Here is a 57,289-nt window from a genome sequence, read left to right on the forward strand (position 1 = left end):
GCCCCCCCGCGCCCCCCGCGCGGGGGGGGGGGGGGCGGCGGGGGGGGGGGGGGGGCCGGGGGGGGCGGCGGGGGGGGGGGGGGGGGGGGCGGCCGCCCCCCCCCCCCCCCCCCGCCCCGCGACCGGGTCCGGACCTCGGTCAGATCCGCGTGACGTCCAGCGTGCCCTCGGCGTACTGCCGGCGCAGCACCTTCTTGTCGAACTTGCCGACGCTGGTCTTCGGCACCGCCTCGATCACCGTCCAGCGCTCCGGCAGCTGCCACTTGGCGATCTTCCCCTCCTCCTGGAGGAAGGCGCGCAGGGTGGTGAAGTCGGCGGTGGCGCCCTCCTTGAGGACGACCGTGGCGAGCGGGCGCTCGCCCCACTTGTCGTCGGGGACGGCGACCACGGCGGCCTCGGCGACGTCCGGGTGCGCCATGAGCGCGTTCTCCAGCTCCACCGAGGAGATCCACTCGCCGCCCGACTTGATGACGTCCTTGGCGCGGTCGGTCAGGGTGAGGAAACCGTCCGGGCTGATGGTGCCGACGTCGCCGGTCTTGAGCCAGCCGTCCTCGCTGAACTTGTCGGCCGGGCGCAGCGGTTCGGCGTCGGGGCCGTTGTAGTAGGCGCCCGCGATCCACGGGCCGCGCACCTCCAGCTCGCCCGCGGACTCGCCGTCCCAGGGGAGGCGTTCGCCGCCGGGGCCGGTGAGGCGGGCCTCGACACCGGCCGGGAAGCGGCCCTGGGTCAGCCGGTAGGCGAACTCCTCGTCGGTGCCCACGGCGTGGGCCGGCGGACGGGCGATCGTGCCGAGCGGGGAGGTCTCCGTCATGCCCCAGGCGTGGCAGACCCGCATGCCCAGCTTGTCGAACGCCTCCATCAGCGAGGGCGGGCAGGCGGAACCGCCGATGGTGACCTGGGTGAGGGAGGAGACGTCCCGGGGGCGGGCGGTGAGCTCGGCGAGCAGCCCCTGCCAGATGGTGGGGACGGCGGCGGCGTGGGTCGGCTTCTCGCCCTCGATCATCTCGGCGAGCGGGACGGGCTGGAGGAAGCGGTCCGGCATCAGCATGTTGACGCCGCTCATGAACGTGGCGTGCGGCAGGCCCCAGGCGTTCACGTGGAACTGCGGGACGACGACCAGGGAGGTGTCCTGGTCGGTCAGGCCCATCGACTGGGTCATGTTCACCTGCATCGAGTGCAGGTAGATCGAACGGTGGCTGTAGACCACGCCCTTGGGGTCACCGGTGGTGCCGGAGGTGTAGCACATGGCGGCGGCGGCCCGCTCGTCCAGCTCCGGCCAGTCGTAGGCGACGGGCTGCCCGGCGAGCAGCTCCTCGTACTCGTGCACCTGGACGTGGGTGGCGGCCAGGGGGGTGCGGTCGCCGGGGCCGGAGACGACGACGTGCTCGACGGTCCTGAGGTGCGGCAGCAGCGGGGCGATCAGCGGGATCAGCGAGCCGTTGACGATGACGACGCGGTCGGCGGCGTGGTTGACGATCCACGCGAGCTGCTCGGCCGGCAGACGGAGGTTGAGGGTGTGGAGCACGGCGCCCATGGAGGGGATCGCGAAGTACGCCTCGACGTGCTCGGCGTTGTTCCACATCAGGGTGGCGACCCGCTCGTCGCCGGTGACCCCGAGGTCCTCGCGCAGGGCGTGCGCCAGCTGGGCGGCCCGGGCGCCGATCTCCGCGTAGGAACGGCGCTGTGCTCCCTCGCCGGTCCAGGTGATCACCTGCGAAGTGCCGTGGATCGTCGACCCGTGGGTCAGGATCCTCGAGATCAGCAGCGGTACGTCCTGCATGGTGCTCAGCACGGCGTCCTCCTGGGCGACATTGCCTGGCGTCGGTACGGGTTGCGCTGATTCTGCGCACATACCGCGCGGTATGTCACTAGGGGAGCGGATGATCGATCACGCTCCGGCGGACGGCGTCCCCCGTCAGGTTCCGCTCATTCCTCCTCAATTCCTCACAAGTCCCAGCTCGGCGTCCTCCCGGAGCTTGCCGAGCGCCCGTGACACGGCGGACTTCACCGTCCCGACCGAGACGCCGAGCACCTCCGCCGTCTGGGCCTCGCTGAGATCCTCGTAGTACCGCAGCACGACCATCGCCCGCTGGCGGGCCGGCAGCCGCATGACCGCCCGCCACATCGCGTCGCGCAGGGCCTGCTGCTCGGCGGGGTCGTCGCGGCCCGGCACCGGGTCCGGCTCGGGCAGCTCGTCGCAGGCGAACTCGTCGACCTTGCGCTTGCGCCACTGCGAGGTGCGCGTGTTCACCAGCGCCCGGCGGACGTAGCCGTCCAGCGCCCGGTGGTCCTCTATCCGCTCCCAGGCGACGTACGTCTTGGCGAGCGCGGTCTGCAGCAGGTCCTCCGCGTCGCTGGGGTTTCCGGTCAGCGACCGGGCGGTCCGCAGGAGCACCGGCTGGCGGGCCCTCATGTACGACGAGAACGACGCGTACGGGAGGGTCTGCCTCGCCGGGGCAGCGGCGTTCGAAGCGCTGGTGCAGACGGGTGTGGTCATGTCCCCCACGCTATGAGCGGGGCCGGTCCGGCGGATCGGCCGCAGGTCCCGAAGCCGGATCCCCCTCAGGTTGTAGGGGTGGGGCCCGCCGCACCTCCTGTAGGTGGACGAGCGGATGAGGGACCCTGCGGGTCGTCCCTGAGCGCCGGCGCCCGGCGCGGCGGCACCGTAGCGCCGCCGCACGGACGTCCTCCCCCCGCTCTCCGTCCCCCTTCTTCCCCCCTCTTTCCGCCCCCTGCTTCCCCTCTTCCCGCTCCCCTCCTGCTCCGTCAGAGCGCCGGCCACCAGAAGGGGGAGAAGCTGATGGCCACGTTGTCCTCGCCCTGGTTGACGCTCGTGAACGCGGAGCCGTTGACCTGGGCGGTATTGCTCTCGTTCTCGGCTCCGGATCCGGTGGCCTGCTGCTGTGTGGTGGCGGAGGTGCCGAAGTTGTCGCCGCCGACTCCGGTACCGAGGGCGCCGACGCCGTTGTCCGCCGTCGCGACTCCCGCGAAGAGCGCGGCCGCGAGCGGGAGCGCGGAGACGGCGGCGATGACGCGGGCGGTACGGATGCTTGCCATGTTGTGTTCCCTCCAGAACCAAGGACGCACCGGATCGAAGGCCGTCCATGCGTGAACTACGGCTTCCACCAGGGGAGTAGCCCCCCGCCCTGGTGCTGTGCGCGACGTCGCAAGATCAGGATTGCCCAGCGGATCCCGCTGAACCACCCCGGAAGCCATGATTCGCACGCAAGCGTGAGAACCCGCCGATAAACCCCGACTCGACCCTGATGCGCGGCCCGTTCACCACCGGGTGGCGCCGGCCTCGACGCTCCAAGGGAGGAAGCGTTTCAGCATCACGCCGATCCGTCCCCACGCCCCGGGCGCACCGCCCTTTACCCTCTTCCCTTCTTCGAACGTGTGTACGAACATAGGAGCATGGCCACCACCGACCGGCAGGCCACGACGCTGGCCCTCGCACACGCCCTGTCAGCCGCCGAACGCGGACTGGCCGTCATCCCGCTGTCCCGCACCAAGCTCCCGGCCCTGCGCTCCCCCCACCGCGACGACCCGGCCCACCCGCCCTGCCACGGCGAGTGCGGCCGCTTCGGCCACGGCGTGTACGACGCCACCACCGACCCGGCGCGGATCCGCGCCCTGTTCGCCGCCGCGCCCCGCGCGACCGGCTACGGCATCGCCTGCGGCCTGCCCCCGTACCACCTCATCGGTGTCGACCTGGACACCAAGAACGGCACCGACCCCGGCGCCGCCCTCCGAACCCTCGCCTCCCGGCACGGCTTCACCGTCCCGCCCACGGTGGTCGTCCTCACCCCGAGCGGCGGCCGCCACCTCTGGCTGAGCGGACCGCCCGACGTCGTCGTCCCCAACTCCGCCGGCCGTCTCGCCCCCGGCATCGACATCCGGGGCGCCGGCGGCTATCTCGTCGGCCCCGGCTCCCGTACGGAACGCGGCACGTACCGGGCCGCGCCCGGCACCGCGCACCTGGCGCCCGCGCCCTGCCCGCCGGCCCTGCTGCGCCTGCTCCTGCCGCCGCCCCGCGCGCACCACCCGGCACCGCCGTCCGCCGGCGGACACGGCCAGGGCCTGGTGCAGTTCGTGCTCGGGGCGCACGAGGGCCAGCGCAACACCCGCCTGTTCTGGGCGGCCTGCCGCGCCTACGAGGGCGGCCTCGCCCCCGAACTGGTGGAACCCCTCGTCGACGCGGCCCGCGCCACGGGCCTGTCCGAACGCGAGGCCCGCGCGACGGTCGCGTCGGCCGCCCGCATGACCGGCCACTGAGGCCGCAGCACTGTTCGCCCACACCCCGCTCACGCCCTCACCCGCGCACGCGCCCGAAAATCGAAAGACCCGCATGCACCAGCGCCTTAAAGTGCCGACCATGGCACTCTCCCGCGTCGTCCTCGCCTCGGGCCGCCCGGTCGACCTGGCCGAGCTGCGCCTGTCGGCGACGTACGGGAACGTGCTCGAGGGATACCCGTGCAAGCCGCTGAACGACCTCGTGATCGCCAGGCTGCTCCGGTCCGCCGAACGCGTGCACCCGGGCGCCCCGGTGCACCTGATCCCGCCGCCGCGCGAGTACCCCGACCAGTACGCGGGCGGCTTCGGCCCGGTGGAGGTGCTGCCCGCCGTGACCTGCGTCGGCAGCTTCCGCTCCGAGTCCCTCGCCCCCGGCCGTGACCGCGCCCTGTACCGCTCCCGCCTCACCGTGGTCTGGTTCCAGCCGACGTCGCGCGTCCCCTCGGGCTGCGACGCGGAGACGGCTCTGCTGGACATGGACTGGGAGCGACTCGCCACCGATGAGGAACTGTGACCGCAACCGCCCCCGGCGCCGCCGGCCGGGTCGAACTGATCCGCTGGCAGTTCGACCTGACCTGGTCCCTGTTCGAGTACCACCTGGAACGCCTGGAACCGGAGGACTTCCTCTGGGAGCCCGCCCCGCTCTGCTGGACGGTACGCCGGTCCCCCGAGGGCACCTGGGTCCCCGACTGGGCGGACACGGAACCGGACCCCGTTCCGGTGCCCACCGTCGCGTGGGTGAGCTGGCACATCGGCTGGTGGTGGAGCGTGACGCTGGACCACGCCCGCGAGGACCGCCCGCGCGAGCGGACCGACATCGTGTGGCCCGGCGAGGGCGAGCCCACGGTCGCCTGGCTCCGCTCCCTGCGCACGGAGTGGCTCGCCTGTCTCGACACCCTCACGGACACCGACCTAAACGCCACGGCCCCCTTCCCCTGGCCCGACGACCCGGCCCACACGAAGGCGCACATGCTCGCGTGGGTGAACGCGGAACTGATGAAGAACGCGACGGAGATCGGCCAGCTCCGCATGCTGCGGGCGGCGTCATGACCGACACCGACACCGACACCGACGCCGACGCCGCCCAGCCTGTGCCCTGGTCCCTGCCCGACCTGGACAGGGCGTCCAGGGTCTGCCGGGCTGCCGGCACCTGCGCGCCCGATCGGTTGGCGCACCCGTCGTCGCGGCCGACTGCCGTCGCGGCCGAGGCCGTGCCACAACCGTGCCAGACGCAGAGCTCAGTCACGGTCGACAGCCGTCGCCCGCCCAGCACGCCCACAGATCACGAGGCCGCTCCGCAGCAGGTCAGCAAGCCACCGACCCGTAGGACCCGAGCTTCCCAAGCTGAGGTTCCCGGTACCCCGGCGCATACGGAACCCGTAGGGTTCCCCGCATGGTGACTGCGACTGTCCGCGAGTGGCACGACGAGGAAGGGTGGGGCGTGCTCGACTGCCCGGAGACACCCGGCGGTTGTTGGGGCCACTTCTCCCATATCCAGATGAAGGGCTACCGATCGCTGTCGCCGGGACAGCAGGTAGACCTCCAGTGGGAAGCCCCCGGCTTCAAGCAAGACGGGTACGACTACCGGGCGGTGAACATCGTGCCTCGACCGGCCTGACATCCACACCTGACATCCACGGACCGAACGTCAGCCGCAGCCGGGACGAGCCCGCGGTCCGCCGGCTCCCTCCTTCGGGATCCACAGAAGTGGCTGACACCGCCGTGGACCTGTACAAGCGCGGCCTGGTCCCTCTGCTCGTGTTCACCGGAGCCACGAGCCCGACGACGCGGGAGCGCATGTCCCGCGGCGAAGCCGTCCACTATCGCGAGCGGGCATGGGAGCTGGGGGTTCCCAGCGAGGCCATCCTCGTGGAGCCGCACGCCCGGAACACCGGGGAGAACATCCGCTTCTCCCGGAAGGTGTTGGAGGAGAGCGGGGTAGAGGTTGCCTCCGTGCTGCTGATCAGCAAGCCGTACGAGGAGCGGCGCGCGTACGCCACGGCACGCAAGCTCTGGCCCGAGGTCGACGTCGTCAGCGCTTCCACGCCCATGACCTTCGCCGAGTACGTCGACTCCATCGGCGACGCCCGCTTGGTGATCGACATGCTGGTCGGCGCCCTGCAACGGCTGATGATCTACCCGGATCAGGGATTCATGATCCGCCAGCCAGTACCCGGCGACGTGGCCGAGGCGTACGAGCGCCTGTGCCAAGCCGGGTACATGAGCCGACTCACGACCGCCGCGACATCTTCGACCTGACCAGCGGAACGAGAGCTGTTACAGGTTTCTCTACCTCATCAAGACCCGGCTGCGCTCCGCTCCGCCGGGCGCGCTCCCGGCTCCGCTCCGAGCGCCGCTCCTGCCTTCGGCCCGCTCCGCCCACGCTGCGCCGACGCGCGCCCACGGAAGGAGCAGGGCCGGTGTGATGGGCGAGTGCCCCACAATCGGGGCCGCGGTGAAGGGCATGCCTCCGGCGAGGGCGCTCAGGCTCCAGGACGGCGAGGGCGCTCAGGCTCCAGGACGGCGGGGGCGTCGCGGGCGAGTGCCGGCCGAAGGTGGCGGGCGCGGGGAGCTCCCGTCCCGTCTGCCGTCGACCCAGGCAGAGCCGAGCAGACACGGCACCTGGCGTCCAGGTCGTTCGTACAGTGGCGCGCTCCACCTGGACGCCCTGAACCACGCCCGCTCCACGGTGTGTGGGTCGACGGCGGACGGAACGGGAGCTGGGGGTGAGTGGTGGGCGGGGACGTTCCACCCAGTCACCCATTCGGCCGAATGGCCCTACTTGGTCGCAGGGCCTGCGAAATGGGCTCCACCGCGCTTTGGAAGGAGCTGTGGTGGCTGTCGGAGTTGCACGTCTCTCCAGAATTACCCGATATAGGGGTAAGGCCCATTATATGGGTTATTCAAGGAGGAACTATGCGTCGCGCGACTATCGGTGCTCTCCTGACCGCCGCTCTCATCGCGGGACCCGCTGCGGTCACCGCAGAAGCGCAGACACCAGTGGTGGCCCAGGCAGCCACCGTGCAGACCACCCAGAGTCAAGCGCAGGATGATGACAACAAGGACGATGACGATGGAGGCTGGGGTCTTTGGGGTCTGGCCGGCCTTCTGGGGCTGCTCGGTCTCATCCCTCGTCGGCGTAAGACACACGACACGGGAACGCGTCGGGGTACAGGGACCGGTGGCGCGCACCCGAACGATCGTCTCTGAGTCAGAGCCTGTCAGGACTGTCCGCTTGGCTGACATCAGTCTCTGACACCAACAAGGGCGAACCGAGCCGGTTGACGACGTATCTCTGCGTATCGCCCGCACCAGCATCGCTCAGTTCGAGCGGCGGCGGCCCGCCCCCGTGATCGACCTGATAAAGATGAGGCCCGACCGTAAACGCTCTCGGTTGGGCCTCATCCCCGTTCCCCCGCACGACGGAAGACAGGTCTGGGCGTCGAACGCTGCGTCAGGCCGTAAGGTCGCCTGGAGCTGTGCTCAGCTCGGCACTGCCGAGTCTCGCACTGTCCCTCTCCGCGGCCGTCATCTGCAAGGTCCTGGCATCGAAGGTGAACAACGACGACCAGACCATGGAGACGAACGACGAGGAGAACCGTATGGCTGATGAACCTGAGTCGAGCAGGATGAAGCAGTGGGCGAGCGCCCTTTGTGACGTACTGGGAGACCTTGCAGTCGGCTTCGCGGGCGGGGCAGTGTCGAGCTGAGCGCAGCTCCTCTGCTGTACAGCAACCGCAGACCGACCTCACCCGATAACGTCCCTTCAGGGCCGTAGAGCGGCCGGTACGACCGTTCGCGACCGGCCCACATAGAGCTACGGATCAGAAGGTCCTCGTGCCCCAGTCGTGCCCGATCGAGCGGGGAACCACGGGGAACGATGGGGAGTCCCGGCGCCCAGGCAAGCGGACAGCCCCCGACCGGCTAGCCAGGTCAGGGGCCGTTCTCGCTGTTCTCAGCGCGGAGGCGGTGGGATTTGAACCCACGGTGACATCGCTGCCACGACGGTTTTCAAGACCGTTCCCTTCGGCCGCTCGGGCACGCCTCCCCGCGCCGGCCGGTGATCGGCGGCGCGGGGACAAGGGTAACGGGTTCGGGGGTGGCGGGTGGGGTCAGCTGTCGCCCACGCGGGAGCCCAGGGTGAGTTCCGTGGTGTACTCCTTGCCGCCGCGTTCGTAGGTGACCGTGACCTCGTCGCCGGGCTTGTGGGTCCAGATCTCGCCGATCAGGGTGGGGCCGGAGTCGATGACCCGGTCGTCGAGCTTGATGATGACGTCGCCGGGCTTCAGTCCTGCCTTGTCGGCGGGGCCGCCCGGGTCGACGGGCTCGGTGCCGCCCACGCCCTGCTCGGTGATCTTCGCGCCGTTGGTGGTGTCCTCCAGGGAGACCGACGCGCCGATCTTGGCGTACACCGGCTTGCCGGTCTCGATCAGCTCCTGGGCGACGTACTTGGCCTGGTTGATCGGAATGGCGAAGCCGAGGCCGATCGAGCCGGCCTGGCCCGTGCCGAAGCCGCCGTTGCTGGTCGACTGGATCGCGGAGTTGATGCCGATCACGTTGCCCTGCGCGTCCAGCAGCGGGCCGCCGGAGTTGCCCGGGTTGATGGACGCGTCGGTCTGCAGGGCGCTCATGTAGGAGGCCTTGCTGCCGCTGCCGTCGCTGGAGGCCACCGGGCGGTTCTTCGCGCTGATGATGCCCGTGGTCACCGTGTTGGACAGGCCGAACGGCGCGCCGATGGCGATGGTCGAGTCACCGACCGCCACGTCGTCGGAGTTGCCCAGGGTGAGCGGCTTGAGGTCCGACGGCGCCTTCTTCAGCTTGATGACGGCGACGTCGTACCCCTGCGCGTTGCCGACGACCTCGGCCTCGTACTTCTTGCCGTCGGGGAAGGTCGCCGAGAGGTTGCCGCCGTCGACGGCGTCCGCCACCACGTGGTTGTTGGTGACGATGTGGCCCTGCTTGTCGAAGACGAAGCCCGTGCCCGTGCCGCCCTCGCCGCTGCTGCTCGCGGCCTCGATCGTGACCGTGCTGGGCAGCGCCGCCGCCGCGACCGCGGCGACCGTGCCCGGGTCCCGCTTGACGTTGCCGCCGCTGGTGGTCGACGAGACGGTCGTCGAACCGCCGCTGTCGTTCTCCCGGGCCAGCGTGTAGCCGAGGCCGCCGCCCAGGCCGCCCGCGGCCAGCGCGGCCACCAGCACCGCGGCGACCAGGCCGCCGCGCCGGCGGCCGTTCTTCGGCGCGGGCTGCTGGTACGTGGAGCCCCAGCCGGCGCCCCAGCCGCCACCGCCCTGACCCACGGCGCCGTGTCCGACACCACCGTCGCCGCCGTACGCCGGGGTGGACGGCGGCGGGGGCGGCGGCCAGGAGGGGTCGGGGGCGGAGGACGACTCACCGGCCCCCGCGTCCTGGCGCGTCTGGGGGGCGGGGGGGCCGTAGGGATGGCCGCCCGCCGGAGCCGACCCCGGGTGTGCGCCCTGGGGTGCGGAAGCAGCGGGAGCATCCGCCGGGGGCGGCGGAGCCGACGGGGCCGGGGGTACCGCGGTGCCCTCGTTCTCGGTGCTCACAGCTTCTCTCCTCGATCCACGGCTTATCTGGTCTCGGTCGCACTCGGGCCCGCATGTCACGCGCGCCTGGCGTCCGGCGCGATGCAGATGGAGCTGTGCACGTCTCTTTGTATGACGTCAGCTTTTCCCACACGCCGTCAGGGCACCGTAAGCCGTTCCTGTGGGTCCGGGGCCATTCTTTATATAGGGCATTACTCACGTAAGGTGCGCCACTCGATGGCTCCGACCGGACAGCCGTGCCGATCACGCCACACCGCCCGCACATCCGCCGGCGAGCGGTGGCACCATGACGCGGTGACCCACGCACGACAGCACCTGACCCGAGTCGTCGCGCACCGCGGGGCCTCCGAGGACGCCCCTGAGCACACGCTGGCCGCGTACCGCAAGGCGATCGAGGACGGCGCGGACGCACTCGAATGCGACGTACGCCTCACCGCCGACGGACACCTGGTCTGCGTACACGACCGTCGCGTCAACCGTACGTCGAACGGGCGCGGTGCGGTCTCCGCGCTCGAGCTGTCCGACCTCGCCGCCCTCGACTTCGGCTCCTGGAAGACCCGGGACGCGGCCGGCGGGCCCCGCGTCGAGGAGCCCGACTGGGAGCACCGCCCGGAGGACCGCGAGGCCACCTCCGTGCTCACCCTGGAGCGGCTGCTGGAACTCGTCGCCGACGCCGGACGCCGGGTGGAACTGGCGATCGAGACCAAGCACCCCACACGCTGGGCGGGCCAGGTCGAGGAACGGCTGCTGCTCCTGCTCAAGCGGTTCGGGCTGGACGCGCCCGCCTCCCGCGAGGACTCACCGGTGCGCGTGATGAGTTTCTCCGCGCGCTCCCTGCACCGCGTGCGGGCCGCCGCCCCGACGCTGCCGACGGTCTACCTCATGCAGTTCGTCACACCGCGGCTGCGCGACGGCCGGCTGCCCGACGGCGTGGACATCGCGGGCCCGTCGATCCGCGTCCTGCGCAGCCACCCCACGTACATCGAGCGTCTGCGGCGGACCGGCCGCCAAGTACACGTCTGGACGGTCGACGAGCCGGAGGACGTCGACCTGTGCGTGAGCCTCGGCGTGGACGCCATCATCACCAACCGGCCCCGCGCGGTGCTGGACCGGCTCGGCCGCTGACCGGCACGGACCGGCCGAGGCAGACCTCGGGGACCACGTGGGGCCGCCCCTCCCGCCGCCGCATCCGCCCCGTGTGTCCCCGTGGATCCCTCCTGCCTCTTGACCAACGGGACCCGTCGCCCACATCCTCATATCTCGGCCACATCGACGAAATCCAGCCATGTGACTACGGGGAGTGCTCCGGCGCGTTCGGTGCGTACTCGACCGTTCCGAGTGCGTCACCGCGCACGGACCGGCCGGTTTCCGGCTCAGGCCGATGGGGCATCCACACCGTGGCGTGGGGCGAAGGAGGTCTCGGGGGTGGCGTTGGTGGTGGCACAGGAGGTGCCCACGTCGTCGTGCATGGCCGTGCCCCATGGCCCTGCGGGCGTGGGGAAGGCAAGGCGCCGGATGCGCGCGCAACTGCGCGACGGAGGCGTGCCGGAATCGGTCATCGACGATGCCGTACTGATCCTTTCCGAGCTGTTGAGCAACGCGTGCAAACACGGCCGGCCCTTGGGCGACAGCCTGGCCGGGGACGGCGACGTGCGCGCGGCCTGGCGGGTGGACCCGCGCGGCCGGCTCGTCGTCGAGGTCACCGACGGGGGCGGCCCGACCCGCCCGGCGCCTGCCACCCCGTCGGTCACCGCGCACGGCGGCCGCGGGCTGAACATCATCTCGGCGCTCTCCGACGACTGGGGCGTGCGCGACGAGGTGCCCGGTGAGGTCACGGTGTGGGTGGTCGTCCACGAGGACGTGCACGACCCCGATGCCGGGAGCTGTCACCGCCGTGAGGACTTCGCCGCGCGGGTCACCGCCCCGCCGGTCTCCCGCATCACGGGACTGGACTTCGCGGACGTCTTCGACGACTTGGGCTGAGGACAGGACCGAGGGCAGTCCGTACCGGCGCCGGCCTGGTCGAGGCCGGCGCCGCTCCCGGGGTGCGGGGAGGACCCGCTCCCCGGGCGGGCGTGCTCCCGAGCGGGTCACGCTGACGGGCGCCGGCTCCCGAGGCGGGCAGCGCCGGCACGCCCCGTCGCCCACAGTCCACCCCGTCGCCCACGGACCACCCTGTCCCCGGATCTCCCCGTCGTCCACAGAACGCCCCGTCGTCCACAGGTTCCCGTCAGCCGTGGCGCGAACGGCTAGGCTCGCGCCGTACGAGACGAGTCGTAACCGGGAGACACCCACGATGGCCAAGAAGCGACCCCAGACGAAGGCCAAGCGCCCGCAGCTCACGGACGGGCAGATCCCGGTCGTCGGCGCCCGCGAGCCCTGCCCCTGCGGCAGCGGCCGCCGCTACAAGGCGTGTCACGGCCGCGCCGCCGCGCAGGCGGTGACCGAGCTGGTGCACCGCCCGTTCGAGGGCCTTCCGGGCGAGTGCGACTGGGTGGCGCTGCGCGAGCTGGTGCCGGCCGCGACCGTCGAGCTGACCCTGAAGGACGGCCTGCCCGAGGGCGTCCCGTCCGTCACACTGGCCACGGTGCTCCCGATGGCCTGGCCGGCGCTGCGCCGCGACGACGGCTCGGTGCTGCTCGGCCTGCAGAACGACACCTCTTCCGGGGACATCAGCCGCGACCTCGCCGACACGCTGCGGCGCGCGCTGACCGCCGATCCCGGCACTCCGGTGCAGGCCCGTCGCGCGCCCGCCGACGGCCCCCGGCTGCAGGACCTGCTCGACCCGGAGGGTGCTTTCGAGCCGTTGGTGCACGACGGGTTCGAGTTCTGGGTCCCGGACCCGGAGAACGCCACCCCGGACGTCACCGCCTCCCTGGAGCGGGCCAACGCGGCGGCCATCCCGACCGTCAAGCTGTCGGGCGTGGACTCCGCGTACTGGTGCGAGACGCCCGAGAAGAACCATCTGCGGTGGGTCATGCCGCACCCGGAGGAGCAGCTTCTGGACGCTCTCGCGCGGCTGCACGCGGCGGGCCGTTCCTCCCTCGGTGAGGGCACCCGCCTGGTGGGCTCCTTCCGCGCTCACGGGCTCACGGTGCCGGTCTGGGACCTGCCGAGCGAGGTCCGCGCGGAGGACGTGGAGAAGCCGGCCGCCGAGTTCGCCGAGCGGCTCGCCGACGCGCTGGCGACCGACGCTCCGCTCACCGCGGACGAGCGACGGGCGCGCGGCGGCCTGACGAACCGCCAGGTCACGCTGAGCTGAGAGGCTCCGCGTCCGGCTCCTCAGCGGTGTCCCCGGGCGGCCGGACCGACCGGGGACGCACCACCCGGCCCGTGCGCAACTCCCCGTGCGGGCAAGCCAGTCGGTGACCGGAAACGCCGAGATCGAATTTGCTTACCGCCGATCTCTTGTTACCGTTCCAGTAGCCCGGTTGCTGGTGCATCCCCCGTCGCCAGCAACCGGGTCTTTGCGTGCCCGCGGCGGGCCGCCCTCACGAGCCTCCGTCGTCCGGCGGTTCCAGGTCTCCGCTCACCGGCCCTTCGCCGACGGGGAGTTGCTCCCGGCCCACAGCAGCCACCCGCCCCCCGCGCCGTCCGCGTGGGCGGCGAACTCCGCCACCGCCGTGCAGCGCACGGGCTCGCCCTTCAGGTGCCCCCGCGGCGTCTCGCACAGGGGCGGGCCGTCCCCGGCGTCCGCCGTGCACCGGCTCCGCACGCCGTGCCCCTCCGGGCCGAGGAGGGACGGTGCGGCGTCCAGGGGCGCGCCGGTGGTGTCGTGGTGGTACGCCGCGCCCACATGTCCGCGCCCACACGTCCTCCCCCTGTACCGCCACGCACGTCCGCGCCTCGGCTCCCTCCGGGGAGAACGGTGCGGGACCGCAGCGCAGGGCGGTCGACAGAGGCGTGCCGGGCGGCGCCTGGTCCGCCGTGGGCGTCCGCAGCATGGCGGCGTCCCCGGCCGAGGAGGCCGACGAGACGCCGATACGCCGCTCAGGGACGGACACCGCACGCAGATCGTCCGGACCGGCCGAGGCCGGGCGCCCGGCGTCGTCCCGGCCCGCGGACGCCACCGTCGGCGGCCTGCACGACCGCGCAGGCCGTCGCGACGCCCGCGAGGGCGGTCGCACGGGCTCTGCGGGACGTCCTGGCACGCCCCCCGGCATGACGCGGCATGCCCCGGGAAGACAGCGGCCCGGCACCCGGCACCGGGCGCGGCGCGCGACGGCGCCCCCTACATCTCGGGGGCGCTCACACCCGTACGGGTCAGGGCGTCGACCACCGCGTCCACCACGGCCTCGACATCGGGCACCCAGGGCGCCGCGGAGCCGGGCAGCGGCGCCCGCTCCCAGCGGATCCCGCCCTGCGCGGTGCCGGACGGAGGCAGGGCCAGGTAGCCGCCCTCGCCGTGGAAGCGGAGCGATCCGGGGACGAAGTCCTTGGCGTACAGCAGCTCGCCCAGCTGCTCCAGGGAGTACGGCTTGACGAGGACCGCCCAGCGGGAGGGCGAGGCGACGACCGGGCCGAGCCGCATCCCCCGGCGGTCCAGCGCGGCGAGCGCGCGGGCGGCCGGCAAGGCGGGCAGGGACACCGCGCACGGGGCCTTGCCGCCGGTGGCGAGCACGATCGGCGCCGTCGGCCGGTTGGTCCACCACCAGCGCACCATCCGGACGTCGGTGGTGGCGGCGAGGAGGCCGGGGTCGAACGGGTGGGCGCCCGGCACCGTGCACTCCGGGTCGGGGCAGGCACAGCGGGACCCGTCCTGCGGGTCGGCCGCCACGCCGGGGAGGACGGGCCACTGCCATTGCGCGGCGAAGGTCAGGGCCGCACCGATCAGATCGGGCCCTTCGTCACCGCGCCGGGACAGGAGCCTGCGTCGCCTTCCGAGGATCTCGCGCATGAGCGCTCGTTCCTTTCCGTTGCACGCCTGGCAACACCGTGGACCACTCACGTCATGTGTCGATCACTTCACTGTGCGTACCTGTTGGCGCATCACACCCCCGTGCCAGGCAGGGAGAACCCCTATGGGCCGGGCATGGGCTGCCTCCGCGGCCGTTCCACCCATACAGCGTTCATCAGACGTACGGGTACGGCGTGGGGTGGCGAAGTCTGGCGTTTGCTGTCGCGCGTGGTTCTCTCCGCCTCCGCCACAGGAGGATGGGGCACGGTCGTCGGTGGTTGAGACGCCCGGGTCCGTCGCCAGGTTCCCGGGTGGTTCCCAACCGCCCCTGGCCTTCTCCGAGTACGTACCCATCACGACCGCTGTGACGCTCCGTCGAGCAAGGCCAGTCGACCGCAGCAGGCCTTCCCCTGAGGCAGTTTCAAGCCAATCTCGAATTTCGGCAAGAGGTGTACCGGAAGTTCTCCGCGGCCGCACGGACACCAGGAGTTCCAGCAGGACAATGCTGGACATCTCCTCACGAGTACGTGTACATGTGGAGACACTGCCGGCGGCGCAGAACGACATGGGGGTTTGTGATGCTTTCGAGCAGTACGTACCGGCCGGAAAGCCGGACGCCATGAACGCTCCGCACCCTCCGAAAGTGGCCGGAATCGACTCGACGGTCCCCGCCCCCGCACACACTGTCGCGCCCGCCACGGGCGCCACTCCGTCCGCCGCGGCACACTCCCGGAACGCCCCGGGCGCGCTGCTCCAGGACCGCCTCGCCGGCTGGGTCTCGGACCTCACGACCCTGCACGAACTGACCGAGCGCCTGGTCCGCGCCGGCACGCTCGACGCCGCGCTGGAGGAACTGCTGCGCGCGGGCGCCGCCCTGGTGGGCGCCCGGCGCGGGCTCGTCGCCCTGGAACCCGCCGACGGCCGGGGCCCGTCCACCACCGTCGGATTCGGGCTGGCCCGCGCCGACCTCGGCCACATGGAGACGGTGCCGCGCGGCTCCCTGCCGCACGGCCGGATCCTCGACGGGCCGCCCGGCGGCGACGACGGCGTGGCCGAGCCCGATCTGTTCGCCGAGAAGGGGCTCGACCCCCGGCACCGCGAGGTCGCCGCCCGCCTCGGCTACGCCGCGAGCTACGCCCTCCCCCTCGCCACCGGTTCCGCCGGACGCATCGGCGCGGCCGTCTGGCTCTACGACGAGCCCGCCGAACCGGCCGGACGGCAGCGCCACCTCGTCGGTCTGTACGTCCGGCACGCCGCGGAGCATCTCGCCCGCCTCCTCGAACTGGAGCGGACGCGCGCGTCGATGGCCACGATGACCGAGGAGCTGCTGCCGTCCCGCCTGCCGCGGGTGGCCGGCGTGCAGCTCGCCGCCCGCCACCGCACCTGCCCGAGCGGCGGCGGCGACTGGTACGACGCGCTGCCGCTGCCGGACGCCGCGCTCGGTCTCGCCGTCGGTTCCGTCACCGGCTCCGGGCCCAGCGCGGTCGCCGCGATGGGGCGGCTGCGGGCGTCGCTGCGGGCGTACGCCGTGATGGAGGGCGAGGACCCGGTCGCCGTCCTGTCCGACCTGGAACTGCTGCTGCGGCTGACCGAGCCGGCCCGGTCGGCCACCGCGCTGTTCGGCTACTGCGAGCCGGCGGTGCGCCGGATCACCCTGGCCGGGGCCGGGCACAGCCCGCCGCTGCTGCTCGGCGAGCGCCGCACCGAGTTCGTGGAGACGTCCGTCTCCGCGCCGCTCGGGATGCTCGCCTGCTGGGAGGCGCCCAGCGTGGAGGTCCAGGCGGAGGCGGGCGACACGGTGCTGCTCTACACCGACGGGCTGCTGCACCGCACCGGCGACCCGACCGACCGCGCCTTCGCCCGGCTGCACGCCGCCGCGGCCGGGGTGCCTCGGGCGCTGCGCCGCGACCCCGGCGCCGTCGCCGACCACGTGCTGCGGGCGGTGCTCCCCGAGGGCACGGAGGACGCGGACACCCCGGAGGACGTGGTGCTGCTCGCGGCGCGCTTCGACTGACCCCCCGGGCACGGGTGCCGCTCACTCACCGTGCCTCCGCGGTAACAGGTGCTACCCCGGTTCGTCCGTTTCCGCCCGACCGTACGATGGGGGTGGTCCAGTGCCGTATCGAGGAGGATGACCGTGGCGGAGGAGCTGCCGGAGACCCCGGAGACTGCCGACGAGGAGCCCGTCAAGCAGCGGAAGAACGGCCTGTACCCGGGCGTGTCCGACGAGCTGGCCGAGAACATGAGGAGCGGCTGGGCCGACACGGAGCTCCACGACCTGGAGCCGGTCGCGCAGGCCGCCGAGACGGCCGCCCGCCGCGCGGCGCTGTCCGCCCGCTTCCCCGGGGAGCGCCTGGTGATCCCGGCGGGCAACCTGAAGACCCGGTCGAACGACACGGAGTACCCCTTCCGCGCGTCCGTCGAGTACGCCTACCTCACCGGCAACCAGACGGAGGACGGCGTCCTCGTCATGGAGCCGACGGCCGACGGCCACCAGGAGACGATCTACCTCCTGCCCCGGTCCAACCGCGAGAACGGCGAGTTCTGGCTGGACGGGCAGGGCGAGCTGTGGGTGGGCCGCCGGCACTCCCTCACCGAGGCCGAGAAGCTCTACGGCATCCCCGCCTCCGACGTCCGCGAGCTGGCCGGCGCGCTGCGCGAGGCCACCGGCCCGGTCCGCGTGGTGCGCGGCTACGACGCCGGGATCGAGGCGGCGCTGACCGACAAGGTCACCGCCGAGCGCGACGAGGAACTGCGCGTGTTCCTCTCCGAGATGCGGCTGGTCAAGGACGACTTCGAGATCGGCGAGCTGCAGAAGGCCGTCGACTCGACCGTGCGCGGCTTCGAGGACGTGGTGAAGGTCCTCGACAAGGCCGAGGCGACCAGCGAGCGCTACATCGAGGGAACGTTCTTCCTGCGCGCCCGCGTCGAGGGCAACGACGTCGGCTACGGCTCCATCTGCGCCGCGGGCCCGCACGCCTGCACCCTGCACTGGGTCCGCAACGACGGCCCGGTCCGCTCCGGCGACCTGCTGCTGCTCGACGCCGGCGTGGAGACCCACACGTACTACACCGCCGACGTCACGCGGACCCTGCCGGTCAACGGCCGCTACACCGAGCTGCAGAAGAAGATCTACGACGCCGTGTACGACGCCCAGGAGGCCGGCATCGCGGCGGTCAGGCCGGGCGCCAAGTACCGGGACTTCCACGACGCCGCGCAGCGCGTGCTGGCCGAGCGGCTCGTCGAGTGGGGCCTGGTCGAGGGGCCCGTGGAGCGGGTGCTGGAGCTGGGCCTGCAGCGCCGCTGGACGCTGCACGGCACCGGCCACATGCTCGGCATGGACGTCCACGACTGCGCCGCCGCGCGCACCGAGACCTACGTCGACGGCACGCTGGAGCCGGGCATGGTGCTCACGGTGGAGCCCGGCCTGTACTTCCAGGCCGACGACCTGACGGTGCCCGAGGAGTACCGGGGCATCGGCGTCCGCATCGAGGACGACATCCTGGTCACCGAGGACGGCAACCGGAACCTCTCCGCGGCGCTGCCCCGCCGCTCGGACGAGGTCGAGGCGTGGATGGCGGGCCTCAAGGGCTGACGCACACGACGCGCACAGGGACGAGGGCTCCTCCCGGTCGCCGGGAGGGGTCCTCGTCGCGTACGTCACACCGCCGTCAGCGGGGCGTCCTCACGCCACTTGAGGACCTTGTCGAAGCTCACCACGGCACCGCCCCGGCCCGGCTTGTTGCCGATGTGGACGTGGTCGGCCAGCTGCTCGATGAGACACAGGCCCCGTCCGTGCTCCGCCTCGGCGGGCACGGTCCGCGTGCGGGGGCGGGTCCCGGCGGCGGGGAATCCGGGGCCGGCGTCGGCGACCTCGATGCGGCACTTCTCGCCGTCGAGGTAGGCGGTCACCCGGAACGCCTCGGAGGTGTCGTCGCGCGGGGCGCCGCCGCCGTGCTCCACGGCGTTCGCGCAGGCCTCGCTGAGGGCGACGGAGAGGTCGTAGGAGATCTCGGGGTCGACGCCCGCGGTCTCCATGGTGCCGAGCAGCAGGCGCCGGGCGAGCGGCACGCTGGCGGCATCACGCCGCAGACGGAGTGACCACCAGATGCTCATGCTCCAGCCTCCTGGCTGCGGCTCGACATACCGTTACGTATTGCCCTGAGTGGTCGCCTGTAAGCGCGAAGTTGACGTGACACCGCCCATATGGCGGGTGTACGGAGGAGCTGATCGGTGTATGTGGGACACCGCATCACACAGGTGACCTTACGGTCGTACCTCATCTTGCGGACCTGCCGTACGGCGCCCCCGGTGCTGGTGCGATGATGAGGCCGCCATGTCTGCCCCCCACCCGCGCACGACGCGCGCCGGACGAGGACTCCGGTTCCTGCGGGCCGCGGTGTTCGCCGCGGTCTGCGTCGTGCTGTCCGGGGCAGGCCACTCCCTCGCCTCGTACGACGCCGTCCCGCTGTGGACGCTCGGCGCGGGATTCCTCGCCGCGCTCGCGGTCGCCGCACCGCTCGCCGGACGCGCCCGTCCGCTGCCGGTGATCACGGCGCTGCTGGCCGGCGGGCAGACCGCGCTGCACACGCTGTTCGGACTCGGGCAGCACGGCGCGCCCGCCGCGGGCTCCGCGTCCGACGCCGCGCTGGTCGCCCAGGCCGCCCGTCTGCTGTGCGGGCCCGGCGCGATCAGCCCGGCCGAGGCCGAGCGGGTCCTCGCCGACGCCCGGATCGCACCGCACGGGCCCGCCGCCCACGCGGCCGACGCCGTGGCGGCGGGTCCGGCGGGGTCGCTGCTGCCGTCGCTGCCGATGCTGCTCGGCCACGTCCTCGCCGCCCTGGCCGCGGGCTGGCTGCTGCGGCGGGGCGACCTGGCCCTGCTGCGCCTGGCCGAGCTGTCCGCGCGGGGCGTCGCCGAAGGCGCCCTCGTACGGTCGCTCCGCGGGGCGCTCGCCCTGGTGCGGGCCCTGCGCGCCGGGCTTCCCGGCGCGCCCGAGACGGGCCCGGTCACCCCGCGTACCGCACTGCTCGCACCGCTTCCGCCGCGCTCCGCGGGTCTGCACCACACGGTGGTCCGCCGGGGTCCCCCGGCCGGCGCCTCCGCGCTCGCGCTCGCCGCCTGACGCGGGGCGACCCACCGTCCCGGGGTTTCCGGACGAGGTGAGGGACGCCTCCGTGCGGCACGCGTGTGCGCCGGTTCCGCCGTGTGCGCCCGGCCGTCGTCCCGTGAGGGGAGCGACCGGCCGTCCGCGCCGCGCATCCCTCATCGTCAGCGAAACCTCTACGAAGCGGAGTGCTTCTGCCATGAAGGCTTCCCGTATCGCCGCCGCCGGCGCCGTCGCCGGCTTCACCGTCCTCGCCGTGTCCTCCCCCGGCTTCGCGCACGTCAGCGTGCAGCCCGAGGGTGAGGCCGCGCAGGGCGGCTACGCGGTCGTCGGCTTCAAGGTCCCCAACGAGCGGGACAACGCCTCGACCACCAAGCTCGAGATCACCTTCCCGTCGGACCACCCCCTGGCGTCGGTGATGCCGCAGCCCGTCGAGGGCTGGGACATCAAGGTCACCAAGTCCCGCCTGGCCGAGCCGCTCGAGGTGCACGGCAAGAAGATCGACGAGGCCGTCTCCAAGGTCACCTGGACCGCCAAGGGCGACGGGATCCAGCCGGGCTTCTTCCAGAAGTTCCCGGTGTCCGTCGGCACGCTGCCCGAGGACACCGACGAGCTCGTCTTCAAGGCCCTGCAGACGTACTCCAACAAGGAGGTCGTCCGCTGGATCGAGGTGCCGCAGGAAGGCCAGGACGAGCCCGACCACCCGGCTCCGGTGCTCTCCCTGACCGCGCCCGCCGAGGACGGCCACGGGCACGACGCCGCCGACGACGACGAGGCGTCGGACGACGCGGAGAAGGCCTCCGCCGAGACCTCCGCCGCGTCCGGTGACGACGACTCCGGCGGCACCGACACCACCGCCCGCGTCCTGGGCGTCGTCGGCATCGTGGCCGGCGTCGCGGGCATCGCCTACGGCGTGCTCGCCGGGCGCCGGCGCACCGCCTGAGCCCCCCTCTCCACGGCGCGCGCCGGGGCCGGCCCGCGGCCCCGCGGCCTCCCGGTGCGCGCCGCAGCACACCCACCTTCAGGACCATCCCATGCGCAAGAAGACCCTCGCGGCGGCGGCTCTGCTCGCCGTCGTCCCACTGACCCTCACCGCCTGCGGCGGCGACGACGGCGACGGCGGCTCGCCCGTCTCCGTGGTGTCCGAGGAGACCGGCGGCCAGAAGGCGGCCACCGTCCTCGACAAGCCCTTCGAGAAGCCCGATCTCGTCCTCACCGACACCGAGGGCAAGCCGTACGACTTCCGCGAGCAGACCGCGGGCCGGCCCACGCTGATCTACTTCGGCTACACCCACTGCCCCGACGTCTGCCCGCTGACGATGAACAACATCGCGGTGGCCAAGAAGCAGCTCCCCGAGGAGCAGCAGGACCAGTTGCGGATCGTGTTCGTCACCACCGACCCCGAGCGGGACACCCCCGCCGAGCTCGGCACGTGGCTCGAGGGGATCGACTCCCAGGTCGTCGGCCTGACCGGCGACTTCGCCACCATCCAGGCCGGCGCCCGCACCCTCGGCATCTCCATCGACCCGCCGCGCAAGGACGACAACGGCAAGACCGTCTCCGACCACGGCACCCAGGTCATCGCCTTCTCCCCGAAGACGGACGGCGGTTACGTCCTCTACGGCGAGGACGCCACCGTCGAGGACTACACCCAGGACCTGCCCAAGATCATCAAGGGTGAGAATCCGTGAGGCTCCGCGCGGCCGCCCTGGCCGTGGCCGGCGCGCTGGCCCTGACCGGATGCGGCGGCCCGGACGACGGCACGGCCCGGCTGTCGGTCGGGTCCGCGTACATGCCGCAGCCGGTGTCGGACCTGGCAGCGGGGTTCCTCACGATCACGAACGACGGTGACGCCGCGGACCGGCTGACCTCGGTCAGCAGCGACGTCGCCGGCCGGGTCACCGTGCACGAGACCGTCGACGGGTCGATGCGGGAGGTCGAGTCCCTCGACATCCCGGCCCACGGCAGCCTCGTGCTGGAGAGCGGCGGCAACCATCTGATGTTCGAGCAGCTGAAGCACAAGCCGAAGCAGGGTCAGAGGGTCTCCGTCGAGCTGCGTTTCGCCCACTCCGACCCCGTCACGGTCGAGATCCCGGTGAAGCCGGCCACCTACCGCCCGACGACCGGACACTGAGGGAGACACCCCTGTGACCCAGACCATCGCCCCCCGCGTGCGGACCCTGGTGCTGCTGATCCTGGCCGTCGCCGGTGCGCTCCTCGCCGGGGCCGCTCCCGCCTCCGCGCACGCCGCGCTGACCGGCAGCGACCCCGCGCAGGGGGCGGTGGTCGACACGGCGCCCTCGCAGGTCTCGCTCACCTTCTCGGAGCCGATCGCGGTGAGCGACGACTCCGTACGGGTGCTGGACCCCAAGGGCGAGCGGGTGGACAAGGGCGACCCCGCCAACCCCAGCGGCACCACGTACAGCGTGCGGCTGGTGAGCGGACTGCCCGACGGCACGTACACGGTGGCCTACCAGGTGGTGTCCGCCGACAGCCACCCGGTCGCCGGCGCGTTCACCTTCTCCATCGGCGCGCCCTCGGAGACGACCGTCTCGGTCTCCGCGCAGGGCTCCGACGACGGCCTCGTGGGCTGGCTGTACGGCTTCGGCCGCTACGTCTCCTACGCGGGTTTCGTCGTCATGGCGGGCGGGGCCGCCTTCGTCCTCGCCTGCTGGGGGCCGGGCGCCCGGGTGCGGGCGGTCCAGCGTCTGGTGGTCTCCGGATGGCTCGCGCTCACCGCCGCCACACTGGGCCTGCTGATGCTGCGCGGCTCCTACACCACCTCCGGCAAGGCCGGTGACATCTTCGACCTGACCCTGCTCGGCGACGTGCTCCAGACCAAGACGGGCGCGGCCCTGGTGTCCCGGCTGCTGCTGCTCGCCGCGGCGGCGCTGTTCATCGCGGTGCTGTTCGGGGCGTACGCCCGTACGGCGCCCGCCGGTGGCCCGGACGACCATGCCGACGACGCCGCCGACTCCGACCGCGCGGAGGGCTCCGGGGACGGCGGCGAGCCGGACCAGCGGGACCTGACCTTCGGGCTGGCGGTCGGCGGGACGGTCGTCTCAGCCGGGCTGGCCGCGAGCTGGGCCATGTCCGAGCACGCCTCGCAGGGCATCCAGGCGGGCGTGGCCATGCCGGTTCACGTGGTGCACCTGCTGGCGGTCGCCGCCTGGCTGGGCGGGCTCACCGCCCTCCTCGTCGCGCTCTACCGGGCGCCCGTCGAGACGCCGGTCGGGCGGGACGCCGTCCGGCGGTTCTCGCGCCTCGCCTTTGGCAGCGTGGTCACGCTCGCCGTCACCGGCGTCTACCAGAGCTGGCGGCAGCTCGGCTCGTGGTCCGCCTTCACCGACACCCGGTACGGGCAGCTGCTGCTCGTCAAGATCGTGCTGGTGGCCGTGATGGTCGCGGCCGCCTTCGTGTCGCGCCGCTGGACGCAGCGGCTGGCCGACGCGCGGATGTCCGCCACGGCCGGGGAGGTCGGGCAACCGGCCGGCACCGCCCCGTCGGAGACCCCCGACGCGCAGCAGGCCGAAGCCGGAAAGGACTCCGTACGGGCCGCGCAGCTCGCACGGCAGCGGGCCGCGGCGGAGGCCGCCCGGCAGAAACGGCTGCGGGACGCCGACCCGAACCGGTTCGGACTGCGCCGGTCGGTGCTCGCCGAGGCGGGCGTCGCCGTCGTACTGCTGGCCGTCACCACCGTGCTGACGCAGACCGAGCCGGGCCGCACCGAGCAGGACGCGCGGGCGGCGACGGCCACCTCGTCCTCCGCCGCCGCGGAGACCGGGCAGGGCAGTGGCGCGGTGAGCCTGACCATGCCCTTCGACACCGGCGGCCAGAACGGCAAGGGCGTCGTCTCGATCGACCTCGACCCCGCCCGGGTCGGTGACAACGTGATGCACGTCTACGCCGAGGGACCGGACGGAAAGCCCGTCGACGTCCCCGAGGTGAAGATCGCCCTCACCCTCACCGCCCAGGACATCGGACCGCTGCCCGTCGCCCCCGACCGCATCGCCACCGGACACTGGTCGGCGAGCGGAGTGCAGATCCCCATGGCGGGCGACTGGAAGGTCGAGGTGACCGTACGGACCTCCGACATCGACCAGGTGACCGTCTCCAAGAACGCTCAGATCGGCTGAACCACCATGCCTGACCCTTCCCTGTCGCAGACCCGTGCCCCCGAGGAGGAACCCACGACGGAAACCGCCGCCTCCGGGACGGGCGTCTCACGACGGCGTCTGCTCGGCACGGCCGGCGCCGCCGGGCTCGTGCTCGGGGCGGCGGGCGGGGCCGTCGGCTACGCGGCGGCGCCCTCCGGGGCCACCCCGCTCACCTCGGTCGGCGCCACCCGGGTGCCGTTTCACGTGAAACATCAGCCGGGCATCACCGACCCGCTCCATTCGCGTGGCCATCTCGTCGCCTTCGACCTCATGCCCGGCGCCGGGCGCAAGGAGGCGGCCGCGCTGCTGCGCCGCTGGTCCGACACCGCCCGGCGGCTGATGGCCGGTGAGTTCGACGCCCAGGGCGACAGCGACGTGGCCCGTGACGCCGGACCCTCCTCGCTGACCCTCACCTTCGGGTTCGGGCACAGCTTCTTCGCGCGCACCGGGCTGGAGAAGCAGCGTCCGGCCGCCCTGGACCCGCTGCCCGCCTTCTCCTCCGACCGGCTCGACCGGGCCCGCAGCGACGGCGACCTGTGGGTGCAGATCGGCGCGGACGACGCCCTCGTGGCGTTCCACGCCCTGCGCGCGGTGCACAAGGACGCGGGCGCGGCGGCCCGGGTGCGCTGGCAGATGAACGGCTTCAACCGCTCGCCGGGCGCCACCGTCCGCCCGATGACCACCCGCAATCTGATGGGCCAGGTCGACGGCACCCGCAATCCGAAGCCCGAGGAGCCCGATTTCGACGAGCGGATCTTCGTGCCGGAGCAGGGCGAGCCCGCCTGGATGGCGAACGGCTCCTACGTGGTCGTACGCCGGATCCGCATGCTGCTGGACGACTGGGAGAAGCTGTCGCTCAAGGAGCAGGAGGGCGTCATCGGGCGGCGCAAGTCGGACGGCGCCCCGCTGTCCGGGGGCGACGAGACGACCGAGATGGACCTGGAGAAGACAGACGCCCGGGGCAATCTGGTCGTCCCCGTCAACGCGCACGCGCGGATCACGCGGCCCGACCAGAACGGCGGGGCGGCGATGCTGCGCCGGCCGTTCTCGTACCACGACGGCATCGACGCGGACGGGACGCCCGACGCGGGTCTGCTGTTCATCTGCTGGCAGGCCGATCCGCTGCGCGGCTTCGTGCCGGTGCAGCGCAAGCTCGACCGGGGTGACGCCCTGACGCCGTTCATCCGCCACGAGGCCAGCGGGCTGTTCGCGGTCCCGGGCGGGGCGGCGGAGGGCGAGTATGTGGGCCAGGCTCTGCTGGAGGGATGAGAACCGCGCGGAGTCACCCTCGCGAGCTGTCTCGGGAGTTGCCGTCGGCGTGGGCCCATTAGGGTGAGGTCATGCCAGCGAGCTATGCGTATCTCGGCCCAGAGGGCACCTTCACCGAAGTCGCCCTGCGCACGCTTCCCGAAGCGGCCACGCGTGAGCTGGTCCCGTACGTGTCCGTGCAGTCCGCGCTCGACGCGGTGCGCGCCGGCGAGGCCGAGGCCGCTTTCGTCCCCATCGAGAACTCGGTGGAGGGCGGGATCACCACCACCCTCGACGAGCTGGTCGCGGGCACCCCGCTGATGATCTACCGCGAGGTGCTGCTGTCGATCACCTTCGCGCTGCTGGTCCGCCCGGGCACCGAGCTGTCGGACATCAAGACGGTGACCGCCCACCCGGCCGCCCAGCCGCAGGTGCGCAACTGGCTCCGTACGCACCTGCCCGACGCCGTCTGGGAGTCGGCCGCCTCGAACGCGGACGGTGCGCGGCTGGTCCAGGAGGGCCGGTACGACGCCGCCTTCGCCGGCGAGTTCGCGGCGGCCCGGTACGGGCTGGAGGCGCTGGAGACGGGCATCCACGACGCGGAGAACGCCCAGACGCGGTTCGTGCTGGTGGGCCGGCCCGCGCGTCCGGCGGCGCCGACCGGGGCGGACAAGACCTCGGTGGTCCTGTGGCAGCGCGACGACCACCCGGGCGGTCTGCGCGACCTGCTGGGTGAGTTCGCCACCCGCGGCATCAACCTGATGCTGCTGCAGTCGCGGCCGACCGGAGCCGGCATCGGCAACTACTGCTTCTGCGTCGACGCCGAGGGGCACATCTCCGACCGTCGGATGGCGGAGGCGCTGATGGGCCTGAAGCGCATCTGCCTCCAGGTGCGTTACCTCGGCTCGTACCCGAGGGCGGGCGTGCGGCCCGGTGAGGTGGGGCCGCCGTACCCGGGGACGTCGGACGAGGAGTTCATGGGGGCGGCGGACTGGGTGGCGCGCTGCCAGGACGGCCGGTTCTGAGGGGCGGTCCCGGGCCGGTGCAGGGGCGGCGGGAACCGGCCTGCCTGTCGCTGGTCATTGTCCACAGAAGTTATCCACAGGTCAGCTTCTCGACCTGGGGACAAGTCGACACCGAGCCGCCCTTCGGTCGACAAAGCGCCCCACAGGCCATGAGCGCGTTCATTCCGCATCGGCCCGCGCTTCGTCCACTCTTTTGCGGTGATCAACCCTTTGGAGGGATCCCTTACCTCTCAAAAGTGGCGATAGGGGGAGTTCCCGCAGGAGAACACCGCCTTCGGCCGAGCCCTTCGGAGTGATCGATTCCGGTGTCCACAGATCTTCCCCACAACCTGTGGATAACTTTTCGCGCGATGTGGAAAGCTGTGGACAGCCAGACCCCAAGTCCCGTTCCGCACAAGGGTTTCCGGTCAACCCGGAGCCTCATGACCGACCCTTTCCGGTGATGGCGCTTCCCGTATTGACCTCGAAACGGCCGTGAAGAACACACCCGGCAATTCACGTGCAAAGGGACGCACAGCGCGGTGCCGCAACAGTCGGTCGTGAGCCGTCGCCCCGCACCGGTAGCCTTGACCGCGTGATTGACCTTCGCCTGCTCCGTGAGGACCCCGACCGTGTGCGCGCTTCGCAGCGCGCCCGTGGAGAGGACGTCGCGCTCGTCGACGCCCTCCTGTCTGCCGACGAACGGCGCAGGTCGTCCGGCGTCCGCTTCGACGAGCTGCGCGCCGAGCAGAAGTCGCTCGGCAAGCTCATCGGCAAGGCGGCCGGCGACGAGAAGGCCGAGCTGCTCAAGAAGGCCGAGCAGCTCAAGGCCGACGTCAAGGCCGCCGATGCCGAGCGCGACGCCGCCGACGCCGAGACCCAGGAGCTCCTGCTCAGGCTGAGCAACCTCGTCCACCCCGACGTGCCCGTCGGCGGCGAGGAGGACTTCGTCACGCTGGAGACGCACGGCACCGTCCGCGACTTCGCCGCCGAGGGCTTCGAGCCCAAGGACCATCTGGAGCTCGGCCAGCTCCTCGGCGCGATCGACGTCGAGCGCGGCGCCAAGGTCTCCGGCAGCCGCTTCTACTTCCTGACCGGCGTCGGCGCGCTGCTCGAGCTGGCCCTGGTGAACGCCGCGATGGCGCAGGCCACGGCGGCCGGCTTCACGCCGATGCTGACCCCGGCGCTGGTGCGCCCCCAGTCGATGGCGGGCACCGGCTTCCTCGGCCAGGCCTCGCAGGACGTCTACCACCTGGACAAGGACGACCTGTACCTGGTCGGCACGTCCGAGGTGGCCCTGGCCGCCTACCACATGGACGAGATCCTGGAGGCCGACCGGCTGCCGCTGCGCTACGCGGGCTTCTCACCCTGCTTCCGCCGCGAGGCCGGCTCGCACGGCAAGGACACCCGGGGCATCTTCCGCGTCCACCAGTTCGACAAGGTGGAGATGTTCTCCTACGTCACCCCGGAGGAGTCGCAGGAGGAGCACCGGCGGCTGCTGGAGTGGGAGAAGCAGTGGCTGACCTCGCTCGAGCTGCCGTTCCGCGTCATCGACGTCGCCTCGGGCGACCTGGGCTCCTCGGCCGCCCGCAAGTACGACTGCGAGGCGTGGATCCCGACGCAGGGCAAGTACCGCGAGCTGACCTCGACCTCGGACTGCACCGAGTTCCAGTCACGCCGCCTGCAGATCCGGGTGCGTGAGGACAAGAAGGTGCGCCCGCTGGCCACGCTCAACGGCACGCTGTGCGCCGTACCGCGCACCATCGTGGCGATCCTGGAGAACCACCAGCAGCCCGACGGATCGGTGCGCGTGCCCGAGGTGCTGCGCCCCTACCTGGGCGGCCGCGAGCTCCTGGAACCGGTCGCCAAGTGAGCGGCGCGCCGTCCCCCTTCCCGTACCGGCTCGTCGCCACCGACCTGGACGGCACGCTGCTGCGTGACGACCACTCGGTGTCCGGACGCACCCGTGAGGCACTCGCCGCGGCCACCGCGGCGGGTGCCGCGCACATCGTCGTCACCGGCCGCGCGGTGCCCTGGACCCGCCCGATCCTCGAGGACCTCGGCTACCAGGGCCTCGCGGTCTGCGGCCAGGGCGCCCAGGTGTACGACGCCGGGACGGGCCGGCTGCTGACCTCCGTGACGCTGGACCGGCAGCTCGCCGGGGTGGCGCTCGCCAAGATAGAGGCGGAGGTCGGCCCGCTGCACCTGGCGGCGAGCCGGGACGGCCTGGACGGCGAGGTGCTGGTCGGGCCGGGTTACGACGTCGTCGGCGCGCTGCCGGCGACGCCGTTCACGGACGCCTCGGACCTGTGGGCGGCCCCGCTGAACAAGCTGTACATCCAGCATCCGGAGCTGAGCTCGGACGAGCTGGCCGCGGCGGCCGAGCGCACCGCGGGCGGTTTCGTCACCGTCGTCATGGCGGGCGAGGGCATCGTGGAGCTGCTGCCGCTCGGGCTGTCCAAGGCGACGGGGTTGTCGCTCGCCGCCCGCCGGCTCGGCGTGAAGGCGGCGGAGACGATCGCCTTCGGCGACATGCCCAACGACATCCCGATGTTCGCCTGGGCCGGCCACGGCGTCGCCATGGCCAACGCCCACCGTGAGCTGCGGGCGGTCGCCGACGAGGTGACGGCGTCCAACGAGGACGACGGCATCGCGGTGGTGCTGGAGCGCCTGCTGGGCTGACGTCCCTGCGCTGAGCGCCGCTCACCGCGCCTACGGCGTCCGGCGTCCGGCGTCCGGCGTCCGGCGGAGGATGCACGGATCGAACGTGCGCGGGCTTTCCGGGCCCGACCGCGGCTTGAACCAAGCCGGTGCCTTACCACTCGGCCAATCCTCCGGGTGGGCGGCCCGCGCGCCCTCATGTGCGCGCGCTCGAAGCGGCCGCCCCGGGCAGGTCCTCGGGGGGACTCGAGGGAGCAGTAGGGATTACTCCGGAGTCCGCCGCGGGCTGCCCCGACGGGAACGGGACGTACTGCCGTGCATGGGCATGGTCCCGCTCCTCTCCCGGCTCACGGTCGCCGGACGTTCCCGGCGATGCGGACACCTCACTGTGCCCGGCCGGACACATCGCGCGCCACCGAATAAAACGGCCGGAGACGGCGAAGGGCGGTGCCGCCGGTGAGCGGCACCGCCCTCGCGCTTCCCGGAGGAGGTGCCCTCACTCCTCGCCGGCGAGCGTCAGCGTGCGCAGCTTCTGGCCGGCGTACCAGGTGGCCAGCACCGTGACGGCGACCAGCGCGACCGTCGCCGTGGTCAGGCCCACGTCCGAGGTGACCAGCTCGCCGCCCGCCACCTTCTCCGCCACGGCGAGGGACCACTGCTGGACGCTCAGCGTGCGCGCGCCGGGCACCAGGGAGCCGAACAGCGCCTCCCAGACCAGCGCGTACACCAGGCCGAGGACCACCGCGTGCCGCGAGACCGTGCCGAGCAGCAGGAACAGCGCCGCGTAGGCGATCGAGGCGACCAGGGCGGCCACCGTGTAGGCGACCGCGACCTGCCGGCCGTTGCCGTTGAGGACGAAGCCCGCGATCAGCGTCGGCACCGCGGAGAACACCATGGTGACGGCGACGGCGACGATCAGCTTGGTGTAGATGATCGTCGGCCGCTTGATCGGCTTGGACAGCAGGTACACCACCGAGCCGTCGTCGATCTCCGGGCCGATCGCGCCGGTGCCCGCGATGACGCCGATGATCGGCACCATGGTGGCGAGCGCCAGGCCGCCGAGGACGTCGGCGGCGGTCTGGTCGTCGGCGCCGGCGAGGGCGCGCACCGCCAGGGAGATCACGAGGAGCAGCAGGGGCAGTGCGCCCAGGATGAGGGCCCGGCGACGGCCGAGCAGGGCCCGGTAGGTGAGCCGGGCGACTGTGGGGTCGTACATCAGGGCCTCCTACGCCGCGACCAGGTACGAGAACACGGACTCGAGGGACTCGTCGGACGGCGAGACCGTGAGCAGGCGGATGCCGTGCTCCCTCGCGACCTTCGGCAGCAGCGCGGTGAAGCGGCCGAAGTCGACGGCCTGGATACGCAGGGCGCCCTCCGTGACGTCCACCTCGATGCCGGACGTGGACGGGTCGGCGATCAGCGCGGCCGCGAGGGCGCGGTCGTCGCTGGAGCGGACCAGGTAGCGGTGCGGGCGGTCCGTCATCAGGCGGCGGATCCGGCGGAAGTCACCGCTGGCCGCGTGCCGGCCGGCGACGACGACCTCGATGTGCCAGGCGAGCTGCTCGACCTCTTCGAGGATGTGGGAGGAGAACAGCACGGTGCGGCCCTCGTCGCCCATCCGCCGCAACAGGTCCATCAGCTGCATGCGCTGGCGCGGGTCCATGCCGTTGAACGGCTCGTCCAGCAGGAGCAGCGACGGGTCGTGGACCAGCGCGGAGGCCATCTTCACCCGCTGCCGCATGCCCTTGGAGTAGGTGGCGATCTTGCGGTCCTGCGCGTACTCCATCTCCACCGTGGCGAGCGCCTTCTGGGCGGCCTTGGCGCCCAGGCCGTGCAGCTCGGCGTTGGCGAGGACGAACTCGCGGCCGGTGAGGAAGTCGTACATCGCCTCGCGCTCGGGGACGATGCCGATGTGCCGGTAGATCCTCTCGTTCCGCCACACCTGCTCGCCGTCGAGGGTGACGGTGCCGGTGGAGGGGGCGAGGAAGCCGCCCATCATGTTGATCAGGGTGGACTTGCCGGCGCCGTTGGGGCCGAGCAGGCCGGTGACGCCGGGGCCGATGGTCATGGTGACGTCGTTGACGGCGACCACGTTGCCGAACCAGCGGGAGACGTGGTCGATGCTGAGGGTTGTCACAGGCCCACCTTCTTGTAGCGGCGCATCAGGAGGCCGTAGCTGGCGGCGATCAGGCCGAGGGTGAACAGGACGTAGACGACGCCCTCCGCGTGGGTCGGGCCCACACCGCCCGGGAAGACCGAGGTCGCGCCCAGGAAGGCGGACTGGACGCCGTCGATGAGGGTGATCGGCGAGAACAGGCCGATCCAGGCGATGCCGTCGCCGCTGTTCTGGACCTCTGCGATCGCCTGGAGGGTGGAGACCGCACCGTAGGAGATGGTCAGGACGGCGATCACGGCGGCGATGCCGAAGCCGCGGCGCGGCGTGACCGACGCGATGACCAGGCCGATGCCGGCGAAGAGCAGTGAGAGCAGGGCCACGGACACCAGTCCCTGAGCGAATCCCTTGGTCTGGTCGGTGAAGTCGAGCTTGGCCAGCAGCGCCCCGACGTACAGCACCAGCAGCGGCGCCGCGGTCAGGATGAACAGGGCGGAGGCCAGCGCGGCGTACTTGGCGCGGACGTAGTCGGCGGTCTCGATGGGCCGCGAGAAGTACAGCGGCACCGTCTTGAAGCGCAGGTCGCGGGAGACCGACTGGGGTGCCTGCGAGGCGACGTACAGGCTGATGACCGCCTGCATGACGATCGCGTAGCGCGTGTAGTCGAGCGGCAGGTCCTTCGCCTTGGCGGCGACCGCGACGGCCACCATGATCGCGGCCGGCACGCACATCACCACGAACAGCAGCATCGGCAGCACCTTGGACTTCACCGAGCGGCCGAGGCCGTAGGCGCCGCGCAGGGACTGCGAGTACAGCGAGAGCCTGGCGTACGAGCGGCCGAGGCGCGGTCCGTCGTAGGAGCGGTAGCCGATGTTGTGGATACGGGTGTCACCCGACGGGGTGGCTGGTGCCTGCAGGGACTGCTCAGCCGCCATGGCCGACCGCCTCCTTCCGCTGCGCGTCGTCCGCGTCGTTCGTGAAGACCTCGGCGATCTGGTGCCGCCGCTGTTCCATGCGCACCAGGCCGAGGCCCAGGTCCGCAATCACGTCCCGGACCAGGTCGTAGGTGTCCTCGCCCTGCGCGGTGAGCAGCAGGACGCGCCCGGCGCCCGGCAGTCCGCTGCCGTCCTGGACGGTCACCCCGCGCGCGTGGAGCGCCTCGCGCGCCGCGCGGGTGCCGTCGGGGTGCTCGTCGGTGTCGGTGACCTCGATCGCGAGGGTGGTGGTGGTCTGCGTGAAGTCCCGGGTGGAGCTGGAGCGCAGCAGCTTGCCGCCGTCCACCACGACGACGTGGTCGCAGGTGCGTTCCAGCTCGCCCAGCAGGTGGGAGGTGACCAGGACCGAGATGCCGAAGTCGGAGTGGATGCGGCGGATGAGGCCGAGCATCTCGTCGCGGCCGACCGGGTCGAGGCCGTTGGTCGGCTCGTCCAGGAAGACCAGCCGCGGGTCGTGCACCAGGGCCTGCGCGAGCTTCACCCGCTGCTTCATGCCGGTCGAGTAGCCGCCGATGGGGCGGTAGCGCTCCTCGTACAGGCCGACGTGGCGCAGGGTGTCCGCGGTGCGCTCCCGGGCCGCGGTGGCCGGCAGTCCGGACATGCGCGCCATGTGGACGACGAACTCGGTGGCCGAGACGTCCGGGGGCAGGCAGTCGTGCTCGGGCATGTAGCCGACCCGCTCCCGGATGACGGCGCCCTCGGTGGCGACGTCGAGGCCGAGCACTTCGGCGCGGCCCTCCGTGGCGGGGGACAGACCCAGCAGGATCTTGATCAACGTGGACTTGCCGGCCCCGTTGGCTCCGACGAGTCCGGTCACACCGGGCCCGACGTCCACGGAGAGCCGGTCAAGCGCGGTCACCCGGGGGAACCGCTTGCTCAGGCTTTCGGTCGCGATCACAGTCACCCTCATGACGGTAGTGACCCGTACCACTGCGGTCGTCAGACCGCGGGGTCGTCTTGGGGTCCCCCTGGAGTCGTACGCGCCCGTAGGGGACACCCTGCCTGAGAGTTATGCACAGCTCGGGGTCCGTTGTTGACGGGGTGTCCGAACAGCTGCGAGATTCGCCGGTGTGACGGGACTCGAGGGTGCGCGGGAGCGCCGGGTGCGGACCGGCGGGGTCGAGCTGTGCGTGGCCGAGCTGGGCGACCCGGAGCGCCCCACGGTCGTCCTGGTGCACGGCTACCCGGACAGCAAGGAGGTGTGGTCGCGGGTCGCGCCGCGCCTCGCCGGACGGTTCCACGTGGTGGCCTACGACGTCCGCGGGCACGGCCGGTCGACGGCGCCGCGTCCGCTGCGCGGCGGGTTCACGCTGGAGAAGCTGACGGACGACTTCCTGGCCGTGGCGGACGCGGTGAGCCCGGACCGGCCGGTGCACCTGGTGGGGCACGACTGGGGCTCGGTGCAGGGGTGGGAGTTCGTCACGGTGCCGCGTGCGCGGGAGCGGATCGCGTCGTTCACCTCGGTCTCGGGTCCCTCGCTGGACCACTTCGGACACTGGATCAACCGCCGCGTGGCCCGGCCGACCCCGCGCCGGGCGGTGCAGCTGCTGGGCCAGGGCGCCCGGTCCTGGTACGTCTACGCGCTGCACACCCCCGTGCTGCCCGAGCTGGCCTGGCGCGGGCCGCTCGGCCGGAGCTGGCCCCGGCTGCTGGAGCGCGCGGAGCGGGTGCCCGGCGACGGCTACCCGACGGCGTCCCTGCCGTCGGACGCCGCGCACGGCGCCTGGCTCTACCGGGACAACGTGCGGCCGCGACTGCGCGACCCGCGCCCCGACGCCTACGCCTACGTTCCCGTGCAGCTCGTCACACCGCTGGGGGACCGGTTCCTCTCGCCGCGGATCCACGACGGCCTGGAGCGGTGGGCGCCCCGGCTGACCCGGCGCACCCTGTCCTCGGGCCACTGGGCGCCGCGCAGCCGGCCCGACCAGCTGGCCACCTGGATCACCGACTTCGTGACGTCCGTGGAGGACGGGCGGCCCGAGGGGCGGGCCCGGGGCCGGTACGCCGACCGGTTCGGCGGGCGGCTGGTGCTGGTGACGGGCGCGGGGAGCGGCATCGGACGGGCCATCGCGCTGGCGTTCGCCGAGGCGGGCGCGCGGGTGGTGGCGGTCGACCGGGACGCCGACGCGGCACTCCGCACCGCCGGGGAGGCCCGTGCGCGCGGTGCCGTGGACGCCTGGGCGGAGACGGCGGACGTGGCCGACGAGCGGGCCGTGGAGAAGCTCGCCGAGCGGGTCACCGCCGCGCACGGGGTGGTGGACGTGCTGGTGAACAACGCGGGCGTCGGCCTGGGCGGTTCCTTCCTCGACACCACGACGGAGGACTGGAAGCGGGTCCTCGACGTCAACCTGTGGGGCGTGATCCACGGCTGTCTGCACTTCGGGAGGCGGATGGCGGAGCGCGGACAGGGCGGCCACATCGTCAACGTGGCGTCCGCGGCCGCGTTCCAGCCGTCGAGGTCGCTGCCCGCCTACGGGGCGTCCAAGGCGGCGGTGCTGATGCTCAGCGAGTCCCTGCGGGCCGACCTGGCGGAGCGGGGGATCGGCGTGACGGCGGTGTGCCCGGGGTTCGTCACCACGGGGATCGCCTCCACCGCGCGCTTCGCCGGCACGGACGCGGCGGAGGAGCGGCGCAGGCGGGGGAAGGCGGCCCGGCTGTACCGGCTGCGGAACTACCCGCCGGAGAAGGTCGCCGCCGCGGTCCTGCGGGCGGTGGTGCGCGACGAGGCGGTCGTGCCGGTCACCCCGGAGGCGCGGACCGCGTACGCGCTGGCGCGCTGGCTGCCGGGGGCCGCGCGGAGGATCGCGCGGGTGAGACCGCCGGTGTGACCGTCTGCCGGGTGTGCCCGGCGCGACCGTTCCGTCCTGTGTAAGGCGGCTCGGTTGTCCACAGAATCCCACGCTCGGCTGTGGATAACCTCACTTGTCTGTGGATCAAACCTTCGGACATAAATCGATCGCGTGATGCGCGTCTCTCTCGGCACTCTGAACAGATGGACGAAAGACGCATCGTGCGGGTGTCGAAGTACCTCGCCAAGCACCTGCGCCACCAGCCCGGGAGGATCGGGCTGACCCCCGACGCGGCCGGCTGGGTCGAGATCGACGCGCTGATCGACGCGGCGGCGGAGCACGGCTTCCCGCTCACCCGGGAGGAACTGGACCACGTCGTCGCCGCCCATGACAAACGGCGTTTCGCCGTCGAGGACACCCGGATCCGCGCCAGTCAGGGACACACCATCCCCGTGGACCTCCGGCTGCCGCCCGCCGTCCCTCCGGCCTGGCTTTACCACGGCACCGTCGCCCGGAACCTGGAGGCGATCCGTGCCGAGGGCCTGCGGCCGATGAACCGGCACGCCGTGCACCTGTCCGCCGACCGCGAGACCGCCACCCGCGTCGGCGCCCGCCGGGGCCGGCCGGTGGTGCTGCCGGTCGACGCGGGCGCCATGCACCGCGACGGCCGTGTCTTCCACGTCAGCGCCAACGGCGTCTGGCTGACCGAGGCCGTCCCGACCCGTTATCTGCGCTTCGCCGAGGACCGGTAGGCCGTGCTCGACGGCATGAAGCGTCTGCCCCCGCCGAGGCCGGCGTCACCGCCCTCCGGGCTGTCTCCTCGTCGCGCCGCTCCCGGGGACCGGACGCACAAGGAGTTGATCCCGAGGACCGTCCACGGCTGAACGCCCGGGTGCGGCGCCGGGCGAGCCCCGGGAGCCCGGACGTCCTCACGGGTGCAGGGTGTGTTTCACGTGAAGCCGGACGCGCCGCTTAGGCTCGGTGGCATGAGCCTGCGCCTGAGCACCGTGATCCTCCCGTACCGCCGCTGGCACGAGGGCAGCCGTTCCGCCTGGGTGCGGGCCGAGGAGCTCGGCTTCCACGCGGGCTACACCTACGACCACCTGTCCTGGCGCAGCTTCCGCGACGGCCCCTGGTTCGGCGCCGTCCCGACGCTCACCGCCGCCGCGGGCGTGACCGAGCGGATGCGTCTGGGCACGCTGGTGACCTCGCCGAACTTCCGGCACCCGGTCACCCTCGCCAAGGAGCTCATCTCCCTCGACGACATCTCCGGCGGCCGGGTCACCCTCGGCATCGGCGCGGGCGGCACCGGCTTCGACGCCACCGCCCTCGGCCAGGAACCGTGGACCCCGCGCGAGCGCGCCGACCGCTTCGCCGAGTTCGTGCCCCTGCTGGACCGGCTGCTCACCGAGGACACGGTGTCGTACGAGGGCGACTTCTACGCGGCGCACGAGGCGCGCAACGTCCCCGGCTGTGTCCAGCGGCCCCGGCTGCCGTTCGCCGTGGCGGCGACCGGACCGCGCGGACTGCGGCTCGCCGCTCGCCACGGACAGGCGTGGGTGACCACCGGCGACCCGAAGCTGTACGAGAGCGGCACGCCCGGGCAGTCGGTTCAGGCCATTCGCCACCAGGCGGAGAAGCTCGCCGACGCCTGCGCCGAGATCGGCCGGGACGTCACCGAACTGGACAAGATCCTGCTCACCGGGTTCACCCCGGACCGGGGCCGCCCGCTGGAGTCCCTGGAGGCGTTCGTCGACTTCGCCGGCCGCCACATCGAGCTGGGATTCACCGAGATCGTGCTGCACTGGCCCATCCCCGGCTCCGACTTCGCGGCGGACCAGAAGGTCTTCGAACGGATCGCGATGGAGGCCCCGGCGCAGCTGCGATGAGCGAGGACGGGCGCCGCCCTCCCGAGGAGGAGCGAGAAGCCGCTGGTGACATCGGTAATCACTCAGATGTGCGGAGTCCCGCACGGCCGTGCGGGCATATGCGGGACAATGGCGGGGTGACCTCAGCGATCCGAGAGCCCGAGACCCCGGCCGCCACCACCCCACCGCGGCTCATCGCCACCGACCTCGACGGCACCCTGCTCCGCGACGACAAGTCGGTGTCCCCGCGGACCGTCACGGCCCTCGCCGCCGCCGAGGAGGCGGGCATCGAGGTCTTCTTCGTCACCGGCCGCCCGGCCCGCTGGATGGACGTGGTCAGCGACCACGTGCACGGCCACGGCCTCGCCATCTGCGGCAACGGCGCCGCCGTCGTCGACCTGCACGGCGGTCCGGGCGCGCACCGCTTCGTCAAGGTGCGCGAGCTGCCTCGCGGCAACGCCCTGGACGCGGTGGGCCTGCTGCGCGACGCCGCCCCGGGCACGGTGTACGCCGTGGAGCAGACCTACGGCTTCCACCAGGAGCCGGCGTACCCGAAGCTGCACATGGAGACACCGGACGGCCTGGCGCCCGTCGAGGAGCTGCTGGCCCCGGACTCCCCCACCGGCGCCGAACCGGTGCTGAAGATCCTCGCGTACCACCCCGAGATGGAGCCGGACGCGTTCCTCACCCTGGCCCGGCTCGCCATCGGCGACCGCGCCACCGTGACCCGCTCCAGCCCGAGCGCCCTGCTGGAGATCAGCGGGCCCGGCGTCTCCAAGGCGAGCACCCTCGCGCTGTGCTGCGCCGAGCGCGGCATCTCGCACGAGGAGGTCGTCGCCTTCGGGGACATGCCGAACGACGTCGAGATGCTGACCTGGGCGGGCCGTTCCTACGCGATGGGCAACGCCCACCCGGACGTGCTCGCCGCCGCCTCGGGCCGCACGGTCGCCAACAACGACGACGGCGTGGCCGTGGTGATCGAGCAGCTGCTGAACGAGCGGACGCGGGCGTAACGCGCCTGCGGCTCACGGGTCCGGTCAGAGGGTCACCCCGCGCCGGGCCAGCCACGGCACCGGGTCCACCGACGACCCCGTCTCCGGCGTCACCCGCACCTCGAAGTGCAGATGCGGTCCCGTGGAGTTGCCGCTGGTCCCGGACTGGCCGATCCACTGGCCGGGGGACACCGGCTCCCCCTGGTCGACGGCGACGGCGGCCAGGTGCGCGTACTGGGTGTGGTAGCCGCCGGCGTGCTCGACCACGATCTCGATGCCGAACGCGCCGCCGCAGGACACCTTCACCACCTTGCCGCTGCCCACGGCCCGCACCGGCGTCCCGATCGGCACCGCGAAGTCCTGCCCGGTGTGCCGGTTCGCCCAGCGCGCGCCGCCGCTGCCGTAGGAGGCGGACAGCTCGTACGTCTCCACGGGAGCCACCCAGGAGGTGGTGTACCGCGCCGGCGGCTGGTCGAGCCGGACGGCGCCGCGGCAGGAGCCCGCCGTCACCGAGGCGTCCGCCTCGCCCTGGAGCTTCCAGCGCGCGGTCTCGAGCTTCTGCTCGATGTCCCGCCTCAGCGCGGCGAGTTCCTCGTTCCGCTTCTCCAGCTTCCTCCAGGCCTCCGCGGCCTTCGCCTCGTCCCGGGCGATCCGCGCCTCCGCCCGCTCGCTGCGGCCCAGCGCCTGGTCCAGCGTCACCTCGGCCTGCTGCACCACGCGCTGACCGCGCATCAGCTGCTCCGGGTCGTCCGCGAGGAGCATCTGCGCGGTGAGCGGCAGCCCGCCGCCGTCCCGGTACTGGGAGCTGGCGATCCGGCCCAGGTCCTCGCGGAGCCCTGCGGCCTCCTGCCGTTCGCGGTCGAGCCGCTCCTCCAGCCGCTGCGCCAGGTCCCGCTGCCTCTCGGCCTCCTCGCGTCCGGTCTCGTACCGTTCGGTGGCCTTCGCCGCCTCCTCGTAGAGCCGCGCCACCTCGGCGCTGACGGAGAAGGAGCCGTGGCCCGGGGCGTGGGACCCGTCACCGTCGGCGGGCCGGGCGGCGAGCACGGCGAGCGCGCAGAACAGCACGGTGACGAGCAGCGGGCGGCGGGTGAGACGCATGCCAGCGATCCTGACCGCGCACCGGGGCGGGAGGCGCGTTCAGGTCGTACAGATGGGGGAGGACACACCCCCGGACGGATGCTTCGGCCATCGTCCGGGAGCTCGGCGGCACTGACGAGGCGTCAACCTCCAGCCCCACCACCTCCGTCGAGATTCGAACTGGAGCCCAGACACTCCTCAGACCGTGTGTCTGATGCCCGCGTGTCTGCGGTGGTCCGAGTGGCCCGGTGATTCTTGTAGGACGCAAGCAACGGGCTGCGGACCGAGGGCTCGCGCATGTCCCGCACCCGCTCCGGCGCGTGGAGCGTGCGTAGTCCCACGCACGCGACGCACACACAGAGGAGGATCTGCCATGAACGTGCTGACCGAGCTGCTCGCCGGGGTCGTCCACCTCGTGGGCCGGCTCGTCCGACGTGCCGGAGGGGGCCGTCCCGGCACACCGTCGAGGCGGCCCCCTCTCGCGTGCGCGGGTGCCCGTCAGGACGCCGTCACCAGGGCTCCCGCCGCCTCCTCCCGCAGCGCCATGTCCCGCAACGGTCCGTCGACGGCGAGCAGTTCCGCGTACGGTCCGCGCTGCACCGCTCGGCCCGCGTCCAGCACGATCACCTCGTCCACCGCCTCCAGGCCGGCCAGCCGATGGGTGACGAGGACGGTCGTGCGGCCCTCGGTGGCGGCCAGCAGATCCGCTGTGAGCGCGTCCGCGGTCGGCAGGTCGAGGTGCTCGGCGGGCTCGTCCAGCACCAGCACGGGGAAGTCCGCCAGCAGCGCCCGGGCCAGCGCGAGCCGCTGCCGCTGACCACCGGACAGCCGCGCGCCGTGCTCACCGACGAGCGTGTCCAGCCCGTCCGGCAGTCCGTCCGCCCAGTCCAGCAGCCGGGCCCGGCCGAGCGCGTCGCGCAGGTCGGCCTCGGTCGCGTCCTTCCGGGCCAGCAGCAGGTTCTCCCGGATCGAGCTGTTGAACAGGTGCGCGTCCTGCGCGCACAGCCCGACCATGCGCCGTACGCCGTCCCCGTCCAGGGCGCGGGCGTCCACACCCGCGAGCGTGTAGGAACCGGCGCCGGGGTCCAGGAACCGCAGCAGCACCTGGGCGAGGGTGGTCTTGCCGGAGCCGGAGGGACCGACCACCGCGACGCGGCGGCCCCGCTCCAGGGTGAGATCCAGTCCGGCGAGCGCGTCCCGGTCCTGCCCGGGGTGGCGGGCCGTCAGCCCCTCGAGGACGAGCGGGAACGGCGAGAGCGGAGCCGGCCGGGGCGTCTCCGGCTCACGCACGGGCGCCGCGGCGTCCAGCACCTCGTACACGCGCTCCGCGCTGCGGCGCACCCGCTGCCGGTGTTGCACGGCGAGCGGCATGCCGAGGACCGCCTCAAACGCGGCCAGCGGGGTGAGGACCACCACGGCCAGGGCCACGCCGTCGAGCCGGCCGGAGGCCACGCCCTGCACACCGATGAGGGCGGCCGCCGTCACGGTCAGGCCGGAGATCAGCGCCGTGAGCCCGTCGCCGAGGCCGGTGGCGGCGGCGGACCGCGAGGCGATGCGGGTCAGGACGCCGTCGGCCCGCCGCGTCCCCTCCGACCGCGCGGGCAGCGCCCCGGCGACGGTCAGCTCGGCGGTGCCGGTCAGCAGGTCGGTCACCCGGGTGGCGAGGACGCCGCGGGCCGGCGCCAGCCTGCGCTCGGTGCGCCGCGCCACGGCGCCGGTGAGCAGCGGGACGCCCGCGCCCGCCGCCAGCAACCCGGCCGCGAGCACGGCGCCGGCCTCGGGCAGCAGCCACGCGGTGAAGCCGACGGACAGGGCGGACACGGCGACGGCGGCACCGGCGGGGAGCAGCCAGCGCAGCCAGTAGTCCTGGAGCGCGTCCACGTCGGAGACCAGCCGGGTCAGCAGGTCACCCCGGCGGGTGCCGCGCAGTCCGGCGGGTGCGAGCCGTTCCAGCCGCCGGTAGACCGCGACGCGGGTGTCGGCCAGCACGCGCAGCACGGCGTCGTGGGACACCAGCCGCTCGGCGTAGCGGAACACGGCCCGGCCGATGCCGAAGGCGCGCGTCGCGGTGACGGCCATCATCAGGTACAGCACCGGCGGCTGCTGCGAGGCGCGGGAGATGAGCCAGCCGGACGTCGCCATGAGGCCGACAGCGCTGCCCAGGGCGAGCGTGCCGAGGAGCAGCGCGAGCGTGATCCTCCCCCGCCGGGCGCCGGACAGGGCACGGACCCGGGCGAGCGCCCCGCCGGGAGCGGGCTCGGTGGGGGCGTCGGGGACCGTCTCCGGCTCGGAGTCCTCCTCGGGTACGGCGCCCGGTGCCACGGATGCGTCCGTCCGAGCGGCGGCGGCCGCCCCGCCCGCGACCCCGTCGTGAGCGGCGGGCGTCGTCAGCCGGACCACCCGGTCGGCGACGGCGAGCAGCGCCGGGCGGTGCACCACCAGGAGCACCGTCCGGCCCTCCGCCAGCCGCCGTACCGCCGCCACGACCTCGGCCTCCGTGGCGCCGTCGAGGGCTGCCGTCGGCTCGTCGAGCAGCAGCACGGGCCGGTCCGCGAGGAAGGCCCGGGCCAGCGCGAGCCGCTGCCGCTGCCCGGCCGAGAGGCCCGCCCCGTCCTCACCCAGCACCGTGTCGGCCCCCTCGGGCAGGGCGTCCACGAAGGCCAGCGCGCCCGCGTCCCGCAGCGCGCGCCGCACCGCCGCGTCGTCCGCGTCGGGACGGGCCAGCCGCACGTTCTCCGCGATCGTCCCGGCGTGGAGGTGCGGACGCTGCGGCACCCATGCGACGCGGCGGTGCCAGTCGGCGAGGTCGAGTCCGCCGAGGTCGGCGCCGCCGATGCTCACCCGGCCCGTGTCGGGGCGGACGAAGCCCAGCGCCACGTTGAGCAGGGTGGACTTGCCGGACCCGCTCGGCCCGACGAGCGCGACCGTCTCTCCGGGGGCGACGGTGAAGGACACGTCCGTCACCGCGTCCGTGGACCGGCCGGGGTAGCGGACCGTCACGTTCTCGAAGGCGACGGCGCCCTGCGGCACCGCGCCCTTCCCCGCCGCGGGCGCGGGCGTCTCGAGCACCGTGAAGATCTCCTCGGCCGCTCCGAGCCCTTCCGCGGCCGCGTGGTACTGCGTCCCGACCTGACGCAGCGGCAGATACGCCTCCGGGGCCAGGATCAGGATGAGCAGGCCCGTGTAGAGGTCCAGCTCGCCGTGGACCAGGCGCATGCCGATGGTCACGGCGACCAGTGCGACCGAGAGGGTGGCGAGGAGTTCCAGCGCGAAGGACGAGATGAAGGCGATCCGCAGCGTCCGCATGGTCGCCCGCCGGTACTCGGCGGTGATCCTGCGGATCGACTCGGCCTGGGCCTTGGCCCGGCCGAAGACCTTCAGCGTCGGCAGCCCGGCGACGACGTCCAGGAAGTGACCGGACAGCCGGGAGAGCAGCAGCCACTGGCGGTCCATCCGGTTCTGCGTGGCCCAGCCGATCAGCACCATGAAGACGGGGATGAGCGGCAGGGTGCCGACGATGATCGCCGCCGACACCCACTCCTCGGTGACGATCCGCGCCAGCACGGCGACCGGTACGACCACCGCGAGCCCCAGCTGGGGGAGGTACCGGGAGAAGTACCCGTCGAGGGCGTCGACGCCCCGGGTCGCCAGGGTGACCAGCGACCCGGTGCGCTGTCCGTCGAGCCACCCCGGCCCCAGTGCCGTCGCCCGGTCCAGCAACCGCCCCCGCAGCTCCGACTTCACGGCGGCGCTCGCCCGGTGCGCGGCCAGTTCGGTCAGCCAGCCGACCAGGCCGCGGCCGGCCGCCACCGCGACGAGCAGCAGCAGCGGCGTGCCCAGCTCACCGACGGACCGGCCGTCCTGGAAGGAGGAGACCACGATCTCGGCGATGAGCATGGCCTGGGCGACGACCAGCCCCGCGCCGACGGCCCCGAGGCCGACGACCGCTGCCAGGAAGCCCCGGGTGGCACGCGCGTACCGGATGAGGCGGGGGTCGATTGGTTTCACGTGAAACACACCTCAGTGCACGGGATCGGCGATGTGCTGGGTGCCGATCCGCTTGCGGAAGACCCAGTAGGTCCAGCCCTGGTAGAGCAGCACCAGCGGGGTGGCGATGACCGCGAGCCAGGTCATGATTTTCAGGGTGTACGGGGCGGACGAGGCGTTGGTGACGGTCAGGCTCCACTCGGGCTCCAGCGTGGAGGGCATGACGTTCGGGAACAGCGTCAGGAAGAGCATGGCCACCGCGGCCACGATCGTGACGCCGGACAGGGTGAACGACCATCCCTCGCGTCCCGCCTGGTTGGCCGCCAGGGCGGCGACCAGCGAGGCGACCGCCACACCGAACGCGACCAGGCTGGCGCCGTCACCGCGTTCGGCCTGCGTCCACAGCAGGAAGGCCGATGCCAGCACGGCGGTGACGAGCCCCACCTTCAGGGCCAGCTTCCGTGCCCGCTCCCGGATCTCCCCGACCGTCTTGAGGGCCGTGAACACCGTGCCGTGGAAGGTGAACAGGGTCAGCGTGACCAGACCGCCCAGCAGGGCGTACGGATTGAGCAGGTCCCAGACGGTGCCCACGTACTCGAAGTCGGCGTCGAGCTTGACCCCGCGCACGATGTTGCCGAAGGCGACGCCCCACAGGAACGCCGGGAGCAGCGAGGTCCAGAAGATCGCCGTCTCCCAGTTGCGCTGCCAGTTCTCCTCCGGCCGCTTGGCCCGGTACTCGAAGGCGACACCGCGGACGATCAGGCAGACCAGGATGGCCAGCAGCGGCAGGTAGAAGCCGGAGAAGAGGGTGGCGTACCACTCGGGGAAGGCGGCGAAGGTCGCTCCGCCGGCCGTGAGCAGCCAGACCTCGTTGCCGTCCCACACCGGCCCGATGGTGTTGATGAGCACCCGCTTCTCGGCCCGGTCGCGGGCCAGCAGCCGGGTCAGGACGCCGACCCCGAAGTCGAAGCCCTCGAGGAAGAAGTAGCCGGTCCACAGGACCGCGATCAGGACGAACCAGACGTCGTGCAGTTCCATGACAGTGCAGCTCCCTCGGCTTAGTACGAGAAGGCCATCGGCTTGTCGGCGTCACGGACGTCGCCGCCGAGCTTCGTGGGCGGGTTGAGGTCGGAGTCGCTCAGCTCGGGCGGCCCGGCCTTGACGTATTTGACGAGCAGCTTGACCTCGATGACGGCCAGCACGGCGTAGAGCAGGGTGAAGACGGTCATCGAGATGATGACCTCGGCCTGCGACACGCCGGGGGAGACCGCGTCCTCGGTGCGCATCACGCCGTAGACGACCCAGGGCTGACGGCCCATCTCGGTGAAGATCCAGCCCCAGGCGTTGGCGATCAGCGGGAAGGCCATGGTCCACACCGCGGCCAGCCAGTACAGCCGGGTCAGCCGGGAGCCGAGCGGCTGCTTCAGCAGCACCAGACGCGGCACCTCGTCCTCGCCGGTGCGGTACGCGGCCGGCAGCAGGAACTTCTTCCGGGTGAGCCACAGCCCGAGCAGACCCACCGAGAAGGAGGCCATGCCGAACCCGATCATCCAGCGGAAGCCCCAGTAGGCGACGGGCACGATGGGCTTGTAGTCGCCGGGTCCGAACTTCTCCTGCAGCGCCTCGTTGGTGTCGTTGATGCCGGGCACGTACGACTCGAAGTCGCTGTGGGCGAGGAAGGACAGCAGGCCGGGGATCTCCAGGGCGACCTTGTTGTGCCCCTCGTCGACGTCGCCGTAGGCGAAGACGGAGAAGGGCGCGGGTGCCTCGCCGTCCCAGAGGGCCTCGGCGGCGGCCATCTTCATCGGCTGCTGCTCGTACATGACCTTGCCGAGGGTGTCGCCGCTGACCGCGGTGAACAGTCCGCCGACCGCCAGGGTGACCAGCCCGAGCCGCAGCGAGGTGCGCATCACCGGGATGTGCTTCTTGCGCAGCAGGTGGAAGGCCGCGATGCCGACCATGAAGGCGCCGCCGGTGAGGAAGGCCGCCGAGAAGCTGTGGAAGACCTGGTTGAGCGTGGTGTTCTGGGTGAGCACCAGCCAGAAGTCGGTGAGCTCGGCACGGCCCTTCTCCTCGTTGATCCGGTAGCCGACCGGGTGCTGCATCCAGGAGTTGGCGGCGAGGATGAAGTACGCCGACAGCAGCGTGCCGATCGAGACCATCCAGATGCAGGCCAGGTGGATCCTCTTCGGCAGCCGGTCCCAGCCGAAGATCCACAGGCCGATGAAGGTGGACTCGAAGAAGAAGGCGATCAGCGCCTCGAAGGCGAGCGGCGCCCCGAAGACGTCACCGACGAACCGCGAGTAGTCGGACCAGTTCATGCCGAACTGGAACTCCTGCACGATGCCGGTGACGACGCCCATCGCGATGTTGATCAGGAAGAGCTTCCCCCAGAACTTCGTCGCTCTGAGGTACTTCTCCTTCTCCGTCCGCACCCAGGCGGTCTGCAGCCCGGCGACAAGGGCGGCGAGCGAGATCGTCAGGGGGACGAAGAGGAAGTGGTAGACGGTGGTGATTCCGAACTGCCATCGCGCCAGGGTCTCCGGCGCCAGAGCCAGATCCACGTCGTCGCTCCTTACTTCGCCGTGGTGCAGCAGCCGCGCTGAGCCCGCTCCGTCCCCGGTCATCTCGGGAGAAACGGGATGCGCTTGTGAACGCGTTCACATTCACAAGCAATTATGACGTACTGCTTTCACGACCCGGAAGGGGGGTCCGGTGTGATGTCAACCCCTTCGCCCGGCGTCCCTGGACGCGGGGACGAACCCGCCCCGGACACGACGAGGGGCGGCCGGCGGATCACCCGCCGGCCGCCCCTCGCACCCGCGGGTCAGCCCTGGGTACGGAACTCCTCGGCCACCTTCAGGAAGAGGTCGTTCGCCTCCGTCTCACCGACGGTGACCCGCACCCCCTCGCCCGGGAACGGCCGGACGACCACACCGGCCTGCTCGCACGCCTGCGCGAACGGCACGGTGCGCTCCCCCAGCCGCAGCCACACGAAGTTGGCCTGGGACTCGGGCACCGTCCAGCCCTGGGCGCGCAGCCCGTCCATCACCCGGTTCCGCTCGCACACCAGGGCGCCGACCCGGCCGATCAGCTCGTCCTCGGCCCGCAGCGAGGCGATCGCGGCCTCCTGGGCGATCTGGCTCACACCGAACGGCACCGCCGTCTTGCGCAGCGCCGCGGCCACCGGCTCGTGGGCGATGGCGAAACCGACGCGCAGCCCGGCGAGACCGTACGCCTTGGAGAAGGTGCGCAGCACGCAGACGTTGGGCCGCTCCCGGTAGACCTCCACGCCGTCCGGCACCTCGGGGTCGCGGATGAACTCGCGGTAGGCCTCGTCCAGCACCACCAGGACGTCCCCGGGCACCCGGTCGAGGAAGCGCTCCAGCTCGGCCCGGCGCACCACGGTGCCGGTCGGGTTGTTGGGGTTGCAGACGAAGATCAGCCGGGTCCGGTCGGTGATCGCGTCGGCCATCGCGTCCAGGTCGTGCACGTCGCCCTCGGTCAGCGGGACCTGCACGGACGTGGCGCCGCTGATCTGCGTGATGATCGGGTAGGCCTCGAAGGAGCGCCAGGCGTAGATCACCTCGTCGCCGGGGCCGGAGGTGGCCTGCAGCAGCTGCTGGGCGACGCCGACCGAGCCGGTGCCCGTGGCCAGGTGGGACGCCGGGACCCCGAAGCGCTCGGACAGCTCGGCCGTCAGGGCGGTGCAGGCCATGTCCGGGTAGCGGTTGAAGGAGGAGGCCGCGGCCGTCACGGTCTCCATCACACCCGGCAGCGGCGGGTAGGGGTTCTCGTTGGAGGACAGCTTGTACGCCACCGGCCCGTCGGCCGCGGCGGGCTTGCCCGGCTTGTAGGTGGGGATCCCCTCCAGCTCGGCGCGCAGCTTGGGGCTCGTCTCGCTCACCGCAGTCCTCCTCGCGAAGACCGGCGGTCCATGACCGCCGCCGACATCCAATACTCCTCACCTTATGAGGATTCGGCGTCGCTGCGTATAGGGACGACGACGGCTCCTGCCTTCCCGTCCGTCACATGGACAACACGGGCGACATCGCCCGTACGGGTGCGAAGGGCGTGCATGTCAGGGGCGCGCTGCACATATATCTATGCGCCGGTGGTTCGCGCCGTGGCGCGCATCACCCGTGCAGGTGAGTTGAGACCTCTTCGCAACATCACACCCTCGCCAGGCGCACATGCACGGACACGTCAGGGACTGGTATGGGAACGTTCAACACCCATGGTTTCGCAGGCGATTGACGCTAAATGATCATGCAAAAACGTGCCTGCCGATGCGTGCATATGCGTCCGCCCTACCCCACCGCATGAGCCCTACTATCGGCTCGCCATGACAGCAGCAGGGAAGCACCAGGTGAGCCGCGCGGAAACCTCACGCCGAGGCAGCCGGCCGGGTCGAGCGGGCATCAGGGACGTGGCCGCCGCCGCCGGAGTCTCCATCACGACCGTCTCCGACGCCCTCAACGGCAAGGGCCGGCTCCCGGACGCCACCCGGCGCCACGTCCGCGAGGTGGCCGACAGACTGGGGTACCGCCCCTCGGCCGCCGCCCGAACGCTCCGCACCGGGAAGTCCGGACTCATCGGCCTGACCGTGACGACGTACGGGGATGAACCTTTCACCTTCACCGAGTTCGCGTACTTCGCCGAGATGGCGCGGGCCGCGACCTCCGCCGCGCTCGCCCGCGGCTACGCCCTCGTCATCCTGCCCGCGACCTCCCGCCACGACGTGTGGTCCAACGTCGCCCTGGACGGCACGGTGGTCATCGACCCCTCCGACCAGGACCCGGTGGTCGGCGAACTGGTCCGCCAGGGCTTACCCGTCGTCTCCGACGGCCGCCCGGCCGGCTCCCTGCCGGTCACGGCCTGGGTCGACAACGACCACGAGGCCGCCGTGCTCGGCATCCTCGACCACCTCGCCGACGCCGGCGCCCGCCGCATCGGCCTGCTGACCGGCACCACCACCGACACGTACACCCACCTGTCGACCACCGCGTACCTGCACTGGTGCGAGCGGGTGGGACAGGACCCGGTGTACGAGGCGTACCCGGCGCACGACCCGTGCGCGGGCGCCGTCGCCGCCGACCGGCTGCTCGCCCGCCCGGACCGCCCCGACGCGGTCTACGGGCTCTTCGACCCCAACGGCACCGACCTGCTCGCCGCGGCCCGCCGCTACGGGCTGCGGGTGCCCGACGACCTGCTCCTCGTCTGCTGCAGCGAGTCCACGGTCTACGCCAGCACCGAGCCGCCCGTCACCACGCTCTCCCTGAAACCGCGCCGCATCGGCACGGCCGTGGTGCAGCTGCTGATCGACGCCATCGAGGGGGTCGACTCCGACCAGCCGGTCGAGCAGGTGATACCGACCGAGCTGATCGTGCGCACGTCCTCGCAGCGCCGGCCGCCCCGCACGACGGTCAGCCCGCCGAGGTCGCCGCAGGGGACGTGAGCACCCGGGGCACGAAGGGCCGGACGACCAGGGGGAACGTCCCGCTTCCGGAGGGGTGAAGCGAGGCGGGACCCGGCCCGCTCGGAGTTCCCGGGGAGGACACGGACCGGCCGTCCGGCGGGACGGTCCGGTCACCGGTGGTGGATGCGCGGGGACGCGCCGCGGGGACGACGAGGGGACGGCCGGGCGGCCGGAGGACAGGTCAGGGCACCGGGTTCCTGGAACGGGGAGCGGCACGACCGGCCACTGCCGGTTCCGGGTGGCCCGGGTACCGGACGCTCGACGACCGGCCGGTCACGGGGAACGGGGACACGGGGAACATGGGACAGGAATGGGGACGGCAGGGGCTGCCCGTCACCGGAATCCGGACCACCGGCCGGTCGCCGGGCGAAGCCCGGCCGGAGGTTCGTCAGGCGTTCGGGGGGCGTCCGGGGGACGACCGCGCGCCGGCGAGGGACGCGTTCCGGGCGGCCGGAGACCACCGCAAACGGGGCGAAAGCCGCAGCGAACCGGAGTCTTGTTCTGATTCACCACCCCTGGGTCATCACACGGCGCGATCCGCATTCCTATGATGGGCCCACGACACCGCGGGCCGCTGCGACCAGGCAGTCCGACGCGGTGCAGATGCGGCGCGATGGTGGAGGGGTCGATGACTCAGGGGGCCGGTCAGGGACCCGAGGCGGAACGGACGGCGACGTTGCGCGACTTCCGGGTGCCCGCGTACGTCCACGAGACCGGTCCGTACGTCCACAGCACGCACCCCGGTGACGTCGTCCCGCCGGCCGAGGAGGCGTACCCGGACGGGTACACGCCGACCCAGCGGGACCTCCCCGTCATCAACCGGGGTGACACGGTCCAGGTGACCGTCGACCCCGTGGCCGCGCCCGACCCGCAGCCCGCCACCGGCAAGGGCCCGCTGTACGTGGTCGGCGACGTCCACGGCTACCTGGACGAGCTGGTGGCCGCCCTCCAGGAACAGGGCCTCATCGACTCCGCGGGCAAGTGGTGCGCCGGCACCGCGCGCCTGTGGTTCCTCGGCGACTTCACCGACCGCGGCCCGGACGGCATCGGCGTCATCGACCTGGTGATGCGGCTGTCCGCCGAGGCAGCCGCGGCCGGCGGCTACTGCAAGGCGCTCATGGGCAACCACGAACTGCTGCTGCTCGGTGCCAAGCGGTTCGGCGACACGCCCGTCAACTCGGGCGCGGGCACCGCCACCTTCCAGGCGGCCTGGCTGCTCAACGGCGGCCAGAAGACCGACATGGACCGCCTCCAGGACCACCACCTGCAGTGGATGGCCCGCCTCGACGCCGTCGAGGAGGTCGACGGCCATCTCCTGCTGCACTCGGACACCACCGCCTACCTCGACTACGGCCGGTCGATCGAAGAGGTCAACGACACGATCCGCGAGACCCTCACCCGGAACGACGCCGACGAGGTCTGGGACCTGTTCCGCAAGTTCACCAAGCGGTTCTCCTTCCGCGACGAGGGCGGCGCCGACGCGGTGCGCTCCCTGCTCGATACGTACGGCGGCACCCGGGTCGTTCACGGACACAGCCCGATCCCGTATCTGCTGGGCGAGGTCGGCTCCGAGGACGGCGAGGACGACAACGGTCCCGCGGTGGCCGAACCGCACGTGTACGCCGACGGACTCGCCATCGCGATGGACGGCGGCGTGACGATGTCCGGGAAACTGCTGGTACGGCAGTTGCCGCTGTCCGACTGAGGCGCCCCCGGGCCGTGTTGCGGCGGCCCGCGACCGCATCCCGGGGACGGTAATTTCCGTAAACCCCCTGTCACCGCGCGCCGTCACCGCTCTACCATCGGCTTATCCGTAGCAGGCTCCCCTCCGTTTCTGCCCGACGGCTCGTCAGCATGCCGAGCCCCAAGCCCTACGGAGCATCGGGGGATGCACATGAACAGCGTTCCGCAGCACCTGCTGAGCGAGGACCGCCAGGACTACGAGCGGGTTCTCGATGAGGCGCTGCGCTCCGCACCGCACAGCCCGCAGCCGGCCGCTGTGGGACAGCGGCTCAACTCGGAGCAGCTGCGCACGATGGCGCTGAACGCCACCGCGCTCATCAGCGCGGCCGCGGCGACGGAGTACCAGCACTACGTGAAGGTCCGCGAGGAGGCCCGCCGGCCGCCCTCGGCCACCCCGGACGTGCGCGACTCCGGCAGCGGCGAGCCGGGGAGCACCGGCGCGGCGGGGTTCGCCGCGTCGATGGGCGAGATGGCCGAGGCCACCGGAGCGGGGGCGGCGGCCGTCGTCGCCGTCCTGGCGCCGGTCCTGGCCGGGACCGCCGCCGCGATATTCCTGCTCGTCGGTTTCGTCCTGCGGGCGCTCGACTCCGGCAACGACTTCGCCCGGACGATGCTCACCACCGGCTGGGTGTTCGGCGCGGTCACGGCCGTCGCCATCCTCGTCGCCGGAGCGGGGCTGCTGCTCACCGCGCTGCGCAACAAGCCCTCGGCGCTCGGCGGGACGGACCGGGAGCTCGACGAAGAGGTGGCCCGGGCCAGGGCGGCCTGGCATGAGGCGCTGCTGGAACGGGGCATCGTGCCGTTCCTGCGGGAGGCGCTTCAGGATCCGGCGGGATCCACGGCACCGCAGCGCACGGCGCCGCCCGCGCCGGCCAGCCGCATCCCGCACCTGGGGTACGGCCGGCCGGGCTTCTCCAGTCCCGAGGAGGGGGTGAACCGGGGGAGCCGGCCCAGCTACTCCAGCCCGGACTACTCGAGCCCCGCCTTCGGGGGTCCGGAACACCAGCCGGAGTAGCGTCACGGCCGCGCGGGGGACGCACGCCGGGGCTCCGGCGTACGTCCCGGGGGGGGCGGGGCGTCAGAGGATGCCCGCCCCGCGCGCCGCCCTGACCCACTGCGGGAACTCGGACAGCAGCCGGTCGTACAGCTCCGCGTCCGGGACCGTGCTGATGTCGTCGACGGAGAAGAAGCCGACGTTGTCGACGCGTCGCCCGGTCAGCGTGTCGAACCGCTCCAGCACGCCGTAGTCGGCGTGCCCCAGCCCCACGAACTGCCAGAACACGGGCTCCTCGACCGCCTCACGCAGCTGCGCCTCGATCTCGGCGTTGCGGTAGACCCCGCCGTCGGAGAAGAACAGCACGAGCGTGGGGCCGGACGTCGGGTGCGCGCGCACGTACGCGCGCACCTCCGCGATGACTTTCTGCTCCTCGTTCTGGATGCCGACATCGCGCATGTCGACCTGGCTCGGATCGAGGCCCTTCTTGCGCTTGCGCCGGAACAGGGCGATCTCCCCCACCCGGACGTGCAGCCGCAGCCACTCGGGAAGCTCGCCGAGCCGCAGGTCCGGCAGCCGGGCCGGGTGGGTGGCGAACGTCCAGGCCTGCATCTCCCCGTCGTCGTCCAGCTGGGCGGCGACCGCGGCCATCCGCTCGACGACGTCGGCGACGACGCCCTTGGAGTACAGGAAGGACATGGACCCGGAGGCGTCCAGCACGAGGATCACCCTCGCGGTGATCTCGGTGGCCCCGTGCTTGCGCAGGCTGACCGCGACCTGCTCCTTGCGCAGGGACAGCCGCTTGCGCATGTCGACGGGCAGCCGCTCCTCACCCTTGGTGAGGCGGGTGGCGCCGGACGGGGGCGGTGCGGAGGGAGCGGGGGCGACGGGCGGGGGCGGCGGAGGCGCGACTGCGGCTGCGGGCGCCTGGCCGGGGTCGTCGACGGTGATACCGAAGTCCGTGGCGAGTCCGGCAAGGCCGGAGTCGTACCCCTGCCCGACCGCGCGGAACCTCCACGTACCCTGCCTCCGGTACAGCTCACCGCCGATGAAGGCGGTCTCGGAGCCCGCCGCCATGTCGAAGCGGGCGAGTTCGGTGCCCGAGCCGGCGTCCACGAGCCGGAGCGTCAACCCGGGCGCCTGGCCGAAGGTGCCGCCGTCGGCCGACGCCCCGAGCACGATCCGCTCGATCGCCGGCTCCACGGAGCGCAGGTCCACCTCGACGGTGTCGGCGGCGGCCCCGTCGGCCCGCCGCTTGCCCAGGTGCCGCACGGCCCCGGAGGCGTGGCGGGGCTGGTTGTAGAAGACGAAGTCCGCGTCGTCGCGCACCCGCCCGGCCGCGGTGAGCAGCAGGGCCGACGCGTCGAGGTCGGGCACACCGGGCCCCGCCGCCCAGGCGAGCTCGGCCCGCACCACGGGAGCCTCGACGGAAAGATTGGACCCCTTGCTCATCGCCCTCGCTGCCATGGCCCCAGTCTGCCCACCCCCGCCAAAAACCACGAGGTGACCCACGGCGTATCCCGCCACCTGGCACGGCTGGGACCGGAAGTCGCCGGCCTCCACCCATACCGTCGGGTCACCGCACGACGTCCTAGGATGCGTCAGTCCTCCGGTGATCGCCGGTCTCATGTGCGGCAAGGAAGCCCATGCGCCTGTCCAGCCATCTCAGGAAAACCTCCATGGGTGCGGTGGCCCTGCTTCTCCTTGCCGGGTGCGCGGGGGAGCAGAGCGCGGGCGGGGCGGCGGAACGAACTCGGGAGAGGCCTGCCTCCTGGACCGACCTGCCGGTGCGGACCGGTGCGCACGACGTCGTCCACATGGACGCCGACGATCGGTCGTACGAGGCCCGGATCACGGTCAAAAGCCTGGTCCGGGGCTCCGAGGAGGACATGCGCGGGGCCCGCGTGGACGAGGAACTGGAAGACAGAGTCCCCCACTACCTCACCTTCGAGGTCACCAACACCAGCCCGAGAACGATGACTGACACCTACAAGGTGGACAGCAATCTCGTCCTCATCGGCACCGACTGGGAGCACGGGGAGGAGGTCCTCATCAGCGGCGGCAGGCCGGGAGGAGCCGGCCTGCCGTGCGCGAACCTCCCGCCGGAGACGCCGGCCTCCGGCGCCTCCTACGAGGTCTGCGTGACCTATGCACTGCCCGAGGGCGTCGGAGTGCTGTCCCTCTTGCACTACACCGGCGGCTACTTCGACGAGACCGGCGCAGTCGCGGTCTGGCCCGTCGAGGGCGGCGTGGAGACAGTGTCCGCCGGTCTGGCGGACCCGGGGGACGTCATCCCCGTCCGGCACGACGCCGGCGAGGACGGCATCCTCGAGCTGCCCGCCACCCTGGTGTCCGTACGCCGCGGCAGCATGGCCGACCTCAAGGGCCCGGATCTCGGTCTGACCGAGGAGGAGCGTCGCGGCGTGCCGTACTACGTTTCGGTCACCTACACCAACACCGGGCCGACAGACCTCTACAACAACCAGTCCGATCACGTCCGCCTCCTCATGGAAAGCGGTCGGCAGATACCAGGGAAAAGCCCCTACTTCGTGGACCCGGAGGTCCCCGATTGCCCGTCCGACTGGATTCTTGCGACAGTCCCGACGAGCGCCAGCGTGACGCAGTGCAGCATTCACGTGGTGACGGGTGAGGGCGACAAGCCGATCGCGGTGGGTTTCGACGAGGCGGACCGGCCAGGTCTGGTCGCCTGGAGAGCCGATCTGCTCTGAGGTCACCTGCCCGGTGGCCCACGCCCGCGGCCCCAGCCTCGGTTACGTGGGAACCCTGACACGCCGCTGGACCGGAGGCGGTGCCGACGCCCACGGGGCCGTCGGCACCGCCTCCCCCTGCGTCAGTCGGCCATCGGCAGATACACGCGGTTGCCCGCTGCCGCGAACTCGCGGGACTTCTGGGCCATGCCCTCCTCGATCTCGGCGCGGCTGCCGCCGTGCTCGCGGCGGATGTCCTGGGAGATCTTCATGGAGCAGAACTTCGGGCCGCACATGGAGCAGAAGTGGGCCGTCTTCGCCGGCTCCGCCGGGAGGGTCTCGTCGTGGAACTCACGGGCCGTGTCCGGGTCGAGGGCCAGGTTGAACTGGTCCTCCCACCGGAACTCGAAGCGCGCGTCGGAGAGCGCGTCGTCCCACTCCTGGGCGCCCGGGTGGCCCTTGGCGAGGTCGGCGGCATGAGCCGCGATCTTGTACGTGATGACGCCGGTCTTCACGTCGTCCCGGTTGGGCAGGCCCAGGTGCTCCTTGGGCGTGACATAGCAGAGCATGGCCGTGCCCCACCAGGCGATCATCGCGGCGCCGATGCCCGAGGTGATGTGGTCGTACGCGGGCGCGACGTCCGTCGTGAGCGGACCGAGCGTGTAGAACGGCGCCTCCTCGCAGATCTCCTGCTGGAGGTCGATGTTCTCCTTGATCTTGTGCATCGGGACGTGCCCCGGCCCCTCGATCATGGTCTGTACGTTGTGCCGCTTGGCGATCCTGTTGAGCTCGCCCAACGTCCGCAGCTCCGCGAACTGCGCCTCGTCGTTGGCGTCCGCGATGGACCCGGGCCGCAGGCCGTCACCGAGCGAGTACGTGACGTCGTACGCGGCGAGGATCTCGCACAGCTCCTCGAAGTGCTCGTACAGGAACGACTCCTTGTGGTGCGCCAGGCACCACGCCGCCATGATCGAACCGCCGCGCGAGACGATGCCGGTCTTGCGGTTCGCGGTGAGCGGCACGTACGCGAGGCGGACACCCGCGTGGACCGTCATGTAGTCCACGCCCTGCTCGGCCTGCTCGATGACCGTGTCCTTGTAGATCTCCCAGGTCAGTTCCTCGGCCTTGCCGTCGACCTTCTCCAGCGCCTGGTAGAGCGGCACCGTGCCGATGGGGACGGGGGAGTTGCGCAGCACCCACTCGCGGGTGGTGTGGATGTTGCGGCCGGTGGAGAGGTCCATGACCGTGTCGGCGCCCCAGCGGGTCGCCCAGGTCATCTTCTCCACCTCCTCCTCGATGGAGGACGTGACCGCCGAGTTGCCGATGTTGGCGTTGACCTTCACCAGGAACCGCTTGCCGATGATCATCGGCTCGGTCTCCGGGTGGTTGACGTTGGCGGGCAGCACCGCGCGGCCTGCCGCGATCTCCTCGCGGACGACCTCGGGGGAGACGTTCTCCCGGACCGCCACGAACTCCATCTCGGGCGTGATCTCGCCCCGGCGCGCGTACGCGAGCTGGGTGACGGCCCGGCCGTCACGGCCCCGGCGGGGCTGACGCGGCCGGCCGGGGAAGACCGCGTCGAGATTGCGCAGGCCCCCACGCGGCGAGGTGTGCTTGATCCCGTCGTCCTCGGGTCGGACGGGACGGCCCGCGTACTCCTCCGTGTCGCCGCGGGCGACGATCCAGTTCTCGCGCAGCGGGGCCAGTCCCCGGCGGACGTCGGTGTCGACGAGCGGGTCGGTGTACGGGCCTGACGTGTCGTACAGAGTGACCGACTTCCCGTTGGTGAGGTGCACCTGACGGACCGGCACGCGCAGGTCGGGGCGGCTGCCCTCGACGTACGCCTTGTGCCAGCCGATGGACTTCCCGGCCTCCGTGGCCTCCGACGTCTCCGTCGGGTTCTGCGCGGAGGCAGGCGTGCGTGCGTCCTTGTTGGTCATGAGACCTACTCCCTACGCCGGCATTACCCGGTAACAGGTTCGGCGGTCGACGCAGCGGTTTCCGTCTGTCGACGCTCCGTGTGAAACATCACTCGAGGTCGGTGATGTTTCACGTGGAACATCGCTGGGACGGAGGTCAGCGCCCTCTCAGCCCGGTGCTCCGAGCTCCCGCGTGTACAAAACGTGCCTCCACGCTAGCGGCACTTCTGGCGCGGTGACCAGAGGGCCCCCTTCCTTCTTGCGATGATCGGTCGGTGACCTCGAACTCTCCGCCTCCGTACCCGCCGTCCGAGCCACCGCACGGTGCCGACGCCCAGCCCGGGCACGGTCCTGGGCAGCGGCACGAGCACGGCCCCGGGCAGGGGCGCACGGGCTCGCACGAGCACACCGGCTCCCACCGGCGCTTGAACGCCCCGGTGACGCCGGGTGATCCGGTGCCGACGGGCGGGGCCCACCACGGGCACGCTCCCGGACACAGCCACAGCCACGGCCCGGCCACCCCCGTCTCCCGCCACCTGCGCAAGGTCATCGCCGCGGTCCTCATCCCCTTCGCCGCCGCGGTCCTCGTCGGCCTTGCCGTCCTGTGGCCGGGCGGCGCCCCCGCCCACGAGCGCACCGGCGTCGGTTTCGACCGCCAGACGCAGCAGGCCACCGTCACCGAGGTGGTGGCGATGGACTGCGCCTCCGCGAACCCCTCCGCCGGCGTCCCGACCGGTGACACCTCCACCGCCGAGGGATCCTCCGCCCAGCGACAGGCGAACGGCACCTGCAAGAAGGCGACGATCCGGGTCGACACCGGCAAGGACAAGGGCCGGACGTTCACCGAGATCGTGCAGCCGGACCAGTCCCGGCAGCTGAGCGAGGGCCAGGGCGTCGTCGTCGCCTACGAGCCCTCCGCACCGGAGGACCTGCAGTACTCGGTCGCCGACGTGAACCGCCGCTTCCCCCTGGCGCTGCTCGCCGGTGTCTTCGCTCTCGCCGTGGTGGCCGTGGGCCGGCTGCGGGGCGTCATGGCTCTGGTCGCGCTGACGGTCAGCTTCCTGGTGCTCACCTTCTTCATCCTGCCGGCGATCCTGCAGGGCTCGAACCCGCTGGTCGTGGCGGTGGTGGGAGCGAGCCTGATCATGCTGCTCGCCCTGTACCTCTGTCACGGGCTGTCGGCCCGCACCTCGGTGGCGGTGCTCGGCACCCTGGTCTCGCTGCTGCTGATCGGCATCCTGGGGTCCGTGTTCATCGGCTGGTCGGCCCTCACCGGCAATACGGACGACAACACCGGCCTGATCCACGGTCTCTATCCGGACATCGACATGAGCGGCCTGCTGCTCGCGGGCATCATCATCGGCTCACTCGGTGTCCTCGACGACGTGACCGTCACCCAGACGTCCGCGGTGTGGGAACTGCACGAGGCCAACCCGTCGATGGGACGCCGCGCGCTGTACCGCGCGGGCATCCGCATCGGCCGCGACCACATCGCGTCCGTCGTCAACACCCTGGTACTCGCCTACGCGGGCGCCGCGCTGCCGCTGCTGCTGCTGTTCTCGGTCGCGCAGAGCGGCGTGGGGACGGTCGCCAACAGCGAGCTGGTCGCGGAGGAGATCGTGCGCACGCTGATCGGCTCGATCGGCCTGGTCGCCTCCGTGCCGGTCACCACGGCCCTGGCCGCGCTGGTCGTC

The 57,289-nt window shown here is 72.1% G+C and carries 48 protein-coding genes, 2 tRNA genes and 1 riboswitch (1 of these 51 cut by a window edge); of the genes, 30 read left to right on the plus strand and 20 right to left on the minus strand.

Annotated features, from left to right (window positions below; translation table 11 throughout):
* Positions 1-139: 139 nt before the first annotated feature.
* The 3 genes from ACIQ8B_RS03230 to ACIQ8B_RS03240 form a co-directional block, all read right to left on the minus strand.
* On the minus strand, positions 140-1,792 hold the full coding sequence (locus ACIQ8B_RS03230) for a long-chain fatty acid--CoA ligase (RefSeq protein ID WP_290002079.1): 1,653 nt from the start codon (positions 1,790-1,792) through the stop codon (positions 140-142).
* A gap of 144 nt (positions 1,793-1,936) precedes the next feature.
* Positions 1,937-2,497: a SigE family RNA polymerase sigma factor gene (locus ACIQ8B_RS03235; protein WP_106413471.1), complete on the minus strand. Its 561-nt coding sequence runs from the start codon at positions 2,495-2,497 to the stop codon at positions 1,937-1,939.
* A 269-nt stretch (positions 2,498-2,766) separates the two neighbouring features.
* On the minus strand, positions 2,767-3,057 hold the full coding sequence (locus ACIQ8B_RS03240; RefSeq protein WP_290002081.1) for a hypothetical protein: 291 nt from the start codon (positions 3,055-3,057) through the stop codon (positions 2,767-2,769).
* A gap of 357 nt (positions 3,058-3,414) precedes the next feature.
* On the opposite strand from ACIQ8B_RS03240, the gene ACIQ8B_RS03245 reads away from it, so the two are divergent.
* The 7 genes from ACIQ8B_RS03245 (at position 3,415) to ACIQ8B_RS03275 (ending at position 8,003) form a co-directional block, all read left to right on the plus strand.
* Positions 3,415-4,275, plus strand: a complete 861-nt coding sequence (locus ACIQ8B_RS03245) for a bifunctional DNA primase/polymerase (RefSeq protein ID WP_403544887.1) — start codon at positions 3,415-3,417, stop codon at positions 4,273-4,275.
* Between the two features lie 100 nt (positions 4,276-4,375).
* Positions 4,376-4,807, plus strand: a complete 432-nt coding sequence (locus tag ACIQ8B_RS03250; RefSeq protein WP_403544889.1) for a hypothetical protein — start codon at positions 4,376-4,378, stop codon at positions 4,805-4,807.
* Entirely contained in the window at positions 4,804-5,343 is a 540-nt protein-coding gene (locus tag ACIQ8B_RS03255) for a DinB family protein (protein WP_403544891.1), read from the plus strand. Before ACIQ8B_RS03250 ends, ACIQ8B_RS03255 begins: the two co-directional genes overlap by 4 nt.
* A 343-nt stretch (positions 5,344-5,686) precedes the next feature.
* Positions 5,687-5,911 carry a cold shock domain-containing protein gene (locus ACIQ8B_RS03260; protein WP_403544893.1) on the plus strand — a complete coding sequence of 75 codons (225 nt, stop codon included), beginning with the start codon at positions 5,687-5,689 and terminating at the stop codon, positions 5,909-5,911.
* Between the two features lie 89 nt (positions 5,912-6,000).
* Entirely contained in the window at positions 6,001-6,552 is a 552-nt protein-coding gene (locus tag ACIQ8B_RS03265) for a YdcF family protein (protein WP_403544895.1), read from the plus strand.
* 657 nt (positions 6,553-7,209) lie between these two features.
* On the plus strand, positions 7,210-7,503 hold the full coding sequence (locus ACIQ8B_RS03270; protein ID WP_403544897.1) for a WGxxGxxG family protein: 294 nt from the start codon (positions 7,210-7,212) through the stop codon (positions 7,501-7,503).
* 269 nt (positions 7,504-7,772) lie between these two features.
* The gene (locus tag ACIQ8B_RS03275; RefSeq protein ID WP_403544899.1) at positions 7,773-8,003 is read left to right on the plus strand and encodes a hypothetical protein; all 231 of its coding nucleotides are present in this window, start codon (positions 7,773-7,775) and stop codon (positions 8,001-8,003) included.
* Positions 8,004-8,254: 251 nt separating this feature from the next.
* Here the strand turns inward: ACIQ8B_RS03275 and ACIQ8B_RS03280 are convergent.
* Positions 8,255-8,341, minus strand: a tRNA-Ser gene (locus ACIQ8B_RS03280).
* A 64-nt stretch (positions 8,342-8,405) separates the two neighbouring features.
* Complete coding sequence (locus tag ACIQ8B_RS03285) at positions 8,406-9,857, minus strand: S1C family serine protease (protein WP_403544901.1); 1,452 nt, start codon at positions 9,855-9,857, stop codon at positions 8,406-8,408.
* A gap of 294 nt (positions 9,858-10,151) precedes the next feature.
* On the opposite strand from ACIQ8B_RS03285, the gene ACIQ8B_RS03290 reads away from it, so the two are divergent.
* From ACIQ8B_RS03290 to ACIQ8B_RS03300, 3 genes are all read left to right on the plus strand, one after another.
* Positions 10,152-10,982 (plus strand): glycerophosphodiester phosphodiesterase, encoded by an 831-nt coding sequence (locus tag ACIQ8B_RS03290; protein WP_403544903.1) that lies wholly within the window; start codon positions 10,152-10,154, stop codon positions 10,980-10,982.
* 213 nt (positions 10,983-11,195) lie between these two features.
* A complete protein-coding gene (locus tag ACIQ8B_RS03295; protein ID WP_290002755.1) occupies positions 11,196-11,840 on the plus strand; it encodes an ATP-binding protein in 645 nt (214 codons plus the stop codon).
* Between the two features lie 313 nt (positions 11,841-12,153).
* Entirely contained in the window at positions 12,154-13,119 is a 966-nt protein-coding gene (locus ACIQ8B_RS03300; protein WP_403544905.1) for a DUF5926 family protein, read from the plus strand.
* Between the two features lie 267 nt (positions 13,120-13,386).
* Here the strand turns inward: ACIQ8B_RS03300 and ACIQ8B_RS03305 are convergent, their stop codons facing one another.
* Both ACIQ8B_RS03305 and ACIQ8B_RS03310 read right to left on the minus strand, forming a co-directional pair.
* Positions 13,387-13,653 (minus strand): hypothetical protein, encoded by a 267-nt coding sequence (locus ACIQ8B_RS03305; RefSeq protein WP_290002108.1) that lies wholly within the window; start codon positions 13,651-13,653, stop codon positions 13,387-13,389.
* Positions 13,654-14,088: 435 nt separating this feature from the next.
* Entirely contained in the window at positions 14,089-14,754 is a 666-nt protein-coding gene (locus tag ACIQ8B_RS03310) for a bifunctional DNA primase/polymerase (RefSeq protein ID WP_106413459.1), read from the minus strand.
* Positions 14,755-15,256: 502 nt separating this feature from the next.
* Here ACIQ8B_RS03310 and ACIQ8B_RS03315 point away from each other — a divergent pair.
* Together ACIQ8B_RS03315 and ACIQ8B_RS03320 are read left to right on the plus strand one after the other, a co-directional pair.
* The gene (locus ACIQ8B_RS03315) at positions 15,257-16,768 is read left to right on the plus strand and encodes a PP2C family protein-serine/threonine phosphatase (protein ID WP_403544908.1); all 1,512 of its coding nucleotides are present in this window, start codon (positions 15,257-15,259) and stop codon (positions 16,766-16,768) included.
* Positions 16,769-16,885: 117 nt separating this feature from the next.
* On the plus strand, positions 16,886-18,349 hold the full coding sequence (locus tag ACIQ8B_RS03320; RefSeq protein WP_106413457.1) for an aminopeptidase P family protein: 1,464 nt from the start codon (positions 16,886-16,888) through the stop codon (positions 18,347-18,349).
* Positions 18,350-18,414: 65 nt separating this feature from the next.
* Here ACIQ8B_RS03320 and ACIQ8B_RS03325 read toward each other — a convergent pair whose 3' ends face one another.
* The gene (locus tag ACIQ8B_RS03325) at positions 18,415-18,870 is read right to left on the minus strand and encodes an ATP-binding protein (protein WP_403544910.1); all 456 of its coding nucleotides are present in this window, start codon (positions 18,868-18,870) and stop codon (positions 18,415-18,417) included.
* Positions 18,871-19,090: 220 nt separating this feature from the next.
* On the opposite strand from ACIQ8B_RS03325, the gene ACIQ8B_RS03330 reads away from it, so the two are divergent.
* The 9 genes from ACIQ8B_RS03330 (at position 19,091) to ACIQ8B_RS03370 (ending at position 28,952) form a co-directional block, all read left to right on the plus strand.
* Complete coding sequence (locus ACIQ8B_RS03330; protein ID WP_403544912.1) at positions 19,091-19,879, plus strand: hypothetical protein; 789 nt, start codon at positions 19,091-19,093, stop codon at positions 19,877-19,879.
* A 181-nt stretch (positions 19,880-20,060) separates the two neighbouring features.
* Positions 20,061-20,804, plus strand: coding sequence for a YcnI family protein (locus ACIQ8B_RS03335; RefSeq protein ID WP_403544914.1), 744 nt, complete (start codon positions 20,061-20,063; stop codon positions 20,802-20,804).
* A 91-nt stretch (positions 20,805-20,895) separates the two neighbouring features.
* Entirely contained in the window at positions 20,896-21,552 is a 657-nt protein-coding gene (locus ACIQ8B_RS03340) for an SCO family protein (RefSeq protein ID WP_403544916.1), read from the plus strand.
* Positions 21,549-21,995, plus strand: coding sequence for a copper chaperone PCu(A)C (locus ACIQ8B_RS03345; RefSeq protein WP_403544918.1), 447 nt, complete (start codon positions 21,549-21,551; stop codon positions 21,993-21,995). Before ACIQ8B_RS03340 ends, ACIQ8B_RS03345 begins: the two co-directional genes overlap by 4 nt.
* Positions 21,996-22,008: 13 nt before the next feature.
* The gene (locus tag ACIQ8B_RS03350; RefSeq protein ID WP_403544920.1) at positions 22,009-23,997 is read left to right on the plus strand and encodes a copper resistance CopC/CopD family protein; all 1,989 of its coding nucleotides are present in this window, start codon (positions 22,009-22,011) and stop codon (positions 23,995-23,997) included.
* Positions 23,998-24,003: 6 nt separating this feature from the next.
* Positions 24,004-25,287: an iron uptake transporter deferrochelatase/peroxidase subunit gene (gene efeB / locus ACIQ8B_RS03355; protein WP_403544922.1), complete on the plus strand. Its 1,284-nt coding sequence runs from the start codon at positions 24,004-24,006 to the stop codon at positions 25,285-25,287.
* A gap of 71 nt (positions 25,288-25,358) precedes the next feature.
* Entirely contained in the window at positions 25,359-26,291 is a 933-nt protein-coding gene (gene pheA / locus ACIQ8B_RS03360) for a prephenate dehydratase (protein ID WP_290002139.1), read from the plus strand.
* 574 nt (positions 26,292-26,865) lie between these two features.
* Positions 26,866-28,143 carry a serine--tRNA ligase gene (gene serS / locus ACIQ8B_RS03365; protein WP_106413448.1) on the plus strand — a complete coding sequence of 426 codons (1,278 nt, stop codon included), beginning with the start codon at positions 26,866-26,868 and terminating at the stop codon, positions 28,141-28,143.
* Positions 28,140-28,952, plus strand: coding sequence for an HAD family hydrolase (locus ACIQ8B_RS03370; protein WP_403544925.1), 813 nt, complete (start codon positions 28,140-28,142; stop codon positions 28,950-28,952). Before serS ends, ACIQ8B_RS03370 begins: the two co-directional genes overlap by 4 nt.
* Positions 28,953-29,016: 64 nt before the next feature.
* Here ACIQ8B_RS03370 and ACIQ8B_RS03375 read toward each other — a convergent pair.
* The 5 genes from ACIQ8B_RS03375 to ACIQ8B_RS03395 form a co-directional block, all read right to left on the minus strand.
* Positions 29,017-29,106: transfer RNA gene (locus ACIQ8B_RS03375), tRNA-OTHER, on the minus strand.
* Between the two features lie 321 nt (positions 29,107-29,427).
* Positions 29,428-30,147, minus strand: coding sequence for an ABC transporter permease subunit (locus tag ACIQ8B_RS03380; RefSeq protein ID WP_106413446.1), 720 nt, complete (start codon positions 30,145-30,147; stop codon positions 29,428-29,430).
* Between the two features lie 9 nt (positions 30,148-30,156).
* The gene (locus ACIQ8B_RS03385) at positions 30,157-31,068 is read right to left on the minus strand and encodes an ABC transporter ATP-binding protein (RefSeq protein ID WP_106413445.1); all 912 of its coding nucleotides are present in this window, start codon (positions 31,066-31,068) and stop codon (positions 30,157-30,159) included.
* Positions 31,065-31,979, minus strand: a complete 915-nt coding sequence (locus ACIQ8B_RS03390; protein WP_403544928.1) for an ABC transporter permease — start codon at positions 31,977-31,979, stop codon at positions 31,065-31,067. Before ACIQ8B_RS03390 ends, ACIQ8B_RS03385 begins: the two co-directional genes overlap by 4 nt.
* Positions 31,969-32,937: an ABC transporter ATP-binding protein gene (locus ACIQ8B_RS03395; protein WP_403545457.1), complete on the minus strand. Its 969-nt coding sequence runs from the start codon at positions 32,935-32,937 to the stop codon at positions 31,969-31,971. Before ACIQ8B_RS03395 ends, ACIQ8B_RS03390 begins: the two co-directional genes overlap by 11 nt.
* Positions 32,938-33,109: 172 nt before the next feature.
* Between ACIQ8B_RS03395 and ACIQ8B_RS03400 the strand changes: the two genes are divergently transcribed.
* The 4 genes from ACIQ8B_RS03400 (at position 33,110) to ACIQ8B_RS03415 (ending at position 37,709) form a co-directional block, all read left to right on the plus strand.
* The gene (locus ACIQ8B_RS03400) at positions 33,110-34,867 is read left to right on the plus strand and encodes an SDR family oxidoreductase (RefSeq protein WP_403544930.1); all 1,758 of its coding nucleotides are present in this window, start codon (positions 33,110-33,112) and stop codon (positions 34,865-34,867) included.
* Positions 34,868-35,031: 164 nt separating this feature from the next.
* Positions 35,032-35,580, plus strand: coding sequence for an RNA 2'-phosphotransferase (locus ACIQ8B_RS03405; protein ID WP_403544933.1), 549 nt, complete (start codon positions 35,032-35,034; stop codon positions 35,578-35,580).
* Positions 35,581-35,814: 234 nt separating this feature from the next.
* Complete coding sequence (locus ACIQ8B_RS03410) at positions 35,815-36,717, plus strand: LLM class flavin-dependent oxidoreductase (protein ID WP_403544935.1); 903 nt, start codon at positions 35,815-35,817, stop codon at positions 36,715-36,717.
* Positions 36,718-36,815: 98 nt separating this feature from the next.
* Positions 36,816-37,709 carry a Cof-type HAD-IIB family hydrolase gene (locus tag ACIQ8B_RS03415; RefSeq protein WP_403544937.1) on the plus strand — a complete coding sequence of 298 codons (894 nt, stop codon included), beginning with the start codon at positions 36,816-36,818 and terminating at the stop codon, positions 37,707-37,709.
* 24 nt (positions 37,710-37,733) lie between these two features.
* On the opposite strand, the gene ACIQ8B_RS03420 is transcribed toward ACIQ8B_RS03415, so the two are convergent.
* The 5 genes from ACIQ8B_RS03420 to hisC all read right to left on the minus strand — a co-directional run bounded on the left by ACIQ8B_RS03420 (position 37,734) and on the right by hisC (position 46,659).
* Positions 37,734-38,786: a peptidoglycan DD-metalloendopeptidase family protein gene (locus ACIQ8B_RS03420; RefSeq protein ID WP_403544939.1), complete on the minus strand. Its 1,053-nt coding sequence runs from the start codon at positions 38,784-38,786 to the stop codon at positions 37,734-37,736.
* Positions 38,787-39,263: 477 nt separating this feature from the next.
* A complete protein-coding gene (gene cydD, locus ACIQ8B_RS03425) occupies positions 39,264-42,773 on the minus strand; it encodes a thiol reductant ABC exporter subunit CydD (protein ID WP_403544941.1) in 3,510 nt (1,169 codons plus the stop codon).
* Positions 42,774-42,785: 12 nt separating this feature from the next.
* Positions 42,786-43,790 carry a cytochrome d ubiquinol oxidase subunit II gene (gene cydB, locus ACIQ8B_RS03430; protein ID WP_106413436.1) on the minus strand — a complete coding sequence of 335 codons (1,005 nt, stop codon included), beginning with the start codon at positions 43,788-43,790 and terminating at the stop codon, positions 42,786-42,788.
* Positions 43,791-43,810: 20 nt separating this feature from the next.
* Entirely contained in the window at positions 43,811-45,316 is a 1,506-nt protein-coding gene (locus ACIQ8B_RS03435; protein ID WP_403544943.1) for a cytochrome ubiquinol oxidase subunit I, read from the minus strand.
* A 263-nt stretch (positions 45,317-45,579) separates the two neighbouring features.
* The gene (gene hisC, locus ACIQ8B_RS03440) at positions 45,580-46,659 is read right to left on the minus strand and encodes a histidinol-phosphate transaminase (RefSeq protein ID WP_290002168.1); all 1,080 of its coding nucleotides are present in this window, start codon (positions 46,657-46,659) and stop codon (positions 45,580-45,582) included.
* 438 nt (positions 46,660-47,097) lie between these two features.
* On the opposite strand from hisC, the gene ACIQ8B_RS03445 reads away from it, so the two are divergent.
* From ACIQ8B_RS03445 to ACIQ8B_RS03455, 3 genes are all read left to right on the plus strand, one after another.
* Positions 47,098-48,210 (plus strand): LacI family DNA-binding transcriptional regulator, encoded by a 1,113-nt coding sequence (locus tag ACIQ8B_RS03445; RefSeq protein WP_290002169.1) that lies wholly within the window; start codon positions 47,098-47,100, stop codon positions 48,208-48,210.
* Positions 48,211-48,844: 634 nt separating this feature from the next.
* The gene (locus tag ACIQ8B_RS03450) at positions 48,845-49,936 is read left to right on the plus strand and encodes a metallophosphoesterase (RefSeq protein WP_403544946.1); all 1,092 of its coding nucleotides are present in this window, start codon (positions 48,845-48,847) and stop codon (positions 49,934-49,936) included.
* A 183-nt stretch (positions 49,937-50,119) separates the two neighbouring features.
* Complete coding sequence (locus tag ACIQ8B_RS03455; protein WP_403544948.1) at positions 50,120-50,989, plus strand: hypothetical protein; 870 nt, start codon at positions 50,120-50,122, stop codon at positions 50,987-50,989.
* A gap of 63 nt (positions 50,990-51,052) precedes the next feature.
* Here ACIQ8B_RS03455 and ACIQ8B_RS03460 read toward each other — a convergent pair whose 3' ends face one another.
* Positions 51,053-52,435 (minus strand): VWA domain-containing protein, encoded by a 1,383-nt coding sequence (locus tag ACIQ8B_RS03460; RefSeq protein ID WP_403544950.1) that lies wholly within the window; start codon positions 52,433-52,435, stop codon positions 51,053-51,055.
* A gap of 179 nt (positions 52,436-52,614) precedes the next feature.
* Here ACIQ8B_RS03460 and ACIQ8B_RS03465 point away from each other — a divergent pair, with 179 nt between their 5' ends.
* A complete protein-coding gene (locus ACIQ8B_RS03465) occupies positions 52,615-53,697 on the plus strand; it encodes a hypothetical protein (protein ID WP_403544952.1) in 1,083 nt (360 codons plus the stop codon).
* A 122-nt stretch (positions 53,698-53,819) separates the two neighbouring features.
* On the opposite strand, the gene thiC is transcribed toward ACIQ8B_RS03465, so the two are convergent.
* Positions 53,820-55,616, minus strand: a complete 1,797-nt coding sequence (gene thiC, locus ACIQ8B_RS03470) for a phosphomethylpyrimidine synthase ThiC (protein ID WP_365416335.1) — start codon at positions 55,614-55,616, stop codon at positions 53,820-53,822.
* A riboswitch (TPP riboswitch) is annotated at positions 55,609-55,798 on the minus strand. It overlaps the preceding gene by 8 nt.
* A gap of 72 nt (positions 55,799-55,870) precedes the next feature.
* On the opposite strand from thiC, the gene ACIQ8B_RS03475 reads away from it, so the two are divergent.
* Positions 55,871-57,289, plus strand: partial view of a YibE/F family protein gene (locus ACIQ8B_RS03475; protein ID WP_403544954.1) — the 5' portion only. The gene runs 114 nt beyond the window's last position; the window shows 1,419 of its 1,533 coding nt (coding positions 1-1,419); the start codon lies at positions 55,871-55,873; its stop codon lies beyond the right edge, outside the window.

Source organism: Streptomyces sp. NPDC096105 (assembly GCF_044763335.1).
In the GTDB taxonomy this organism is placed as follows: domain Bacteria; phylum Actinomycetota; class Actinomycetes; order Streptomycetales; family Streptomycetaceae; genus Streptomyces.

Bases quoted from the DNA above. Each gene is read 5' to 3' on its own strand.
- ACIQ8B_RS03235 (WP_106413471.1), bottom strand. From the start codon at position 2,497: ATGACCACACCCGTCTGCACCAGCGCTTCGAACGCCGCTGCCCCGGCG.
- ACIQ8B_RS03240 (WP_290002081.1), bottom strand. From the start codon at position 3,057: ATGGCAAGCATCCGTACCGCCCGCGTCATCGCCGCCGTCTCCGCGCTC.
- ACIQ8B_RS03245 (WP_403544887.1), top strand. From the start codon at position 3,415: ATGGCCACCACCGACCGGCAGGCCACGACGCTGGCCCTCGCACACGCC.
- ACIQ8B_RS03250 (WP_403544889.1), top strand. From the start codon at position 4,376: ATGGCACTCTCCCGCGTCGTCCTCGCCTCGGGCCGCCCGGTCGACCTG.
- ACIQ8B_RS03260 (WP_403544893.1), top strand. From the start codon at position 5,687: ATGGTGACTGCGACTGTCCGCGAGTGGCACGACGAGGAAGGGTGGGGC.
- ACIQ8B_RS03270 (WP_403544897.1), top strand. From the start codon at position 7,210: ATGCGTCGCGCGACTATCGGTGCTCTCCTGACCGCCGCTCTCATCGCG.
- ACIQ8B_RS03300 (WP_403544905.1), top strand. From the start codon at position 12,154: ATGGCCAAGAAGCGACCCCAGACGAAGGCCAAGCGCCCGCAGCTCACG.
- ACIQ8B_RS03310 (WP_106413459.1), bottom strand. From the start codon at position 14,754: ATGCGCGAGATCCTCGGAAGGCGACGCAGGCTCCTGTCCCGGCGCGGT.
- ACIQ8B_RS03315 (WP_403544908.1), top strand. From the start codon at position 15,257: ATGCTGGACATCTCCTCACGAGTACGTGTACATGTGGAGACACTGCCG.
- ACIQ8B_RS03320 (WP_106413457.1), top strand. From the start codon at position 16,886: ATGACCGTGGCGGAGGAGCTGCCGGAGACCCCGGAGACTGCCGACGAG.
- ACIQ8B_RS03325 (WP_403544910.1), bottom strand. From the start codon at position 18,870: ATGAGCATCTGGTGGTCACTCCGTCTGCGGCGTGATGCCGCCAGCGTG.
- ACIQ8B_RS03330 (WP_403544912.1), top strand. From the start codon at position 19,091: ATGTCTGCCCCCCACCCGCGCACGACGCGCGCCGGACGAGGACTCCGG.
- ACIQ8B_RS03335 (WP_403544914.1), top strand. From the start codon at position 20,061: ATGAAGGCTTCCCGTATCGCCGCCGCCGGCGCCGTCGCCGGCTTCACC.
- ACIQ8B_RS03340 (WP_403544916.1), top strand. From the start codon at position 20,896: ATGCGCAAGAAGACCCTCGCGGCGGCGGCTCTGCTCGCCGTCGTCCCA.
- efeB (WP_403544922.1), top strand. From the start codon at position 24,004: ATGCCTGACCCTTCCCTGTCGCAGACCCGTGCCCCCGAGGAGGAACCC.
- pheA (WP_290002139.1), top strand. From the start codon at position 25,359: ATGCCAGCGAGCTATGCGTATCTCGGCCCAGAGGGCACCTTCACCGAA.
- ACIQ8B_RS03380 (WP_106413446.1), bottom strand. From the start codon at position 30,147: ATGTACGACCCCACAGTCGCCCGGCTCACCTACCGGGCCCTGCTCGGC.
- ACIQ8B_RS03390 (WP_403544928.1), bottom strand. From the start codon at position 31,979: ATGGCGGCTGAGCAGTCCCTGCAGGCACCAGCCACCCCGTCGGGTGAC.
- ACIQ8B_RS03405 (WP_403544933.1), top strand. From the start codon at position 35,032: ATGGACGAAAGACGCATCGTGCGGGTGTCGAAGTACCTCGCCAAGCAC.
- ACIQ8B_RS03410 (WP_403544935.1), top strand. From the start codon at position 35,815: ATGAGCCTGCGCCTGAGCACCGTGATCCTCCCGTACCGCCGCTGGCAC.
- ACIQ8B_RS03415 (WP_403544937.1), top strand. From the start codon at position 36,816: ATGCGGGACAATGGCGGGGTGACCTCAGCGATCCGAGAGCCCGAGACC.
- ACIQ8B_RS03420 (WP_403544939.1), bottom strand. From the start codon at position 38,786: ATGCGTCTCACCCGCCGCCCGCTGCTCGTCACCGTGCTGTTCTGCGCG.
- cydB (WP_106413436.1), bottom strand. From the start codon at position 43,790: ATGGAACTGCACGACGTCTGGTTCGTCCTGATCGCGGTCCTGTGGACC.
- ACIQ8B_RS03445 (WP_290002169.1), top strand. From the start codon at position 47,098: ATGACAGCAGCAGGGAAGCACCAGGTGAGCCGCGCGGAAACCTCACGC.
- ACIQ8B_RS03450 (WP_403544946.1), top strand. From the start codon at position 48,845: ATGGTGGAGGGGTCGATGACTCAGGGGGCCGGTCAGGGACCCGAGGCG.
- ACIQ8B_RS03455 (WP_403544948.1), top strand. From the start codon at position 50,120: ATGCACATGAACAGCGTTCCGCAGCACCTGCTGAGCGAGGACCGCCAG.
- ACIQ8B_RS03460 (WP_403544950.1), bottom strand. From the start codon at position 52,435: ATGGCAGCGAGGGCGATGAGCAAGGGGTCCAATCTTTCCGTCGAGGCT.
- ACIQ8B_RS03465 (WP_403544952.1), top strand. From the start codon at position 52,615: ATGCGCCTGTCCAGCCATCTCAGGAAAACCTCCATGGGTGCGGTGGCC.
- thiC (WP_365416335.1), bottom strand. From the start codon at position 55,616: ATGACCAACAAGGACGCACGCACGCCTGCCTCCGCGCAGAACCCGACG.